Below are 44,583 nucleotides of genomic sequence, written 5' to 3' on the forward strand. Positions count from 1 at the left end.
TGCCCCCCCGGGCGCGGGCCCCCCCCCCGTGGGGGGTGTCCCCCCCGGGGGCGCCCCCCCCCGGGGCCCCCCCCCCCGACCGCCCACCGCCACCTCCTTCGTACGGCTCCCCTCGACCCGGAGGAACGCCTCCCATGTTCGACACAGTTCTGGTCGCCAACCGCGGCGAGATCGCCCTCCGGGTGATCCGCACCCTGCGGCGGCTCGGCATCCGCTCGGTCGCCGTGTTCAGCGACGCGGACGCCGACGCGCCGCACGCCCGCGAGGCCGATGTCGCCGTCCGGCTCGGCCCGGCCGACCGCAGCGACAGCTCGGCGGCCGAGACCTACCTGCGGACCGACCGGATCCTCGACGCCGCCCGCCGCACCGGCGCCCAGGCCGTCCACCCCGGCTACGGCTTCCTCGCCGAGAACCCCGGCTTCGCCCGCGCCTGCGCCGACGCGGGCCTCGCCTTCATCGGACCTCCTCCCGGTGCGGTCGAGCTGATGGGCGACAAGATCAACGCCAAGGAGGCCGTCCGGGCCGCAGGTGTCCCGGTGGTCCCCGGCAGCCAGGCCACCGCGCCCACCGACGATCAACTCGTCGCCGCCGCCGACGAGATCGGCTACCCGGTACTGCTCAAGCCGTCCGCCGGCGGTGGCGGCAAGGGCATGCGGCTCGTACGGGACCGCGCCGACCTGCCCACCGAGATCGCCGCCGCCCGCCGCGTCGCCCGCACCGCCTTCGGCGACGACACCCTGCTGCTGGAGCGCTGGGTCGACCGGCCGCGCCACATCGAGGTGCAGGTGCTGGCCGACGCCCACGGCACCACCGTCCACCTCGGCGAGCGCGAGTGCAGCCTGCAGCGCCGCCACCAGAAAGTGATCGAAGAGGCTCCCTCCGTTCTCCTCAATGCCGAGACCCGCGCCGCGATGGGCGCCGCGGCCGTCCGCGCCGCGGAGTCCTGCGGCTACACCGGTGCCGGCACCGTGGAGTTCATCGTCCCCGGCATCGACCCGGACGCCCCCGCCGCCGCCTCCGACGCCGAGGGGGTTCGGGACTTCTTCTTCATGGAGATGAACACCCGTCTCCAGGTGGAACACCCCGTCACCGAACTCGCCGTCGCGGTCGGCGCGGACTCGGCCCGGCTCGACCTGGTCGAGTGGCAGGTGCGCGTCGCCGCCGGCGAACCGCTCTCCTTCACCCAGTCCGACGTCTCCTTCCTGGGCCACGCCATCGAGGCCCGCATCTGTGCCGAGGACCCGGAACGGGACTTCCTGCCCACCGGCGGCCGCATCCTCACCCTGGACGAGCCCCGGGGCGAGGGCATCCGCGTCGACTCCGGAGTGGCCGCCGGAACCGTCGTCACCAGCGCCTACGACCCCATGCTCGCCAAGGTCATCGCGTACGGGCCCGACCGCCCGACCGCGCTGCGCCGGCTCCGCGCGGCGCTGGCCGACACCCGCATCCTGGGCATCACCACCAACACCGGCTTCCTGCGCCGACTGCTCGCACACCCCGAGGTCGCCGCCGGCCGATTGGACACCGGCCTGGTGGAGCGGACGGCCCAGGAGCAGCCGGCCCTGCTCACCTCGCCGCACTCCCCCGCGAACGCGATCACCCCGGACGCGACCGCGGCGGACCCGACCGCGGCGGTCGAAGCACCGTCACCCGCTCACCTCCTCTACTACGCGGCCGCACTGGCGCGGCACCTGGAACTCACCCCGGCCGCCGACCCCGACGGCTGGACCGACCCGTTCTCCCTTCCCTCCGGCTGGCGCCTGGGCGGCACCCCCGCCTGGACCACCCACCGACTCCGTACCCCCGGCCAGGACCCGGTGGCGGTGCGCATCCGTTCGATCACTGCGGGCAACGTAGCCGACGCCACTGACAATTCCGCCGGGACCACCCGCGAGGTGGAGCTCCGGCTCGACGAGGGCCCCGCGCACCGCGCCCGCGCGACCCTGGCCGGCGACCGGCTGCACCTGACCGTCGACGGCCTCCGCACCACGTTCTCGCTGGCCACCGACGCCACCCCCGGCCTCGCCGGCGGACCGGTGACGTGGCTCGGCATCGAGGGCGACGCCTGGCCGCTGCACGCCTACGACCCGGTCGTCGAGAGCGCCGCCGGGGCCGGGGCGCACCACGGCGCCCTCACCGCCCCGATGCCCGGCACCGTGACCGTCGTCAAGACCACGGCGGGCGAGACGGTCCGCAAGGGGCAGCCCCTGCTCGTGCTGGAGGCCATGAAGATGGAACACGTGATCGCCGCCCCGCACGACGGCGTGGTGAGCGAACTGCGGGCCGCCGCCGGCGCCACCGTCGCGATGGAGGACCTGCTGGTCGTGGTCACCCCGGTCGAGGACGCGGCGGGCGAGGACGCCGCGGCCGACCCGGTCGCCACCCCCGCCGAGCCCGCGGAGGTCCGGTCGTGACCACCCCCGCCCCCGCCCCCGCCCCCGCCCCCGCCCCCGCCCCCGCCCGCGCCCGCGAGCCCGACGCCCTCGACCTGGGCCTGCCCGACCCGGTCCGCGCCCCCGGCCTGCCCGAGGCGGTCCGGATCCACGAGGTCGGACCGCGCGACGGCCTGCAGAACGAGAAGTCCTCGGTGCCGGTCGAGGTCAAGGCCGAGTTCATCGCCCGGCTCGCGGCCGCCGGGCTGCGCACCGTCGAGGCCACCAGCTTCGTTCACCCGAAATGGGTACCGCAGCTGGCTGACGCGGAGGAGCTGTTCCCCCGGCTCGCCGGCCTGCCGGAGCGCCACCCCGGCCTGCGGCTGCCGGTGCTGGTGCCCAACGAGCGCGGCCTGGACCGCGCGCTCGCCCACCACGCCTCCGACATCGCGGTGTTCGCCAGCGCCACCGAGACCTTCGCCCGCCGCAACCTCAACCGCTCGGCGGACGAGGCCATGGCGATGTTCCGCCCGGTCGTGGCCCGGGCCACCGAGGCCGGGGTCGCGGTCCGCGGCTACCTCTCGATGTGCTTCGGCGACCCGTGGGAGGGCCCCGTCCCGGTCGACCAGGTGGTCCGGTACGGCGTGCAGTTGCTGGAGCAGGGCTGCGCGGAGCTGAGCCTCGGCGACACCATCGGGGTGGCCACTCCGGGCCAGGTCACCGCCCTGCTGGCGGGCTTCGAGCGGGCCGGCGTCCCGGTCGGCCGGCTCGCCGTGCACTTCCACGACACCTACGGCCAGGCGCTCAGCAACACCCTGGCGGCACTGCGCGAGGGCGTCACCACGGTGGACGCCTCGGCGGGCGGCCTGGGCGGCTGCCCGTACGCGAAGAGCGCCACCGGCAACCTGGCCACCGAGGACCTGGTCTGGATGCTGCAAGGGCTCGGCGTCCGGACCGGCGTCGACCTGCGCGCGCTCGTCGCGACCAGCGGCTGGATGGCCGAGCGCCTCGGCCGTCCGAGTCCCTCCCGCGCCGTCCAGGCGCTGCTCGGCCCCACCGGGAGCTGACCCGCCCGCACCCGTCCCGGCGCCGACCGCCCGCAACCCGGCCGGCGCCGCGCACCACCCGCACCGCCCGACACCCGTCCCTCACATCACACCGCGCGTCCGTCACACCGTCCGACGGACGCCGGTCACCCCGCTCACGTCCGCGGCCGACCCGGCCGGGCGCCAGGAGGATCACCATGCTCGACCACAGGCTCAGCAGCGAGTACGAGGAACTGCGGCGCACCGTCGCCGAGTTCGCCCAGGACGTGGTGGCACCGAAGATCGGCGGGTTCTACGAGCGGGAGGAGTTCCCCTACGAGATCGTCCGGGAGATGGGGCGGATGGGGCTCTTCGGCCTGCCCTTCCCGGAGGAGTACGGCGGCATGGGCGGGGACTACTTCGCCCTCGGCCTCGCCCTGGAGGAACTCGCCCGCGTCGACTCCTCGGTGGCGATCACCCTGGAGGCCGCCGTCTCGCTCGGCGCGATGCCGATCTACCGGTTCGGCACCGAGGAGCAGAAGCGCGAGTGGCTGCCCCGGCTGACCTCGGGCGAACTCCTCGGCGCCTTCGGCCTCACCGAGCCGGAGGGCGGGTCGGACGCGGGGGCCACCCGCACCACGGCGCGCTACGACGAGGCCACCGACGAGTGGGTCATCAACGGGACCAAGTGCTTCATCACCAACTCCGGTACCGACATCACCGGTCTGGTCACCGTCACCGCACTCACCGAACCGATCGCTCGTTCGAGTGAAGAGGGCGAATTCCGCTCGCCTGTACGGGAGATCTCCTCCATCATCGTGCCCACCGGGACCCCCGGATTCCAGGTCTCGAAGAAGTACTCGAAGGTCGGGTGGAACGCATCCGACACCCGCGAACTGTCCTTTACCGACTGCCGCGTTCCCGCGGCCAACCTGCTGGGCGAGCGTGGCCGAGGCTACGCCCAGTTCCTGCGGATCCTCGACGAGGGCCGCATCGCGATCGCGGCCCTGGCCACCGGCCTGGCCCAGGGCTGCGTCGACGAGTCCGTGAAGTACGCCGGCGAGCGCCGGGCCTTCGGCCGGCCGATCGGCGCCAACCAGGCCATCCAGTTCAAGCTTGCCGACATGGAGCTGCGCGCCCACACCTCCCGCCTGGCCTGGCGGGACGCCGCTTCCCGGCTGCTGCACGGTGAACCGTTCAAGAAGGAGGCCGCGATCGCGAAGCTGTACTCGTCCGAGGCCGCCGTCGACAACGCCCGCGAGGCGACCCAGATCCACGGCGGGTACGGCTTCATGAACGAATTCCCGGTCGCCCGTTTCTGGCGCGACTGCAAGATCCTGGAAATCGGGGAGGGCACGTCCGAGGTCCAGCGCATGCTCATCGCCCGGGAACTCGGCGTCGGTTCGTGACGACCACACCCTGATGGTCACCTCCTGAGCCGCGCCCACCGGGTCACGTACCACTCAACGCGCTTCCCCGCGCACAGAGTTGGGGAGCCCGACGATGGAGGAGGCAGCAGGAGGAGACCTCGGGGAGGCTTCGTGAGAAGCCTCAGGAACGAGAGACCTCAGGGGATCACGATCACCGGACGGTTGGCCCGCCGCGCCAGCCGTCCGGAGACCGAGCCGAAGATCTTGCCGAGCAGGCCGTGCGTCGTGCCGACGACGATCGCGTCGGCGGCGTACTCACGACCGACCTCCTCGATCTCGTGGCAGATGTCCCCGCCGCGCTCGACCAGGATCCACGGCACCCCGGTGAGGAAGTCCGCGCAGGCGAGCTCCAGGCCGAGGACCTCGGTCCGGTGGTCGGGGAGGTCGACGAAGACGGGTGGCTCGCAGCCTGCCCAGACGGTGGCGGGCAGACGGTTGGCCACGTGCACGATCACCAGACCGCACTGCGAACGGCGCGCCATGCCGACGGCGTAGGCGAGGGCGCGCTCGCTCGACAGCGAGCCGTCGAAGCCGACCACCACACCGTGCTGGAACACCGGGTCGAGGGACGGCGCCGGAGCTTCCTGCCCGGACGGCTCGGCATGGCCACCCAGCGGGCCGGCCGCGCCGGCAGCCGCCTCCGGACGCTCGGCGCCCGGGCCCAGGCGGCCCGTCACCGGAGACCCGGCAGGGTCGGCCGGGGGTTCGCCACGCCGCTGGCGGGGCCCCTGGCGCTCACGGCGGGCGAGGCTGCCCCGACGGGCGAGGCCGCGCAGAGCGCGCGCGAAGCCCGGCGGGCCGTCACGCCCCGGGCCGGACTCCCCTGGCTCTGCCGGCCGGGCCACATCGGTCGGCCGGGCCACGCCGATCGGCTGGACCGCACGGGCCGCTCCGGCCGCCTCGGATTCCTCGGCGGCGTCGGCTCGCTCGCGTCCCGTCCGTACGCCCGGGACGCGGCCCGGGGCTTCGGCGCGCGCGTCAGCTCGTCCATCGACTCGTTCATCGACTCGTTCATCGGCTCGCGGGCCGACAGACCCGCCCGCGCCGCCGTCCCGGCGACCGTCGCCGTGGCCACCGTCGCGGCCGTCGTCACGGTCGCCGTCGGGACCGCCTTCGCGGCCCTCACCGAGGCGGCCACTGCGGCGATCACGGCCGTCGTCACCGTGCCGGTCGGCGCGGACTTCGGCCGGTCCGTCGGGACGGTCGCAGGCAGACCCGCCCGCCGGGCCCACGCTGCGGGGCGTGTCCGGTTCGACCGGTCGGGGAGGCTCAAAACCAGCCATGGCTCACGGCTCTTCGATGGAGAGGGGCCGACAGGAGAGGAGAACAACGCTGCCCGGGCAGCAGGCCCGCCCACGGGATGACGTCGGTCTGCGCCGCGCAGCACCGTATGGACCTGTTCCTTTCAGAGTACGACGGGCCTGGGGCCCCGCCCAGCGAGGAAGCCCCTGAGCGACGTTGTTCCCGCGAAAGGGGGATGCGCCCGCCGAGGCAGTGCGCCCCGCCCACAGACGATCGCGCCCCCTCCGGAAAGGAGGTTCCCTGGAGCTTGACTGAGCGGACCGGGCGGCGCAACAGCCCCACGGGACACCGTGACCGGACTGTCATGGATCGGCGACGATCCGTTGCGGCGCGTCGCGAACCGTGACGTCCGACCTGCCCCAACAGCCCCGGACAGCCCGCGCGTCATCGCCCGCCGCAGGCGTACGGAGGCCGTTTCGGCCACTCCGTACGGCTTCGCGACGCCGTCTGGCATTTGCCAGGTGCATAGGCTCGGCCGCTGGCACCATGCTTGGCATGCCCCTGCTCCTGTTCGACCTCGACAACACCCTGTTGCCCCGGGACGCCGCCTACCGGGCCTGGGCGCAGGACTTCCTGTCCGAACACGATCTCCCGCCGGGCGACCTCGAGTGGTTCGTCACCCTCGACGGCGGCGGATACGTTCCGCGCAGCACCGTACTGTCGGCGGTCCGGCGCCGCTACGGGCTGGACGTCTCCGCCGACTTCCTGATTGCCCACTACCGACGCGGCATCAACTCCCATATCCACTGCCCGCCCAGGCACATCGAGGCGCTGCGAGCCGCCCGGGCGGCCGGGTGGACGCTCGGGATCGTCAGCAACGGCGGCACCCGGCCGCAGCTGGAGAAGATCCGGCGGACCGGACTGGGCCCGCTGGTCGACGGCTGGGTCATCTCCGAGGAGGCCGACTGCGTCAAACCGGACCCGCTGATCTTCGAGATGGCCGCCCAACGGTGCGGCATCGCACCCACCGGGGACTGGGCCGAACACACCTGGATGATCGGGGACCACGCACCCGCCGACATCGCCGGTGCCGAACTGACCGGGCTGCGCAGCGTCTGGCTGCACCACGGGCGGCCGTGGGCGGAGAGCGGCTACCGGCCGACGCTGAAGGCGGCCGGCCTGCCGGAGGCGGTCGGCCAGGTCCTCGCCGCACGGAACGCGCCCTCGCCCCGACCGGGCGTCCGCTCCGACGGGCCGCTCCGGAGGACGGCGGCGGGGATGCCGGGCTACACGACGGCGCTGGTCGGCGCACGGTCCGGCGCACGTCCCGCGATGGCCGCCCTGGACGGCCCGAGCACATCCGTTTCCGCAACGACCGGGCCGGCCGGCGAGCCCGCCCCCGCGGGCGGGCCCGGTGTCCGAAACCGATCAGGCGGGTTTGCCGTGATCGCCGAGGCCCGCACGGACACCGGAGCGGACTCCGGGACCCGTGCGGCCGGCAGACCGGGCCCGGCCTCGGACGGCCTCCGCCCCGCACCGATCACAGCGACGGCCAGAGCCACGACCGCAGCCACGACCGTCCGCCCGAGGCCCGACGGCGCCGCACCCGCCCCGGTCGCCCTCACCGTTGCGCCCGGCACGGCATCGTCCGCATCTTCCGCATCGCGCTCGGCGACCACCGCGTCCGCAGCCGCCGTGGCGGCCGCCCAGTAGCGCCCGGCCGCCCCCTTCACATCCCCGCCGTCCCCACCGTCCCCGCCGCACCCCAGCGCCACCGCGCCCTTGCCCGCCGCCCGGCACCCGGCACCCGGCACCCGGCAGCCACCGCCCACCGCCCCACTCCGGCTACCCCACCGGCTCCGTCGACGTGCGGGTCCACCAGCAGGTGCGGGCCTGCTCGACGAAGCCGAGCTTGCGGTAGAGCGGTTCGCCGAGCGAGGTGGCGACCAGGGTGGCCGGGCGGTCCGGGTGTGCGTGGGCCAGCGCGGTCCGGAGGACGGCGCCGGCCACGCCCCGGCCGCGCCGGTCGGGCAGGGTGGCGACCCAGTACACGCCGGTGGCCCGGCCGTCGTCATAGGTGAGGCAGGTGCCCGCCACCGCGCCGTCGACGTGGCCGAGCCAGCCCCGCCAGCCAGGCACGTCCAGCAGTTGCTCCGGGAGGGCTCCGCCCCGGACCCAGGGCTGTCGGGCGGGCAGCGGGAAGCCTTCCACGATGGCCCGCTCGACCATGGCGAAGCCGTCGCCGTCCCGCGCCTCATCCACCGTCAGGACCCCGCCTCCGCGCGCCTCCGAGACCGCGGGCAGGACGGCGGTCGCGCCTTCGACCGGTCCTGGGTCCCGGACCATCACCGGCATGAGCGGCATCCGGGTGGCCCCGAGGCCGGTGAGGTCGAGCCCGCCGTACGGGTCCTCCACGGTGCAGCGTATGGTCGACCACTCGGCCATCAGGTCCGCCAACTCCTGCGCCAAGGAGGCCGGTTCGTCGTAGGGGCGGGTCACCACGATGCGGTGCGCGTCGTCCGGGGTCCGGGCGCACCGGACCGCGGTCAGCCCCGGGCGGGTGCGGGACTGCCAGCCGTGGACGCGGGCTTGGGCGAGCCAGAAGGCGGCGGCGTTGTCGTTGGCCCGTTCGAGCCGGCTGCTGGTATTCACGGCAGGACCGTAACCCGGCGGTCCGGTTCCCGGTTCCCCCGTTCTGGGCTTGGCCGGATGAAGCCTGGGAGGCGCACGACTTCTCCCCGTGCGCCCCCTCGTGCACCGCCGATTTTCGGTCAATTTCGCGCCGATCCCTCCCGCTTGGGCAAATCCGCAGCCCAGACCAGCCGGCCGGGCGCACCGGAGCCGGACGCCCCAGGAACCGTCCCGCGACAACCAGCCACCGTTGCCCCGGCCCTCTTCCCAGAAAGGTCGACGGGTGCCACGCTTCGTGATCGAATGCATCACGCCAAATTGCCATGTCGACATAGCGTCGGATGGTGAACTTGTCACAACGGCAATGGTCCACCCGATAGATTTCGATCTTGGCCAGCAGTGCCGCACCACCCACACCACACCACCGAGGGGGCTTGAGCGCCTTGAGCAGGGTGAGCAGGAGCGACGCGGGTCCTGACAGCGGCCAGGCGGCGGCCGGCGGCGCGGGTCGGTCCGCGAGAGGCACTGGCACCACCGCGATCGCCACCACCCGCACCTCCGGCCCCCAGGGCGCCGCTTCGCACTCCTCGTACTCCACGGTGCCCTCCCCCGGGGCGGGCGCCGGCGGCGGTCCCGGTGCGACGCCGACCGCCGCGGACCACGGCGTGGCGACGCCCTACGGGAGCCAGTCCCCCTACGGAGGCCAGCCCGCCTTCGGCGGACAGTCGTCGTTCGGCGGACAGCCCGTCAGCCGAGGACCCGTCAGTCCCGGCCAGTCCTACGGCGGCGAACACCCGGGCCATTCCGGCCACCCCGGGCACCTCGCCCATCCCGGCCAGTACGGAGGCCATCCCGGCCACGTCGGCCACCCCGGTCATTCCGGCCACCCCGGCTACGGCGGCGGCACCCCGGGCCTGAACGGCGCCCCCGCCGCCGGCCCGGGCGGCGGTCCGCTCGGCGGCCTCGCTCTCGGCTCCGGCCACGGCCACGGCCCGCTGGGCCACGGCGGGCCCGGCGCGAACGGCTCCCCGACCCCGATGACGTCCTCCGCCCCGCGCAAGCTGTCCGGCCGGCGCCGCCGGGAGACCGTCGCCGTGCTGATCTTCGGCGGTGCCCCGATCTTCGAGAGCTCCATCCCGCTCTCCGTCTTCGGCGTGGACCGTCAGGACGCCGGGGTGCCCCGCTACCGCCTGCTGGTCTGCGCCGGCGAGGAGGGGCCGCTGGCCACCACCGGCGGCCTGACCCTCTCCGCCCCGTACGGCCTGGAGGCGCTCGCCCGGGCCGGCACGATCGTCGTTCCGGCCTGGCGCTCGATCTCCCAGCCGCCGCCGGTCGAGGCGATCACCGCCCTGCGCAAGGCCCACCACGAGGGCGCCCGGATCATCGGGCTCTGCACCGGCGCCTTCGTGCTGGCCGCCGCCGGTCTGCTCGACGGCCGCCCGGCGACCACCCACTGGATGTACGCGCCGACGCTGGCCAAGCGCTACCCGCGGGTCCACGTCGACCCGCGCGAGCTGTTCGTCGACGACGGCGACGTGCTGACCTCCGCCGGCACCGCCGCCGGCATCGACCTGTGCCTGCACGTGGTGCGCAGCGACCACGGCGCCGAGGCGGCCAACGCGCTGGCCCGCCGCCTGGTGGTGCCGAGCCGCCGCGGCGGCGGAGGACAGGCCCAGTACATCGATCAGTCTTTACCGGAGGAGATCGGCAACGACCCGCTGGCCGAGGTGGTCACGTGGGCGCTGGAGAACCTCAACCAGCAGTTCGACGTCGAGGTGCTGGCGGCTCGCGCGTACATGAGCCGGCGCACCTTCGACCGGCGGTTCCGCACGCTCACCGGCAGCGCGCCGTTGCAGTGGCTGATCACCCAGCGGGTGCTCCAGGCACAGCGGCTGCTGGAGACCTCGGAGCTGTCGGTGGACGATGTCGCACGCCGGTGCGGGTTCCGTTCGCCGGTGGCGCTGCGCGGGCACTTCCGGCGCCAGCTCGGGGTCTCCCCGGCCGCGTACCGGACCAGCTACCGGGCCCGTCGTCCCGGTCAGCAGCCGAGCGCGCCGGCCGGTGCGCTCGGCGACCTGCGGCTGCCCGGAGCGCTGCCGCACCCGGCGGGCGCGGTCGCGCCGGCGGGTGGGCCGCTGTTCGGCGGGGCGCACGGTGTGCCGTCGGCGCAGCCGTTCCCGGCCGGTCCGGGGGCGCCGCTCGCGGTCGGGCAGCACGGGCAACCGGTGCCGCACGGCCAGCAGGGGCAGCAGATCGGTCACGGGCAGCCGGGAGCGCACGGCCAGCCCGGCGGGTTCGGTCCGGGCCAGGTCGGGACGCCGACCGGCCAGCCCTTCCACGTCCGGGCCGGTCAGCCGTACCCGCACCAGCAGGCCGCGCAGCAGTCGCACCCCGGGCAGCAGGGTGCGGCAGGGCGCGGTCCGCTGCGGCCGCCGGTGGTTCCGGCGCAGGCCGGACCGGGGGCGGGGACCGGACGTCCGCCGCGCACCGCGGAGCACGCGGCGGCGGAGGACGGTCTCCCGCAGCCGGGGGTCCGCGGTCAGGGCCAGGGGCACCGGAGCGCGGCCGAGCGGCCCGCGGACGAGCCGGGTGCGGCCGGGCGCGGTCACGGCGCGGCCTCGGGACGGATGCCGGCCCCGGCCGGGCAGCCGGGCTCCGGGCCGGGTGAGCTCCGCGGTCGCCAGGCCCGGGCTCCGCAGGTCCGCGGCCAGGCGGCCGGCCGGCCCTCGGCCGAGGGCGCCCGGGCGGCGCGCGAGGTCCGGGCCGGACGGGACGGCCATGCGGTCCGGGCCGGCCGGGAGGGCGAGCACCCGGACGGCCCCGGTACGCACGACGGGCCGGAGGATCACCAGGCCGAGGCACCCCGCTCGGCTCCACCGGTCCCCGCGGCGCGTGATCGCGCCGTAGGGTGAGTTGTGTGAATGACCGTTTGGTATGGATCGACTGTGAAATGACCGGCCTCGACCTCGACCGGGACGCCCTGGTCGAGGTCGCGGTGCTGGTGACGGACTCCGAGCTGAACATCCTCGGCGAGGGCGTGGACGTCATCATCCGGCCGCCGGCGGAGGCGCTGGCGAACATGCCCGAGGTGGTGCGCGAGATGCACACCGCCTCCGGGCTGCTGGAGGAGCTGGAGCAGGGCGTGACCCTGGCCGAGGCCGAGGAGCGGGTGCTCGCCTATGTGCGCGAGCACGTACCGGAGGCGGGGAGGACCCCGCTCTGCGGCAACTCGGTGGCCACCGACCGCGGCTTCCTGGCCCGGGACATGCCGGCTCTGGAGAAGCACCTGCACTACCGGATCGTGGACGTCTCCTCGATCAAGGAGCTGGCCCGCCGCTGGTACCCGAAGGCGTACTACAACAGCCCGCAGAAGGGCGGCAACCACCGGGCGCTCGCCGACATCCGGGAGAGCATCGACGAACTGCGGTACTACCGCGAGGCGGTGTTCGTCCCACAGCCCGGCCCGGACGCCGACACGGCGCGGGCGATCGCCGGGAAGTACCGGTCCCCGGCGAGCTGAACCCGGGGCCGCCGGTCCGGGCCGCTCCCGGAACGGCCCGGCGGAACCCCGCCGGAGAGTCGGAGAAGGTGCCCGCGTCGGCCGGATCGAAACCCTGGCGCGAGCACCCTCTCGGATCCTGTAGAGTTCTTCCTGTCGGAACGGGAACGCGAGAGCGGGAACGGACCGGACAGATGGTGGGTGTAGCTCAGTTGGTAGAGCACCTGGTTGTGGTCCAGGTGGCCGCGGGTTCGAGTCCCGTCACTCACCCCAGAGCCTGAGGGGCCGATCTCTTCAAGAGATCGGCCCCTCAGGCGTTTTCGCGTTCCCTCAGCTGTGCACGGCCTCAGTTGCACGCCCCCCACCCGGATGTGCGCTCCCTTACACGTGCCCGCCTCGTCGACTTTCCGGCCGACCCCCTGCCGCCGGAAGCTACCGGCTAGTAACATCGTCGCCATGACCACACCCACGATCGGCAAGCTGCTCGACGACACCGTGCCGATGGCGCACACCCTCAACCTGGACTACCTGGAGACCACCCCGGAGCGGGCCGTGCTCCGCCTGCCGGACCAGCCCGCGTACCACAACCACGTCGGCGGCCCGCACGCCGGCGCGATGTTCACGCTGGCCGAGTCCGCCAGTGGCTGCATCGTGCTCGCCGCCTTCGGCGACCAGCTGTCCCGGGCCGTGCCGCTCGCCGTGAACGCCGAGATCGCGTACAAGAAGCTCGCCATGGGCGACGTCACCGCCACCGCCGTGCTCGGCCGCCCGGCCGCCGAGATCGTCGCCGAGCTGGACGCCGGCGGCCGCCCCGAGTTCCCGGTCACCGTCGAGATCACCCGCGCCGACGGCGCCGTCACCGGCGTGATGACGGTCACCTGGACCCTGCGCCCCAACTCCTGACCACCACGCGGCCGTTGGCCCCGGGAGCGCCGGCCCCGGGGTCACCCGCGCGATGACCGTCCGTGACGGTGGGCGTGACCTCACCACCCGGCCGCTCGTTCTCGATTCACGTGCGAGCCAATCACGCGACCAAGCCCCAGGAACCCGCCCCTCGCGGCGGCGCCGGTGCCCGCCGCGGGATCGCCCGGTGGCTGCCCCGCCCCCGGGTCGTCGCCGCCGCAGGAGCCCTGCTCACGCAGCTCTGGGGAGTCGGCGCCCCCGGGGCGTACGCGGCCGCCGCCGACCCACCGCCGGACCCGGCCCGGCCCGCCGTCCGGCGCGCGCTGCACGGCGCCCCGGCACTCGACCGGCCGGTGCTCGACGGACCCGCCCTCGACGGGCAGTCAGCCGAACGTCCCGTCGGGTCCGGACCCTCGGCCGGCAGACCGTCGGCGGGCGGCCTGCCGGACCGCTCCCCCGGGGCCGCCGGGGAACCGGCCGGCAACGGCCCGACCGACGGGACCACCGGAGCGGTCGGCGTGGTCGGCGGCACCCTCCAGGAACGCATCCGGGCCGGCGGCCTTCCCCTGCCCGGCCAACGGGCGGCCGTCCCCGACGCCTTCGCGCTCGCATCCGGCCTCCTCGACACCCTCCCCGCCCAGGCCCGGCCCGACGACCCCCGCGCCTCCCGCGAGGGCGGACCCGCCGGCCTGTCCTCCGCCGCCCGCCGCCGACCCGACGGCACCCTTCCCGCCGTTCCCCGGCAGCGCCAGGCCGCGGAGGGAGCGCTGGTCCAGGAGGCGACGGCCACGACCGTCGACCAGGCAGGACCCCCCGCCGAGTCCGACCGGCCGGCGGACTCCACGGCCCCCGCCGGAGCCGGCCTCGGCCGGACGCCCGCGGCGGTGGCCATCGCCGACACCGCCACGGCGGCCACCTCCCATGACGGCTCCGCCACCGCGACCGCCGTCCTCGCCCCCATCGCCGCCGGGCTGCTGCTCACCGGGGCGGCCATGTGGAAGCACCGCGGGCTGCCACGCGGGCACTGAACTCGAACTCCCGGCGTCCGCCCGGAGAACGAGCGGGCCGACGCCGGGGTACGCGCATCGCGAGGCACGGGCGGGGGCACCGCCCGGCCGAAGACCGAAGGCCCGGGACTCGGTGCCGCTCCGGCAGCGAACGGTCCCGGGTCGGTCGAGCCGCGGCGTCGGGCTGCGCGCGTCCTGGGGCCGCCGAGGCGCCTCCCGCCGCCGGGCGCGGGCCGGGACAGTGGCAGCGGCAGCGGCAGCGGCAGCGGCAGCCCGCCTATGGCGCGGCCAGGTCCAGGACCAGCAGCGGGAGTTCGCGTCCCGGGATCGAGCCGGACGGGACGCTGCCGATCCGGGTGGCACCCATCGCGAGGTAGAACGGCTCGGCGTTCGGGTCGGAGTCGATGGTGAGCCGGCGCAGGCCGAGCTCCACGGCCAGGCCCCGGGCCTGCTCGAACAGCGCGCGGCCGACGCCTCGGCCGATCGACTCCGGCTCGACGAACAGCTGGTCCAGCGACCCGGTCGGCGGGGCGCCGGAGAGCGAGACGAACCCCAGCACCCGCCCGCCGTGCTCGGCCACCACCGTGGCCGACCGCTCGATCACGCCGGCGTCCACGGTCAGCTCCGCCCGGCAGGCGGCCATGAACGCCTCGTCGTAGCCCCAGTACGCCTTGGACCGCAGGGCGATGCCGGTGAGCAGCGCGGCCTCGTCCGGCCGGGCCGGTCTGATCTCCATGGCGCCCCCTCGGGTCGGTGGCCGGACGGCAGCGCCATTGTCGGCCGCGATCCGGTCGTCCGCCAACGGTTTTGCGGCGGGGGCACGGCGCTGCCGGGGTTCACCGCTGGACGCGCCGGACCGCGGCCGTCAGCGGAACACCCCCGGCGGCGGTTCCGGGGACGGGGCCGCCGTGGCGTCCGTCGCCGGAACGGCTCCGGCCGCGAAGTCGGTGAGGGCGCGGCCGTGTTCGACCCGGGCGTGGGCGGAGTCCGAGGCGGCGCGGCGGGTGAGGTCGGCGACCGGGAGGGGGGTGTGGGCGGCGGCCAGGACGAGGTTGCCGAAGCGCTTGCCGCGCAGCACGGCGGGGTCGGCGATCAGGCACAGCTCGGGGAAGACCGCGCCGAGGGTGGCGACCTGGGAGCGGGCGAAGGGCAGGGCGCCGCCGTCGGCGATGTTGGCGGCGTACCAGCCGCCGGGGGCGAGGGCCCGGGCGGCGAGGGTGGTGAACTCGACGGTGGTGCAGTGGGCGGGGGTGCGGGCCCCGGAGAAGACGTCGGTGATCACCAGGTCGACGCTGTCCTCGGGAGTGCGTTCCAGCACGCTGCGGGCGTCCGCGCCGCGCACCTTGATCTGCCAGCCGCGGTCCAGGGGGAGTTCGGCGCGGACGAGTTCGGTGAGCGCGGTGTCGATCTCGGCGACCTGCTGGCGGGAGCGCGGCCGGGTCGCGGCGGTGTAGCGGGCCAGGGTGAGGGCGCCGCCGCCGAGGTGCAGGACGGTGAGCGGGCGGCCGGGCGGGGCCACCAGGTCGATCAGGTGGCCGAGCCGGCGCTGGTACTCGAAGCCGAGGTGGGTGGGGTCGGCGAGGTCGACCAGGGACTGCGGGGCGCCGTCGATCAGCAGCGACCAGGCGGCGGGGCGGTCGCGGTCGGGGCGCAGTTCGGCGAGGCCGGAGCCGACGGGGCGGCTGAGCGGGCCCTGGGCGTGGGTGCGTCCGTCCGGTCCGGTGGTGGCCGCCGGTTCCGGGCCGCGCGCGGCTCTGCTGCTTCGTCCCATACCGGCCATTATCGCCGTCGGGGTGGAACACCCACAGGTCAGGGGCGTGCCCCGGGGACCCGGCCGGAGGTTGGGGGCCCGGCGGGATCCGCGCGGCACGCCCGCTAGAACGGGCCGAGGCCGCCTGCGGTGAGCGTGCAGGCGGCCTCGCAGAGGGCGGAGCGGAGCACCCAGGCGTCGGTGGGGCGGGCGGTGCGGGCGGCGCCGGAGGGCGGGATCACCCAGCGCGGGTCGGTGGTGGCGGGCACGAGCGCGCCCGCGGTACAGGAGCTGCCGGGCAGGTGCCAGGTCTCCCAGGTGCCGGCCGGGACGAGGAAGGAGACGGTGCTGCCGTTGCGGCTCTGCAGGACGGCTCCGCAGGCGCGGCGGAGTCTCAGGATGTCGACGGCTTCCAGGCCGTGCCGCAGGGCGACGGTCACGGTGTCGCAGGCGGTGACGGAGGTCCCCTCGTCGGGGGTCGTGCGCTCGCGCCGGCGGCCGCCGCAGGGGGTGCGGCCGCCCTCGACCGGTCCCCGGCCGGAGTGCCGGTCGTCGGCGGGTTCGGGGAGCAGGGCGGGAGCCGCGCCGGCGAGCACTCCCCCGCGGACGGGTCGGTACTGCGGCAGTCCGGTGGCCATCATGGGCTCTCCTGTACCTCGTCGGTCCGGAAGCACAGCCGTTGGGCGGGGCCGCCGGGCTGGGACGGGCCGGGGCGACGGCATGGGCTTTTTCCGCGTACCAGGACAACGCGGGGCCAGCGCCGCAGGCCACGGGGCGCATTACAGCAAGGCATGGCATTTCATGGCGGATACCCAGCAACATCGCCCCTTTTGCCCTGTATTGACATTGAATGTCCAGCCAACCGAATGTGGCCGCTCGGTGACTCCGAGTACTCTCGGCGCCATGGCAGCCACCCCACCGGCCGAGCCGAACCGACCGTCCCCCAACCCCGTGATGCGCGCACTGCGCGGCGACCGTTCACCCGGCGAGTTCGCCACGGCCGTCCGCAGGGCCGCCCGCGAGATCGGCGAGCACGTGTCCTGCGACGCCCGCTACGTCGGACGGGTCGAATCCGGTGAGATCCGCTGCCCCAACTACGCCTACGAGCGGGTGTTCCGGCACATGTGGCCGGACCGCACGCTCACCGACCTCGGCTTCGCCCCCCGGACCTCCGTCCGCCGCCGCCCGGTGGCCGGATCCGGCGGGTGGAGCGAACCGCCGCCGCTCCACCCGACGTTCCCGCCCCCGCCCGCCCCGCGCTCACCACTCTCCACTCAACTCCCGTACGCTGCCTCGCCGTACGCGGATCCAGCCGCTCCGGACGGGCCCCCGTGGCCGAGTCCCGGGACGGCGCCCCGGGGGCTCGATGGATCGCCCTATCTCGACGAGGAGAACGACGACGTGCGTCGCCGTACGTTCCTGGCCGGCGGCACCACCGCGCTGGCCGCCGTGATCGGCATCGACCGACCCGCATCGGCCGCCGGCCGGCAGGCCGGTGCCGACGGCGCCTCCGGTGCGCTCACCGGCCGAGGCGCCTTCCCCGGTGCGGAGTTCACCGCACCGTCGCTACTTGGCGGCGAACCGCTGGTGCCCGGCCGCCCCGGGCCGGTGGCGCCGTCGCGCCGGGTCGGCGCCGCCGAGGTGTTCGGCGTCGAACAGGCCGTCCGGGAGATCCGGCTGGCCGACGACGCGCACGGCGCCGACGCCCTGTACGAGCTCGCCGGGCGGTCGCTGCGCAACGCCTACGTGTTGCTCAACGAGTGCGAGTACAGCGCCGAGACGGAGCGCCGACTCCAGGCCGGGGCGGGTGAACTCGCCATCTCCGTCGGCTGGTTGGCCCATGACTCGAACCGTCTCGCGGACGCCCGCTCGTTCTACTCCGAGGCGCTCGCCACCGCCCGGATGGCCGGGGACTCCGGCCTGGAGGCGCACGTCTTCTGCAACAGCGCCTTCCTCGCCCGGGACGCCGGCCGCCCGCGCGAGGCGCTGCGCGCCGCCCAGGCCGGGCAGGTCGCCGCCCGGGAGCTGGACTCCGAGCGGCTGCTCGCCCTGCTGACCATGCGCGAGGCCGGTGCCTGGGCCCTGCTCCAGGACCGCGCCTCCTGCGAGCGCGCCCTCGGCCGGGCGTACGCCCTGTTCGACCGGGGCCCCGGTGCGCGGGACCCGGAGTGGATGTCCTTCTTCGGCGAGGCCGAGATCGCCGGGCTCCAGTCGCAGTGCTGGTCGGCGCTCGGCGACTGGGACCGCGCCAGCGAGCAGGCCGTGCTGGCGATAACGCTCCAGGAGCCGCACTTCGTCCGCAACCGGGTGCTGTACACCGCCGAGCTGGCCCACGACCGGCTCGGCCGCGGGGACCTGGCGGGCGCGGCGCACCACGGCTCGGCCGCCGTCGCGCTGTTCGACGCCGTCGGTTCGGCCCGGATCCGGAGCATGCTCGCGGACACCGCGGGACGGCTGCGCCGGCACGTCGCGGTGCCCGAGGTGCGCCGGTTCCTGACCGATTACGACCGGGCGGCGGCCGCGTAGGACCCGCACAGGGCCCGGGCAGGCCCCGGGCAGGACCCCCGGGGGAAGCCCCGAGCCGCCGCCCGGCGGACCGGGAACCGGCGCGGTCGGCGCCCGCCCGGGGTCAGTGCCCGGCGGTCAGACCGTCCAGGTGGGACAGGTCGTTCCAGATCTCCACCGCCGGCGCGCCGTACTCCCAGGACAGCACGCAGAGCGCGGCCGTGCCGAGCTTGAACCGCTGGGCGAACTCGGGCGGCAGACCCAGCCAGCGGGCGGCCAGGATGCGCAGCAGGTGGCCGTGCGCGAACAGGACCACGTCCCGGTCGGCGCAGTGCATCACGGTGGTGTCCGGCTCCGGGACGCCGTGCTCCTCGTTGAGGCCGGCCAGGAAGGCGTCCACCCGGGCGGCCACGTCGGAGAGCTTCTCGCCGCCGGGCACCCCGTCGCGCCAGATCAGCCAGCCGGGGTGGTCGGTGGCCCGGATGTCCGCGCCGGTGCGGCCCTCGTACGCGCCGTAGTCCCACTCCATCAGTTCCGGGCGCTCCACGGCGCGGTCGCCGAAACCGGCCAGCTCGCAGGTCTCCTTCGCCCGGCCGAGCGGGCTGGTGCGGACGAGCGCGTCCGGCAGCCCGTTCCAGGGGGCCTTGGCGAGACGGGCACCGAGGGCCCGGGCCATCGCGCGGCCCTCCTCGGTCAGCGGGATGTCGGTGCGGCCGGTGTGGCGGCCGGTGGCGGACCACTCGGTCTCGCCGTGGCGGACCAGCACGATGCGGGCGGGCATGGGGGCTCCTAGCGACAGCAGGGCGGTGGCAACGGTCGGTCTCACCATTGAGCACCGGGCTCCATGATCCCCCACCCGGACGGCGGCCACGATCGCGGGGCCGTGGCGGCGGGCGCGGCCGCACGCCGGCGGGCGCGGTCCGCCGGGGGTCCGACCACGGCCGCCCCGGGTGCCGGCCGGTGCACCGGCCGGCGTGTCGACCGCCGTGCCGCCCGGTCGTCCAACGGCCGGTCCGCACCGCGTTGTCGGACCCGGATGCGACACTGGGCCGCACCATGAACGTCTCGACGAACGTCCCGCCGGGCGGGCCCGCTGAGCCGCTCGCCCAGCGGCTCGCGGAGCTGCGCGGACCGGCCCCGCAACGCAGTCTGAACGCCCGCTCCCTCGCCGCGCTCGCCGCCAATCCGGGCTGCCACCGCCGCGCCGTGCTCGACGCGGCCGGGGTGGACAAGTCCGCGCTGGCGGCCCGGCTCGGCCGGCCCGCCCCCTTCGGCCAGTCCCCCTTCGCCATCGCCCGCGGCGTGATCTTCGAGTCCCGGCTGAAGGCGGACGGCTACGCCCCGCTGCTGGAGCCGCTGCGCCACCACCTGGGCCTCCCGGCGGACGACCGGGCCCCGCTCCGGGTGCCGGACCTGCTGCACCGCTCCGGCCCGGCCGTACGCGCCGACCGGACGGCCGAGGCACTGGCCGCGGCCGCCGCCGACCCGGAGGCCTGGACGCTGCTCGACCACCCGATGCTGCGCCTGGCGGTGGCCGGCAGCACCGCCTACCTGGAGCCGGACGCCCTGGTGGTGCACGGCGGGCGGTGCACCGTGGTCGAGATCAAGTCCTTCCCGGTGCTGGACGGCAGCGCGGACCCGGCCAAGGTCGGCGCCGCCGCCCGGCAGGCCGCCGTGTACGTGCTGGCGCTCCAGCAGGCCGCCGCCGCGGCGGCCGGGCAGCCGCTCGCCGGGGACCCGTACACCGAGCAGCGGCTCGCGGGCAGCCCGCGCACCAGCGTGCTGCTGGTCTGCCCGAAGGACTTCGGCAACCGGCCGACCGCGGTGGCCGTGGACGTCCGCCGCGAACTGGCCACCACCCGGCGCCAGCTGAGCCGGATGACCGGCATCGGCCGGCTGCTGGAGGCGCTGCCGCCGGACGCCGGCTTCGACCTGGCCGCCGACGAGGACGGCGCGCCGGCCCGGACCACCGAGCAGCTGGCCGCCTCGGTCGAGGCGGTGCCCGCCGCGTACAGCCCGGACTGCCTCTCCACCTGCGAACTCGGCTTCCACTGCCGTGCCCGGGCCCGCTGCGGCGACCGGGTCGAGCAGCTCGGCCGGGGCGTGCGCGGCGAGCTGGGCAGCATCCGGACGGTGTCCGGGGCGCTGGCCGCCGCCGGCACCAAGGGCGACGACCTGGACGGCGCGGACGACGCCGCCGAACGCCTGGCCTACGCGGCCGCACTGCGCGCCGAGGCCCTGGAAGCGGCGGCCGCGGCAGCCACGGCCGCCGGAGCCGGCGCCCCGGGGGCCGTCGCATGAGCGGGCGCGACGCGGGAGCGGCCCCGGCCGAGGGCCGCGAGAGCACCGCCGGGCGAAGCGGGGCGGGCGCATGAGTCTGCTCACCACCCTCGCCCGGCTGGAGGCCGTCCGCAGCGGCCGGGCCGAGCCGCTGGCCACCGTCCGGCACCGGCACCTGTCCGACCGCCCGATGGTGCTGGTCCCGCTGACCGCCGCCGGCGAGTCCGGCGCGCCGCTCGCGGTGCTGCTCGGCACCGACCGGGACGCGCCCCGGCTGCACCTGGTGCCGCAGCCGCTCAACCGCACCCTGCGGTTCGACTTCCTGGCCGAGCTGGCCGCCGACCTGCTGCCCTACCTGGAGTCCTTCGCCGAGGACGTCGAGCAGATCGAGGGCTCCGAGAAGGACCCGGAGAGCGGCGAGAAGACCCAGGTGTTCCGCGAGCTGTGCGCGGACGCCCCGCAGCTGATCGTGCCGAACGGCGCGGGCGTGCACCACCTCGCCCTGATCGGCCGCTCGACCCGTTTCCGCCGCACCGCCGAGGACGCGGAGCCGGGCCCGTACCCGGCGCCGGTCCGGGTGCCGCTGCTCGGCCGCTGGCTGACCCACCTCACCGACCGCGCCCAGGTGCCCGGGTCCTCGCTGCTGCTGCCGATGACCGGCCTGCTGGCCCGGCACTGGGCGACCGGCCAGAGCCACCTGGAGGACCAGCACCTGGCGGCCCGGCTCGCCTGGCACCACCCGCCGGCCGGTCTGACCGGCGCGCAGGCGGCCGAGCTGGCCGAGTCCGCCCGGGACGACCGGGGGCAGCTGCTGCACCCGCCGGCCGGGCCGACGACCGACCCCCGCTTCGACGAGTTCGTGCTCGCCCCGGCGATCACCCGCTACGACTCCGCGGTGGGTGCCCTGCAGCACAGCACCGAGCAGCGCGACGAGGCCGCCGCCGCACGCGCCCGGGCGGCCGTGCGGGCCGCGGTGACGGCGCTGGAGGAGGCGCTGTCGACCGTCCTGCTGCCCACCTGGCGGGACGTCTGGCAGGGCCTGGACCTGCTGCGGACCCTGCCGCCGGCCGGTCACCTGGAGGAGCGCTGGACCGGCGACCGCTGGTCCTACACCGGCCACCGGGACCGGCTGGCGGCCGGCGAGCCGCCGCAGCCCCGGCAGGACGACGCCGTCACCGCCGCCCGCAAGCTCGCCCAGCGCGAACGCGAGCAGGCCCGGCTCGACGTCCAGGAGGCGCTGGACGACCCGCTGGCGATGGCCGAGCACCGGCTGGCCGGCGAGGCGTTCAGCGGCGTGGTCACGGAGGTGGTGCCGGACTGGGACACCACCGGCCGCTCCCCCAAGCCGCGCCCGCTGGTCACCCTGCGCACCGCCGACCGTCCGCACGCGGACCTCGGCCGCGAGGTGCACCGCGTGCACGGCGCGTCCGCGCAGAAGGCGGAGATCGTCGCGGTGGACACCGCCGGGGGCACCCTCACCCTGCGGGTGCTCTCCGGCATGGGCCGCCGGAAGGAGCCGGAGCCGGGCAGCCTGCCCGAGCCCGGCGAGTCGGTCACCTTCACCCTGTTCGAGCTGACGGTGCGCCAGTCCGCGCCGCTGCCCGAGCCGGACGACACCCCTTGGACCCACGGCGGCCCGCCCGGCGCCGCGCCCGTACCCGCCCCGTCCGCCCCGTCCGTCTCCGAGGAGTGGGAGTGAGCCGTCCGATGACCCCCGAGCAGGCCCCGGGCGAGGCCGCCGACGCCGCGGTGGCCCGGATCCTGGCGGCCACCGTCCGGCCGCCGGCCGGCGCCCCGCGCGGCGTGGTGGTGGACTCCCCGCCCGGCGCCGGGAAGTCGACGCTCGTGGTGCGGGCCGCGCGCGAGCTGGTCGAGGCCGGCGAGCGGCTGATGATCGTCGCCCAGACCAACGGCCAGGTGGACGACCTGGTCGGCCGGCTGGCCGGGAAGGCGCCGGAGCTGACGATCGGCCGACTGCACGCCGCGGACTCCCGGCCCGGCCCGGAGGTGCTGAAGCACGCCAACGTGACGCCCTCCGACAAGGTCGCCGACCTGGTCGAGCACGACGTGGTGATCTCCACCTCGGCCAAGTGGCAGTGGGTGCGGGCCGAGGCCCCGTGGCGGCACGCGATCGTCGACGAGGCGTACCAGATGCGCTCGGACGCCCTGCTCGCGGTGGCCCGGCTGTTCGAGCGGGCGCTGTTCGTCGGCGACCCTGGCCAGCTGGACCCGTTCACCGTGGTCGGCACCGAGCAGTGGGCCGGGCTGTCGTACGACCCGTCCGGCAGCGCGGTGGTCACCATGCTGGCGCACAACCCGGAGATCGAGCCGCACCGGCTGCCGGTCTCCTGGCGGCTGCCCGCCAGCGCCGCGCCGCTGATCTCACGGGCCTTCTACCCGTACACGCCGTTCCGTTCCGGCACCGGCCCGGACGACCGCCGGCTGACGGCCTCCGTGCGCCCGGACGGCTCCGCCCTGGACGCGGTGATCGACCGGGCCGCCGAGCACGGCTGGGCGCTGCTGGAGCTGCCCGCCCGGCACACCGTACGGACCGACCCGCAGGCCGTGGCGGCCGTCGCGGCCACCGTCCGCCGGCTGCTGGAGCGGGGGCTGACCGCCCACTCCGAGCAGGGCGAGGCCCCGCTCACCGCGGACCGGGTCGCGGTCGGCACCGCCCACCGGGACCAGGCGGCGGCCGTGCGCGCGGCGCTGCTCAAGGCGGGCGTGCCGGTGGACGGCGCGGCCGGTCCGGCCGTCACGGTGGACACCGCCAACCGCCTCCAGGGCCGCGAGTACGACGTCACCGTGGTGCTGCACCCGCTCTCCGGGCGCCCCGACGCGACCGCCTTCCACCTGGAGACCGGCCGGCTCTGCGTGCTCGCCTCCCGGCACCGGCACGCCTGCATCGTGGTGGCCCGGGCCGGGATCGCCGAGCTGCTGGACGAGCACCCCGCGACCGAGCCGGTGCAGCTGGGCGTGCCGGTGACCTTTCCGGACGGCTGGGAGGCCAACCACCAGGTGCTGCACCACCTGGGCGGCCACCGGGTCCACCTGAGGTAGCCGCCGGTGTCAGTCCTCGGTCTCGCAGACCGCGAACGCCACCACCGGGCCCCGCTCCGTCTGTGCGCTCCACCCGCGCCCGTCGGCGGTGGGGCCGGTGGCGCGCACCGGGCCGGCCGCGTCCGGCTGGAGCCGGTAGCCGCCGCCGGTCAGGTGGGTTCCGGACGGGCAGGTCGCCGTCGAGACGCCGTCCGCGCCGCTCGGCTCCCCGGTGACCACCAGGGCCGTCTCGGCGGCCGCGGCGGGCGGGGCGACGGCGGCGACCGCGAGCAGCGCGCCCGGCAGGGACAGGACGGACAGGGCGAGGGCCGTGAGGCCTCTTCTCACTCGCATGGGGGTTCTCTCCAGCTTCGTCGGACGACCGGGTACACCGGGACAACCGGTTCGCATGCGATCCGGAAGCGCGGCGCGGGAGGCGCACGCCCGGCGCGGGCCGGGGAATAGCGCTCGGGTGCGCACCGTTCCGCTACCGGCCACCGCCGCGAGACAATGGACGGCGGCCACGACCGGGCGGCGCGGCCCGGAGCAGATTCTTTCCCCCCACCCGAGACCCGGAGGTGTCCGTCCATGCCCGACTCCCCAGAGTCGTCCGAGCCCACCAGGCGCCTGCGTCCGGTGCAGTTGCTGTTCGAGCCGCAGTCCGCCGAACCCGAGCCGGAACGATTCTTCGACCTGGAGTCGATCGAGGACCCGGCGGAGCTGCTGCGCCGCTCCACGGAACTGGCCCTGGCCTTCCGGGCCGCCGCCGAGCGGGCCACGGACTTCCAGGCGGTCGCCGCCGCGCAGCTCGCCGACCCGCGCCGGTTCGACGCGCTGTCCGACGCCGAGGTCGCCCGGCGGGCGGACTGGACCCCGGACTACGCCGCCAAGATGATCGAGTACGGCCGCAGCCTGCTCCAGCCGCGCCGGCACGAGGACTGAGCCCCGCGCCCGTCCGCCGGACACGGGCCACTGGCATATGCGCGGCGGGGAAGGGTACGCCGTCCCCCGCCGCGCTGTCCGGCGAACCGTGCTTTCCGTCCCGGCGCGGGCGGGCACCGCGCAGGCTGCTCCCCGTGGAGATCTGGACACAGCAGTCGGTGACGCAGCAGTCGGTGACGTACCCGTCGGCGACATACCCGTCGGTGATGCACCCGTCGGTGGAGTACGTCGGCGCGGCCGGCGAGGCCTGGCTCGCCTCCGCCAGCGAGTACCCGCGCAGCATGCGCGCCCTGTGGGAGAGCCGCCCCTGGGCGCCGTCGGTGCTGCCCTGCGGGCGCGCCTTCGACGTGATCAGCATGCCGGCGCTGTTCGGCCGCCGGGTGCTGGACGAGCTGTGGGCCTCCGGACCGGGCTGCGGGCCGGTGGCCGTCCACCGGGGGCGGATGCTGCTGTTCGTCCAGCCGGGCGCCGCGCCCCGGCTGCGCCGGCTGCTGGCCTGGGAGGAGTGGGCCCGGGACGTGCCGCCGCTGCTGTGCCACGGCAGGGGCGACGCGGTGACCGTGCCGCCCCTGCAGCGGATGGTGAACAGTCCGGACTCCCCCGGGCAGGGGGCCGGTCGGTGGATCGTCGCACCCGAACAGCGCAGTCCCCGGCTGCCCGGCGCCGCGGTGGTGCTCTGGGCCTGCGTGCGGGCGGCGCGCGAGCCGGTTCCCACCGGGGCGCCCGTCGTGACCGGAGGGTGAACGCGGGGCGGCCGGTATTCGATTTTGGCTCGGCCGCACGGCGCTGCTACAGTCTTCTCTGTCAGCAGGCGCCGCTAGCTCAGTTGGTTAGAGCAGCTGACTCTTAATCAGCGGGTCCGGGGTTCGAGTCCCTGGCGGCGCACAGACGGTCGGAAGGCCCTTCGCGAGAGCGAAGGGCCTTCCGGCGTTTCCGGCCCGAAGGCCCGAGGCCCCGGGCGACCGGGCCGCCCGCGCCGGAGCGGACGGCCCGACCCGGGCTCAGCGGCCGCGCAGCGCGCGGTAGCGGGCGACCAGCTCGGCGGTGGAGCTGTCCAGCTGCTCTGCGCCCTCGCCGGTGAGCAGCACCGGCTCGATCCGCTTGGCGAGCACCTTGCCCAGCTCGACGCCCCACTGGTCGAAGGAGTCGATGTTCCAGATCGCGCCCTGGACGAACACCTTGTGCTCGTAGAGCGCGACCAGCTGGCCGAGCACCGAGGGGGTCAGCTCGCCGGCCAGGATGGTGGTGGTCGGGTGGTTGCCCTTGAAGGTCTTGTGCGGGACGAGATCGGCGGGCACGCCCTCGGCCGCGACCTCCTCCGGGGTCCTGCCGAAGGCCAGCGCCTGGGTCTGGGCGAAGAAGTTGGCCAGCAGCAGGTCGTGCTGGGCGACCAGGCCGGGGGGCAGGTCGGCGACCGGCTTGGCGAAGCCGATGAAGTCGGCCGGGATGACCTTGGTGCCCTGGTGCAGCAGCTGGTAGTAGGCGTGCTGGCCGTTGGTGCCGGGAGTGCCCCAGACCACCGGGCCGGTCTGCCAGTCCACCGGGGTGCCGTCGCGGGTCACCGACTTGCCGTTGGACTCCATGTCCAGCTGCTGGAGGTAGGCGGTGAACTTGGACAGGTAGTGCGAGTAGGGCAGCACCGCGTGCGCCTGGGCGTCGAAGAACGCGCCGTACCAGACGCCGAGCAGGCCGAGCAGCAGCGGGACGTTCTGCTCGGGCGGGGCGGTGCGGAAGTGCTCGTCGACCAGGTGGAAGCCGTCCAGCATCTCGCGGAAGGCGTCCGGGCCGATGGCGATCATCAGCGACAGGCCGATCGCCGAGTCGTAGGAGTAGCGGCCGCCCACCCAGTCCCAGAACTCGAACATGTTGGCGGTGTCGATGCCGAAGTCCTGCACGCCCCGGGCGTTGGTGGACAGCGCGACGAAGTGCTTGGCCACCGCGTCGGTGTCGGCGCGCAGCCCGGTGAGCAGCCAGTTGCGGGCGGAGACCGCGTTGGTGATGGTCTCGATGGTGGTGAAGGTCTTCGAGGCGACGATGAACAGCGTCTCGGCCGGGTCGAGGTCGCGGACCGCCTCGTGCAGGTCGGCGCCGTCGACGTTGGAGACGAAGCGGACGTCGAGGTCGCGCTTGGCGTAGGAGCGGAGCACCTCGTAGGCCATCGCCGGGCCGAGGTCGGAGCCGCCGATGCCGATGTTGACGACGGCGCGGATCGGCTTGCCGGTGTGGCCCTTCCACTCGCCGCTGCGGACCCGCTCGGCGAAGGCGGCCATCTTGTCGAGGACGGCGTGCACCTCGGGCACCACGTTCTCGCCGTCGACCTCGATCACGGCGCCGCGCGGGGCGCGCAGCGCGGTGTGCAGGACGGCGCGGTGCTCGGTGTTGTTGATCTTCTCGCCGCGGAACATGGCGTCCCGCAGCTCGGCGACGCCGGTGGCGGCGGCCAGCTCGCGCAGCAGCTCCAGCGTCTCGTCGGTGACCAGGTGCTTGGCGTAGTCCACGTGCAGGTCGCCGACCCGGAGGGTGTGGCGGCGGCCGCGCTCGGGGTCGGCGGCGAACAGCTCACGCAGGTGGGTGTCGCCCAGCTCGGCCCGGTGCTTGGCCAGGGCGGCCCACTGCGGGGTCCGGTCCAGCGGGGTGCGGGCGTCGGCGCGGGTCTCCGACATCGGTGGGTCCTCGATTCATCTGGGTGCAGAAACCGGCAGGGCCAGGCGTGAGGGTTCGCCGAGGTCGTGCGGGTACTGGTGGTGCGCCGACTCCGTTGACGGCCTGCCCGGGTTCAGCCTATGCAACCCCGGGGCCGGTCGCGCACATTCCGCCCCGCGGGCGCGGACGGTGCGCCCGCGGGGAGCGGACGCCCCGTCATTTCCGTTCGGAGCGCAGGTCGAGTCCGCGCAGCACCTGGTCGACCAGCTCCGGATCGGCGCCGAGCTCACTGCGGGCGGCGAGCATCTCTCGGCGGGAGGCGGCGATCATCTCCTGCTCGACGTCCCGGGCGGCGCGCCACTGGGCCATCCGCAGCTTGGCCTCGGCGGCCTCCTCCTCGGCGTAGTTCTCCGGGCAGAGCCGGGCCAGCCGGTCGTGCTGACGGTCCCGCAGGCGGTCGGCGACCTCGGCGGGCAGCCGGTCCTGCTCCTCCAGCTCGCCGAGCCGGCTGAGCCCGGCCTTGGCGGCCCGCCACCAGAGCTGGCGCACGGCCTGCTCGTGCTTGTCCTGGTCGATGTCCAGCTCGAACCGCTTGGCCAGCCAGGGCAGGGTGAGGCCCTGCACCAGCAGGGTGAAGAGCACCACGCTGAAGGCGATGAAGACCAGCCGGCCGCGCTCGGGGAAGTTCTCGCCGGAGTGCAGGGTGAGCGGGATGGCGAGCGCCAGGGCGACGGTGGCCACCCCGCGCATGCCGGACCACCAGAGGATCACGCTCTCCTTCCAGCTGAACGGCGTGTCCTCGTCGTCGCCGGAGCGCAGCTTCTTCGACAGCCAGCCGGCCGGCAGCAGCCAGAGCAGCCGGACCAGGACGACCACGGCGATGACCACGGCGGCGTCGCCGAGGAATCCGGTCCAGCCGCGGCCGGCCTCCTTGAGCACGGTGGCCAGCTCCAGGCCGATCAGGCCGAAGGCGACGCCGGTGATCAGGATCTCGACCACCTCCCAGAAGGCGTTGCCGACCAGCCGGTAGGAGACGGCGTCCGCGTCGGAGGCCCGCTCGGCGAGGTAGAGCGCGCAGACCACGACGGCGAGCACGCCGGAGCCGTGGATCTCCTCGGCCAGGGTGTAGGCGGCGAAGGGCACCAGCAGGTTGAGCGCGACCTGCTGGGTCGGGTCGTCCAGGCGCTCGGCGAGCCGGGTGTTGACCCAGCCGAGCGCGACGCCGACCACCACGGCCAGCACCGCGGACAGCACGAAGCGCAGCACCGCGTCGCCGGCCGAGAAGTCGCCGCTGACCATGGCCTCGATGGACAGCGAGTAGATGACGATCGCGGTGACGTCGTTGAACAGCCCCTCGCTCTCCAGGATCGCCACCAGGCGGCGGGGCAGCCCGACGCTCCCGGCCACCGCGACGGCGGCGACCGGGTCGGGCGGGGAGACCAGCGCGCCGACCGCGATGGCGGCGGCCAGCGGCAGGGTGGGCAGCAGCCAGTGCACGGTGCCGGCCACGGCGACCGTGGTGACCGCCACCAGGGCGACCGCCAGCAGCAGGATCGAGCGGGCGTTGGCCTTGAAGTAGCGCACCGAGGAGCGCCGGGCCACCGCGAAGATCAGCGGCGGCAGGACCAGCGGCAGGATCAGCTCGGGCTCGATGGTGACGTCCGGGATCTGCGGGACCAGCGCCATGACGATGCCGAGCAGGGTCATCAGCACCGGTTGCGGCACGCCGATCCTCCGACCGAGCGGCATGGTCACCACGGAGGCGAGCAGCACCAGGAAGAACAGGGGCAGCTGGCCCACGGGGAGGTTCCTCTCGACGACGGACGGCTGAGCGCCGCCCAGGATAAATCTGACAATGCGCCCATCGGTGTCGACACGCTGAACAATGACTTGACCTCAAGCACACTTCAGGTCGGATGATCGTCGACATCGGAGGGATCGAGAAGGGGCGGGAACAGCATGAAAGCGGTCACCGTGACGGGGAACGGCGGTCCGGAGGTCCTGCGGGTCGCCGAGGTGCCCGACCCGCGGCCCGGGCCGGGCGAGGTGCGGGTACGGGTGTACGCCGCCGGCGTGCAGCCGGTGGACCTCGCGATCCGCGAGGGGTTCCGCCCGCCGGGACTGGCGGTCGAGCCGCCGTTCGTCCTCGGCAACGAGTTCGCCGGGGTGGTGGACGCCCTCGGCCCGGACGCCGGGCACTGGCGGGTCGGGGACGAGGTGCTGGGCTTCCGGGTGCTGGGCGGCCAGGCCGACCTGGTCACGGTGGACGCCGACCGGCTGGTGGCCAAGCCCGCCGGGATGCCGTGGGAGCAGGCCGGCTCCCTCTCCGCCTCCGGCCAGACCGCGCACGTGGCGCTCACCGGGCTCGGCGTCGGCCCCGGTGACACCCTGCTGGTGCACGGCGCCGCGGGCGGGGTCGGCACGGTCGCCGTCCAGCTGGCCCGGGCCTGGGGCGCCACGGTGATCGGCACCGCGAGCGAGCGCAACCACGGCTACCTGCGGGAGCTGGGCGCGGTGCCGGTCACCTACGGCGAGGGGCTGGTCGAGCGGGTCCGGGCGGTGGCACCGCAGGGGGTGACCGCGGCCTTCGACGCCGCCGGGCGGGGCGCCCTGGAGGCCTCCGTCGAACTGGTCGCCGACCGGACCCGGATCGGCACCGTGGTCGACTACCCCGGCGCCGAGCGACTGGGCGTCCGGGGGCTGCGGGGCGAGCGGACGGCCGGAAGGCTGGCCGAGCTGGTCGAGCTCTGGGAGGCCGGCGGGCTGCGGCTGGAGATCGCGGAGTCGTTCCCGATCGAGCGGGTCGCCCAGGCCCACAAGCTGGTCGGAGCCGGGCACGTCCGGGGCAAGGTGGTGCTGACCATGTGAACGCGCCCGGCTCCCCGCCCCGGGCCGATTGTGAGTTTCGGCTGCTGACCAGGTAATGTTCTCCACGTCAGCAGGCGCCGCTAGCTCAGTTGGTTAGAGCAGCTGACTCTTAATCAGCGGGTCCGGGGTTCGAGTCCCTGGCGGCGCACAGACAGCCGGAAGGCCCTTCGCGAGAGCGGAGGGCCTTCCGGCGTTTCGGCGTACGCCCTTTCGTACGCCCTTTCGTACGCCCGCCTCCCGCGCGCCCCTCCGTTCCCACGCCGCCACTTGCCCCCCCCGCACGCGCCGGATGGCAGGAAAGGTGGGAAGCAGGTCATTGCTGCCACCGCTCCCCGTTGGGAGGCTGGCCGTATGAGAGCGCACAGCGTGGTCATCGTCCTCTTCGAGGGCGTGCAGAGCCTCGATGTGACCGGTCCCCTGGAGGTGTTCGCGGGGGCGGGCCGGGCGTCCGGGCAGCCCCCGGCCTACCGGGTGACCACCGCCTCCCCCGGCGGCGGTCCGGTGCGCAGCCACAGCGGACTGCGGCTGCTGCCGGACGCGGACCTGACCGAGGTCGGGGCGGTGCACACCCTGCTGGTTCCCGGCGGGATGGACACCGAGCGCCCGGACCCGGCCCTGGTGGCACGGATCCGGGAGCTGGCCGGACGGGCCGAGCGGGTGGTGTCGGTGTGCACCGGCGCCTTCCTGCTCGCCGAGGCCGGGCTGCTGGCCGGACGCCGGGCGACCACCCACTGGGCCTACGGCGAGGAACTGGCCCGGCGGTTCCCGGACGTCGAGGTGGACCCGGACCCGATCCACGTCCGGGACGGGCGGATCGCCACCTCGGCCGGGGTCACCGCCGGGATCGACCTGGCGCTGGCCCTGGTGGAGGAGGACCTCGGGCGCGAAACGGCCCTGCTGGTCGCCCGCCACCTGGTGGTCTTCCTGCGCCGGCCGGGCAACCAGGCCCAGTTCAGCACCCAGCTGGCCGCCCAGGTGGCGGCCCGGCGGCCGCTGCGCGAGGTGCAGCGGTGGATCGCCGAGCACCCGGAGGCCGACCTCTCGGTCGAGGCGCTGGCCGGCCGGTCGGCGCTGTCGCCGCGGCACTTCGCCCGGGCCTTCGCCGCCGAGGTGGGGGTGACCCCCGGCCGGTACGTGGACGGGGTCCGGCTGGAGGCCGCCCGGCGGCTGCTGGAGGACACCGACGACGGCATCGAGGAGATCGCGCGCTCCTGCGGCTACGGCACCCCGGAGGCGATGCGGCGCGCCTTCGTCCGGGCCCTGGCCGCCCCGCCCGCCGAGTACCGACGCCGCTTCCGACCCGAACCCACCGGAGGTCACTGATGCGCATCGCCATCCTGCTCTACCCCGAGTTCACCACCCTGGACGCGGTCGGCCCGTACGAGGTGCTGTCCCGGATCCCCGGCGCCGAGGTGGTGTTCACCGCCGCCGAACGGGGGCCGGTGCGCAACGACCTCGGCAGCCTGGCGCTCGTCGCGGACGCCGCCCTGGACGAGGTGGACTCGGCCGACCTGCTGCTGGTGCCCGGCGGGCCCGGGACGGAGGCCCAGCTGACGGACCGGGCCGTGCTCGACTGGGTGCGCCGGGTGGACGCGACCACCACCTGGACCACCTCGGTCTGCTCCGGCTCGCTGATCCTGGGCGCCGCCGGGCTGCTCAAGGGCCGCCGGGCCACCAGCCACTGGGGCGTCCTGGACCGGCTGCCCCGCTACGGGGCGGAGCCGACCGGGACGGAGCGGGTCGTCATCGACGGCAAGTACGCCGTCGCCGCCGGGGTCTCGGCCGGGATCGACCTCGCCCTGACGCTGGCCGGCGTGATCAGCGGGGACACGACCGCGCAGGCGATCCAGCTGCTGATCGAGTACGACCCGCAGCCGCCGTACGCGTCGGGCTCCCTGGCGAAGGCGTCCCCCGAGGTGGTCGAGGCGGTCAACCGGCTGATGGTGCGCTAGAGCCGACCGCCCCGTCCCGCCGGGGCGGGAAGGCGTGGCGGCGGGCGGCGGCGGCCACGGCGAGGACGGGGAGCATCAGCGCGAGCACCGTCCAGGGCAGGGCGCCGGTGCCCAGGCCGCTCAGGACCAGGCCGCCGACCACGCCGCCGCCCGCCATCGCGGCGTTCCACAGGGTCACCAGGACGGCCTGGGCGGCGTCCGCCCGCTCCCCGCCCGCGTCGCCGAGCGCGGTCTGGAGCAGGGTCGGGACGCCGCCCCAGCCCAGGCCCCAGAACAGCGCCGCGACGTACACCGGCGGCGCGCTGCCGGACCGCACCGCGAGGACGGCCGCCGTCAGCGCGACCAGCAGCGCGGCGCCGATCGTCAGCTGCCGCAGCCGGCGGTGGATGTGCGCGCCGATCAGCCAGACGCTCGCCAGCGAGGCCAGCCCGAAGACCAGCAGCACGGTGCCGGTGGCGCCGCCGAGGCCGGCCCGGTCCAGGAAGGGCGCGATGTAGGTGAACAGGATGGTGTGCGCGAGCACGAAGAGCACCGTCACGGTGAGCACCGGCCGCACGCCGGGCACGGCGAGCGCCCCGCGGACCGGCGCCCGCTCACCGGCCGGCTGCCCGGGCTGGTCCGGCAGCAGCGCCGCGATCCAGCCGATCACGCCGACCGCCAGGGCCGTCATGGCCAGGAAGGGCACCCACCAGGCGAGCACCTGCCCCAGGAAGGTGCCGACCGGCACTCCCAGCGACAGCGCCACCGGCACGCCCGCCATCGCCACCGCCATGGCCCGCCCCTGCTGCTCGACCGGCACCAGCCGGCGCGCGTACCCCGCGAGCAGGGCCCAGGCCAGGCCGGCCGCGACGCCCGCGAGGAAGCGGGCGGCCAGCGTGAGCGGATAGCTGGTGGAGACCGCGGTGACGGTGTTGGCGACCGCGAAGCCCGCCATCGCGGAGAGCAGCAGCCGCTTGCGGCCCCAGCCGGCGGTGGCCGCGCTGAGCGGGATCGCGGTGACGGCGGAGCCGATCGCGTAGACGGTGACGGTCTGCCCGGCCGCGGACTCGCCGACCCCGAGCGCCTCGCTCATCCCGGGCAGCACGCCGGCGGGCAGGTTCTCGGTGAGACCGGTGACGAAGACGGCGGTGGCCAGGGCGAGCAGGGCGGACAGGGGAAAGGGCTTGCGGGGTACCGGGGTTGTGAGCTGTGTGGTCGCCATGGGGACCATGCTCGGACCTCACACCGGTGTCAGGTTCAAGCATGGCCCCGAAGGCGTCGACTCGCGGGGGCGTCCGGGCCGGCGGAGCGTCCGGGTCAGCGCCCGAAGTAGCCGTTGAAGTTCTTGGAGAACTCCTGGCCGCCGAACCGGTCCCAGTTGATCGACCAGGTCATCAGTCCGCGCAGGTTCGGCTGCGCGCCCGAACGCGGCACGTACGTCCCGCAGTTGGCCAGCTTGGTCAGGCAGTCGAGCGCCTTGTTCACCTCGGCCGGGGCGACGTAGCCGTTGCCCGCGTTGGTGGTGGCCGGCATGCCGATGGCGACCTTGGAGGCGGGCAGCGCCGGGAACACGTTGTTGGTGTTGCCCGCCACCGGGAAGCCCTTGAGCAGCATGTCGGTCATCGCGACGTGGAAGTCGGCGCCGCCCATCGAGTGGTACTGGTTGTCCAGGCCCATGATGGAGCCGGAGTTGTAGTCCTGGACGTGCAACAGGGTGAGGTCGTCGCGCAGCGCGTGGATGACCGGCAGGTACGCCCCGGCCCGCGGGTCCTGGCCGCCCCAGGGGCCCGATCCGTAGTACTGGTAGCCGAGTTGGACGAAGAAGGTCTCCGGCGCCATGGTCAGCACGAAGCCCGGACCGTACTTGGCCTTGAGGGTCTTCAGCGCGGAGATCAGGTTGACGATGACCGGGCTGGTCGGGTTCTTGAAGTCGGTGTCACCGGTGTTGAGGGAGAGCGAGTGCCCCTCGAAGTCGATGTCCAGGCCGTCCAGGCCCCACTTGTCGATGATCGCCGAGACGGAGCCGACGAAGGTGTCCCGGGCGGCGGTGCTGGTCAGCTGGACCTGGCCGTTCTGGCCGCCGATCGAGATCAGCACCTTCTTGCCCTGGGCCCGCTTGGCGGCGATGGCGGCCTTGAACTCGTCGTCCGACTCGACGCCCGGGCACTCGGTGGCCGGGCAGCGGTTGAAGCGGATGTCGCCGGAGGTGACGGAGGTGGGCTCGCCGAAGGAGAGGTTGATGAAGTCCCAGGAGTTCGGGACGTCGGCCATCCGGGTGTAGCCGGCGCCGTTGGCGAAGCTCGCGTGCAGGTAGCCGACCAGGGTGTGGCTGCCGGCGGGCGGGCTGGTGGGCGTGCCCGTGGGGGTCCCGGTCGGGGTCCCGGTGGGCGTTCCGGTCGGGGTGCCCGTCGGGGTCGCGGTCGGCGAGGCGGTCGCGGTGGGTGTCGGCGTGGGCGTCGGGCTGGGCGCGCCGGGGCCGTCCAGCGAGATGTCGTCCGCGTAGTAGGTGCCCTGGCCGTACCAGCCGTGGGTGTAGACGGTGGCGCTGGTCTGGCTCGCACCGGTGGTGAAGCTGAGGCTGAGCTTCTGGTACGCGCCGCCGGTGCCGGGCGTCCAGGTGCTCGGGCCGCCGCCGTCCACGCCCAGGTAGACGTACGAGCCGTTGACGAAGGCGCTGAGCGTGTAGGTGGTGTTCGGGGCGACGGTGACGGTCTGGCCGCACTGGGCGGTGTCGCCGGCCGTGGCGGCCGCGGCGAGCGCGCGGCTGCCGCCGTGCACCGGGCCGGTGACGACGCTGCCGGAGTTGCCGGTGCAGCTCCAGGGGCCGAGCGAGCCGGACTCGAAGCCGCCGTTGGCCAGGAATTCGCCGGCCGAGGCGGCGGGGGCCAGGCCCAGTGTGGCGCCGACCAGGGCGGCTGCGGCGACGGCGGAGGCGGTACCGGCGGCGAGGGCCGCGCGGCGGCTCGTGACCGGGGTTCCGGGGACGGGTGTTCTGCGCATGCGGGCGCTCCTGCGATGGCGCGGTCGTGGGGGACGTCCGAGGGCACGCCGGAGCACGCGCCAGTGGGGGGAACGGCCCGGCCTGGCACCCAAGTTGGACTAGACCACTGAAGTGGATTCGACCGGGCGGTGTCAATGGTCCAGACCGGTTCCCGGCTTCTCCGGTTGCCGGGGGTGACACCCCGTCGAAGGATGGAGGGGTGACCCCGCCCGGCTACCTCCGCCACCCCCACCTGCACGGCGGCCTGCTCACCTTCACCGCCGAGGACGACGTCTGGATCGCCCCGCTGGACGCCGACGGCGCCGGCACCGGCCGGGCCTGGCGGGTCGGCTGCGACCGCACCCGGGTCAGCGACCCCCGCATCTCCCCCGACGGCACCACCCTCGCCTGGACCAGCTGGCTCGGCCTCACCCCCGAGGTGTGGACCGCCCCGGTCGACGGCGGCCAGGCGAGCCGGCTCAGCTTCTGGGGCAGCCAGGACACCCGGGTGCGCGGCTGGCTGCCGAACGGCGAGGTCCTGGCCGTCACCTCCTACCACGAGCCCTTCGGCCACTACACCTGGGCGCACGCCCTGCCGCCGGACGGCTCCCCCGGTCGCCGGATGCCCTGGGGGCCGGTCGGCGACGCCCAGATGAACCACGAACGGACCGTGCTGCTCACCGGCGCCGCCCCGCACGCGCCCGCCGCCTGGAAGCGCTACCGGGGCGGCGCCACCGGCCGGCTCTGGGTGGACGGCGAGCGGATCCTGCCCGAGCACACCGGGCACCTCGCCGCCCCCATGCCGGTCGCCGGCCGGGTCGCCTTCCTCTCCGACCACGAGGGCATCGGCAACCTCTACTCCTGCCGCCCCGACGGCACCGACCTGCGCCGCCACACCGACCACGCCTCCTACTACGCCCGCGAGGCCGCCACCGACGGCACCCGGATCGTCTACCAGCACGCCGGCGACCTCTGGCTGCTGGACGGCCTGGACGCCCCCGCCCCGCACCGGCTGCGCGTCCCGCTCGGCGGCGCCCGGGCCGGCCGCCGCCCGTACCAGGTCGGCGCCGCGAGCCAGGTCAAGGACCTCGCCTGCGACCAGACCGGCCGGGCCGGGGTGATCACCGTACGCGGCAGCCAGTACTGGCTCACCCACAAGGACGGCCCGGCCCGCGCGCTCGCCGACACCCCCGGAGTGCGCACCCGGCTGCCGGTGGTGCTCGGACACACCGGCGAGGCGGCCTGGATCACCGACGCCGAGGGCGCCGACGCGATCGAGGTGATGCCGCTGCCCGGCCACGCCGAACCGCCGGGCCACGCCGGGCCGCGGAAGCACCACCACCGGGTGCTCGCCGCCGGACGGATCGGCCGCGTCCTGGAGCTCACCGCCTCCCCCGACGGCAGCCGGCTCGCCGCCACCACCTCGGACGGACGACTGCTGCTGGTCCGCGCCGCCGACGGCGAGGTGCGCGAACTGGCCGCCTCCGGCTACGGGCCGGTCTCCAGCGCCCGCTTCTCCCCCGACTCGCACTGGATCGCCTGGTCCGAGCCGGTCGCCGGGCGTTCACTGCGCCGCATCCGGCTCACCCGCACCGACGCGCCGTCCTCGACCACCGACGTCACCGACGGCCGGTTCGAGGACGAGCAGCCGGTGTTCACCCGGGACGGCCGCTACCTGGCCTTCCTGTCCTGGCGCGGCTTCGACCCGGTCCACGACGTGCACACCGGCGACCTCTCCTTCCCGCTCGGCTGCCGCCCGTACCTCGTCCCGCTCGCCGCCGACACCCCCTCGCCGTTCTCCGCCCCGGCCGAGGACGGCGCCCCGCACCACGACGGCGACGGCACCGTCCGGGTCGACCCGGACGGCATCGGCGAGCGGCTGCTCCAGTTCCCGGTGATCGCCTCCAAGTACTCGGCCACCGACGCGGTGCGCGGCGGCCTGGTCTGGCTGCGCTGGCCGATCTCCGGCACCCTCGGCCAGACCTTCGCCAGCCCGGAGGACACCTCGGGCCGCCCCTCGCTGGAGCACTTCGACCTGGCCCGGGGCACCCGCAGCACCGTGGTCGACAAGCTGGACGGCTACGCGGTCTCCGGGGACGGCGGCTCGATCGCGGTCTACTCGGCCGGGACGCTGCGGGTGATCCCGGTCGGCGCCCCCTCCGCCGGGACCACCGTCGACCTGCGCCGGATCACCCACACCGTGCACCCGGCCGCCGAGTGGCGCCAGGCCTACCACGAGGCGGCCCGGATCGTCCGGGACCAGTTCTGGGACGAGCGGATGTCCGGCCTGGACTGGCCCGCGCTGGTCGCCCAGTACGAGCCGCTGCTGGACCGGGTCTGCTCCCCCGACGACTTCGCCGACCTGCTGCGCGAACTCCTCGGCGAACTCGGCACCTCGCACGCCTACGTCACCCCGTCCCGGCGCGCCGAGGGCCCCACGCTCGCCCAGCAGCCGCTCGGCCTGCTCGGCGCCAACGCCCGCCACGCCCCCGACGGCCGCTGGCTGGTCGACCGGGTGCTGCCCGGCGAGACCTCCGACCCGCGCGCCCGCGCCCCACTGGCCGCCCAGGGCGTCCGGGACGGCGACGAGTTCCTGGAGATCGGCGGCCGCCCGGTGGACCCGCTGCGCGGACCGCTGCCGCTGCTGGCCGGCACCGGCGGCAGCACGCTCGAACTGGCCCTGCGCAGCGGCCCGGACGGCCCGGTGCGGCGGATCGTGATCACCCCGCTGACCGACGAGCGGCCCATCCGCTACCAGGACTGGGTGACCAGACGACGCGCCCTGGTGCGGGAGTTCAGCGACGGGCGGTGCGGCTACCTGCACATCCCGGACCTCGGCGGCTCCGGCTGGGCACAGTTCAACCGGGACCTGCGGCGCGAGCTGGACAAGCCCGCGCTGGTCCTGGACGTCCGCGGCAACGCCGGCGGCAACGTCTCCGAACTGGTGCTGGAGAAACTCTCCCGGCACGTCCTGGCCTGGGACTTCAGCCGGGACCGCCGACCGGTGCGCTGGCCCCGGCACGCACCGCGCGGACCGCTGGTGGCACTGGCCGACGAGGCCACCAGCTCGGACGGCGACGTGATCATCGCGGCGATCAAGCTGCTCGGGCTCGGCCCGGTGATCGGCACCCGCACCTGGGGCGGGGTGGTCGGGATGAGCGGGCGCCACACCCTCGGCGACGGCACCCAGATCTCGGTGCCGAAGAACGCCTCCTGGTTCGGCGGCGGGCTGGGCTGGTCGGTGGAGAACCGGGGCGTCGAGCCCGACGTGCACGTGCTGCGCACCCCGCGCGACTGGGCCCGGGGGCGCCATCCGGAGCTGGTCGCGGCCGTCCAGCTGGCCCTGGAGCTGCTGGAGGACGCGCCCGCCGCGGCGCCCCCGCCGGAGTCCACGCCCCGGCCGGACCTGCGGCGACCGCCGCTGCCGCCGCGTGCGGGGTGATCCCCGGGCTCAGCCCCAGGGGTCGCCCTCGGCGGTCATGTTCTCGGCGGCGCGCCGGTCGTCCTCCTCCTGGGCGAGCCGTTCCTGCTGCTCCCGGGTCCGCTCGACGTCGTTGCCGTACGCGTCGGCGGCCTCGTCGTGGGCGAGGGCGGCGCGCTGGGCGGCCTCCTGCCCGGTGGACTCGTGCTGCGGCCGGTGGAACAACCTGTCGAAGATGCCCATGACTCCTCCAAACGGGGTGGACGGGAGGTCGGAAGACCGGGCTGCCCCCACTCTCACACCGGGTGCCCACGGGCGCACCTTGAGCCTTTGGTCCCTGGTGGACGCGCCCAAGGACCGTAGCCGCGGGCCCTCGGCCGGGCGCAGATTGGGGCCGTCGGCGAAATCGACGCCACCCTCTGGAGCCCGCTGTGACCGTCGCACATCCCGGAAGCCACGCCCGGCGCACCGCCGAGGACCCGCACGACGGACCACGCCGGCGGGTCGGCCCGCTGGCCGCGCTGGACGGCCGGCTGCCCGGCGCGCACGACCTGCTGCTGATGCAGTGCCCCAGCTCGCTGCGGCCCCTCGCCGGCGGCGAGCTGCCGCCGTGGGCGCGGGCGGTGCTGCGGGCGCACCCCTGGGTGACGGTCGGCCGGGCACCCGCCGTGGTCGGCAACCCGGTGGACCTCCCGCACCCGCAGCGCTGCACCCGGGACCCGGAGGCGGCGCCCGAACTGTGGTTCCCGGTCACCGTGCGCGGCCCGCGCCCCGGACAGCGGATGGACGCGCTGGCCCCCTGGGCGGCGGTGGCCCGGACGCTGCGGCCCGAGCAGCTGGTCGAACGGCGCGAACGGCTGGCCCCCGAACGGCTGGCCGGCATCCCGGCGCTGGCCCTGCTGCCGGAGGTCGGCCGACTGGTGGCGGACCACCGGCTGCCCTGGGGCCCGATCGGCGCGGTCGGCTACGAGCTGGGCAGCGGGGTGCCGGTGAGCGGACCGCTCAGCCCGCTGCGGCTGGTGCTGCGCTGCCCGCAGCCGATCAGCCGGCGCGACGCCCTGCAGCTGCGGCGGGCGCTGACCAAGCTGCCGGTCCCCGTGCAGGCCGAGCTGGAGACCCGGCACGGCTCGGTCCAGCTGGCCGAGTACGCCTCCGGCGCCCACAGCCTCACCCTGCTCACCCCGGACGGCCCCCGCGAGGTCCGTGACCCGTGGTTCCCCCGGGGCCCGTTCGTCTGAGCGGCCGGACCGGTCGGGCGGCTCCCGCCGGGGCCGGGGCAATCTCGGAGTTGGCGCGAGGGCGCGGCACCCGGGACGATGGAGCGTCCTCCGACCGTCCCGGACAAGGGAGTTGCCCCGTGCCGCACATCACCATCGACAACGGACAGCCGGGAATCAGCGGGCTGCTGGCGCTGCGCCCGGACACCGCGGCCCCGCTGGGGATGCTCGCCAACGCGCTGCTGCGGGACCCGGCCCCGATGAGCCGGGGCGAGCGCGAGCTGGTCGCCGCCTACGTCTCCCGGCTCAACGGCACCCGCTTCTGCGAGGGCTCCCACAGCGCCTTCGCCGCGGCGCAGTTGGACGGCGGCGAGGACCTGGTGAAGGCGGCCCTGACCGATCCCTCGGCCGCGCCGCTCACGGAGCGGATGCGGGCCCTGCTGCGGATCGCGGCGGAGGTGCAGAAGCAGGCCGCGCCGGTTTCGAAGGAGGCGGTGGCCGCCGCCCGCGCGGCCGGCGCCGGTGACACCGAGATCCACGACACCGTGCTGATCGCCGCCGCGTTCTGCATGTACAACCGGTACGTCGACGGCCTGGCCACCGACCTTCCCGAGGACCCGGGCTACTACGCCGAGGGCGCGAAGCGGATCGTCGACTCCGGCTACGCCCGCGGGAACTGAGCAGCGGGGACCGGACCACCGGGCGGCGCCGTCCTCGGACGACGCCGCCCGGCGGCGTTCGCGCGCCGCGCCCGGTGCGTTCGGCCGTCAGCCGGTGACGCTCGCCGCACCCGTCTCCAGGTGGCCGGTGAAGCGCTGGGACCAGCTGCTGTCGGCGTCCACCGTGACGGTGAAGTCGTACCAGCCGTTGTTGTACGCGACCACGTTGAAGAAGTCGCTGACGCTGCCGCCGGCCGGGACCTGGTACGTCCAGGGGCCGTCCGTCCGGTAGTTGTTCGAGGCGATGGTGAAGGTCACCGCCGTGCTGCCGGAGTTGGCCAGCTCGAACCGGAGCGCGAGCTTCCCCGTCCCCGGCTCGACCGCGTACGAGGCGGTGACGGCCGCGTTCCTGCCCGCCTTGGTGAGGTCGCCGGTGAAGCGGCGCAGGAAGCGGTTCGGGCCGACGACGGTCAGGTCGTACTTGCCGTTGCCGAAGCCGTTGGTGCCGCAGTTGAAGAAGTCGATGACGGGGCTGCCGGAGTCGACGGTGTACTGCCAGGGGCCGCCGCTGCGGTAGGCGTTGGCGTAGGCGGCGAAGTGGGAGGCCCGGGCGGCGCCGTCGTTGGTCATCTTCACCCAGACGTGCATGACGCCGCCGGCGTCGGCGTCCCAGTGGTCCAGGTTGGCGTTCGGCTGGTACGGCAGGGCGCGCGCGGGCCGGGTACCGGACTCCTGCACCGGCAGCTGGTTGTTCACCGGGGCCGGGTTGGGCAGCGGGCCGCAGGCGGACAGGCCGATGGTCTGCGAGGTGTCGGGCAGCGCGGGCAGGCCGTACACCGGGTGGGCGAAGTCGAACACGCTGGTCAGGTCGCCGCAGACGCGGCGGCGCCAGTCGCTGATGTTGGGACAGGCGGCGGGCTTGCCGAGGGCGGCCGTCCAGACCTCCAGGAAGCGCAGCACCGAGGTGTGGTCGAAGGTCTCGGAGTTGACCCAGCCGCCACGGGTCCAGGGCGAGACGGCGATCAGCGGGACGCGGAAGCCGAGGCCGATGTTGGTGCCGTTGTAGAACTCGCCCGGGGTGCCGGCCGGGGCGGCCGGCGGCGGGACGTGGTCGAAGAAGCCGTCGTTCTCGTCGTAGTTGAGGAACAGCACGGTGGAGTTGAAGACGTTCGGGTCCGCGTTGAGCGCGTCTATCACCATGTGGACGAAGTGCGCGCCGTCGGCCGGGGTGGCGTACGGGTGCTCGGAGGAGGCCTGGTCGGCGACGATCCAGGAGACCTGCGGGAGGGTGCCGGCCAGCACATCGGCCTTGATCGCGGCGGCGATGTCGTCCGGGGTCCTCCCGGTGACCTTGGGCACCGAGCCCATGCCCTTGACCGCCAGCGGGCTGCCGGCCGGGGCGCCGGTGAAGTTGGTGAAGTACGCCAGGGCGTTGTCGCCGTAGTTGTCGGCGGCGTTCTGGTAGACCTTCCAGCTGACGCCCGCCGTCTCCAGCGCCTCGGCGTAGGTCTGCCAGCGCAGGCCCTTCTCGTCGCCGCCGTCGTAGGCCGGGCCGCCCGCGGCGCCGGACGGGTCGATCTGTCCGGACCAGTGGTAGGTGCGGTTGGGGCCGGTCGCGCTCAGCACGGAGCAGTGGTAGGCGTCGCAGATGGTCCAGTTCTCGGCCAGCGCGTAGTGGAACGGGATGTCCTGGCGGGTCAGGAAGCCGAGCGTGCGGACGTTGCCCTTGGCGGCGACCCAGGAGTCCAGCTTTCCGCCGTTCCAGGCCTTGTGCTGGTCGGACCAGCCGTGGCTGAGGTCCCCGTTGCACTGGGCGAGGCGCTCGGGGTCGGCGCCGCCGGCCGGCTTGGTCTGGCTGAACTGCCACGGGTACTGGCGGCCGAACAGGCCGTTGGGCTGGTTGAAGACGCTGTAGCCGCCGGATATCTGGATCGCGCTGCGGTCGGCGAAGCCGCGCACGCCGCGCAGCGTGCCGAAGTAGTGGTCGAAGCTGCGGTTCTCCTGCATCAGGATCACCACGTGCTGGGCGTCGGTGATGGTGCCGGTCGTGCCGAGCGCGGTGGTGGCGGCGGTCGCGGCCGTGCCGCCCGGGGCGGCCCCCGCGGCGGCACCGGTGCCGGCCACCGCGAGGCCCGCCGCGGCGGCACCGGACAGCGTGACGAACTTCCTACGACTCAACTCGGCCATCAGCCCGGCCCGTCCCTTCGCTGGCGATGTTGTGCACACAAGTCGGAGCTCACTCGATCGCGCAGCAGTCTCCACCGCGCGCGAAGCGGCCCACCAGATGCGTGCGGCAGGATTGGCGGACTGTTCGTCGGGGCGTCACCGAGCGACGCCCGGCTGAACGGGCGAAGGGGGCCGGGTGCTCAGCGGTCCTTGACCTCGATCCCCAGCGCGTGGGCGAACTGCGGTGCCAGCTCCATCAGTTGGAGGGAACTGATGACCGCGCCGCGCAGCCCCTGGTGGCCGTCGGCCAGGCCGAGCCGGACGGCGCCGCGCAGGTCCGTCCGGCTCAGCGTCGCGCCGCGCAACCGGACCTCCTCCAGGGTCGAGCCGGGGAAGGACACCCCGGTCAGCTTCGCCCCGCCGAAGTCCACGTCGCGCAGCAGGCAGTCCTCGAACACGACGTCCCGCAGGACCGCCGAGCGCAGGTTGACCGCCTCCAGCTTGCAGCCCCGGAACACCACCCGGCGCAGCGCCGCGCCGTACCCGGCGACCCCGGCGAGCACCCCGCCCGCGAAGGAGCTGTCCTGCCACTCGGAGTCGCTCAGGTCGCAGGCGACCCAGCGGCCGGCCTGCACCCACACCTCGTTGAACCGGGCCTGGCGCAGCTTGACCCCGCTGAGCGCGACACCGGTGAAGGCGCACTCCAGGAAGGCCGCCCCGGCACCCGACTCGTCGGTGTGCTCGCCCCCGTCGAAGTGCGCGGTGTCGTACCGCTCGTCGCTGCGCAGCGGCCCGGTGTGCGGGCGCAGCAGCTCGGCGTACGGGAGGTCGGCGAGCCGGTCGGGGACGGCACGGGACATGGCGGTGGCTCCTGACGGTCGGGGGCGGAGGGGTCTCGCCCGCATGCTCGCACGCGGCACCGACAACGCCCGGCAGCGACAACGCCCGGCAGCGACGACGCCCGGCACCCGGCGTCGCCCGGCAGCAGCGCCCGACGCCTCCCCGACACGGCGGTGCCCCGGACCGGCCGCCTCGGCGCGGCCGGTCCGGGGCGTTCACCGCTCGGGTCAGCCGCGCACCCAGAGCGAGTTGACGCGGGTGCGCTCGGCGCTGTTCGGGTACGGGTTGGTGCAGGAGGTGCCGGGGCCGCCGCCCGACATCAGCTCGCTGCACGGACCGGAGTAGTGGTCCGGCAGGCCGAGCACGTGCCCGGTCTCGTGCGCCACCACACGCACCGAGCTGTACTGCTGGTTCTGCTGGTAGTCGAGGAAGACGTAGCCGCGCCCGTGGCCGTCGGTGCTGGCGTAGGAGCCGCGGCTGTCGTTGCCCTCGTAGTAGCGGAAGTCGGCGGCCGAGCCGGACCGCAGCTGGACGTTGGCGACCGAACCGTTCCAGATCTGCGCGGCCTGGGATATCTGGTTGCGGAAGGACGGGGCGGAGCTGGCGTCGTAGGTGACGGTGACGGTCGCCAGGCCCGGGTTGGCGGCCTGCTTGGCCTTGGCGGAGGCCATCACGGCCTGGAAGAAGGCCTGGTTGTTCGCGGCCTCCGCGGCCGAGCCGGCGTACGTCGAGGCGGTGTAGCCCTGCACGGCCGGGGCGGCCGGGGCCGCGGCGGCGGCCGTGGTGGGCAGGACGGCGAGGCCGGCCGCGAGGGCGAGGCCGAGGGTGGCGGACAGCACGGATCGCTTCATGTGGGGGCTCCGATTCCTGAGGTGACGTGGCCGGTTGGGGGCCGGCCCGGGGGAACACCTGGTCAACGGGTGGTGTCCCCAGAGCTTCGGGCAACCCGGTGCGTGCGCGGATGATGCCAACCCGCGATAGCACCGTCCAATACCCCTGTGATGGGGCCGAATTGAGTCGTCTTTTCCTGGCCTTGACTCAATCGTTCCCCTGGCATTCCGTTCCGGCGGCGACTAGGCTCCCGTCCGGGGAAGTACCCGGTGCGGCGGGCCGCCCGCTTGCCGCCGGGCGGCCCGCCCCGCCCAACCCGCCTGCGGGGCGGGTGACTTCCCCGCCGCGCGGCCCTTGAACCCGCGGGTTTCGACCAGGCCGCGCGACGCGCCGGGGGGGGAC

35 protein-coding genes, 3 tRNA genes and 1 pseudogene are annotated in these 44,583 nt (G+C 74.9%); 24 read left to right on the forward strand and 15 right to left on the reverse strand.

Going from position 1 to position 44,583, the window contains the following annotated elements; genetic code table 11:
- The first annotated feature begins 134 nt into the window (after window positions 1-134).
- The 3 genes from ACWGKU_RS08685 to ACWGKU_RS08695 all read left to right on the forward strand — a co-directional run bounded on the left by ACWGKU_RS08685 (window position 135) and on the right by ACWGKU_RS08695 (window position 4,806).
- Window positions 135-2,414 carry an ATP-binding protein gene (locus ACWGKU_RS08685; RefSeq protein ID WP_452179039.1) on the forward strand — a complete coding sequence of 760 codons (2,280 nt, stop codon included), beginning with the start codon at window positions 135-137 and terminating at the stop codon, window positions 2,412-2,414.
- A 74-nt stretch (window positions 2,415-2,488) separates the two neighbouring features.
- Window positions 2,489-3,439 carry a hydroxymethylglutaryl-CoA lyase gene (locus tag ACWGKU_RS08690; RefSeq protein ID WP_452179047.1) on the forward strand — a complete coding sequence of 317 codons (951 nt, stop codon included), beginning with the start codon at window positions 2,489-2,491 and terminating at the stop codon, window positions 3,437-3,439.
- A gap of 176 nt (window positions 3,440-3,615) precedes the next feature.
- Entirely contained in the window at window positions 3,616-4,806 is a 1,191-nt protein-coding gene (locus ACWGKU_RS08695) for an acyl-CoA dehydrogenase family protein (RefSeq protein ID WP_380539122.1), read from the forward strand.
- A 158-nt stretch (window positions 4,807-4,964) separates the two neighbouring features.
- On the opposite strand, the gene ACWGKU_RS08700 is transcribed toward ACWGKU_RS08695, so the two are convergent.
- Complete coding sequence (locus tag ACWGKU_RS08700; protein ID WP_380351429.1) at window positions 4,965-5,441, reverse strand: universal stress protein; 477 nt, start codon at window positions 5,439-5,441, stop codon at window positions 4,965-4,967.
- Here ACWGKU_RS08700 and ACWGKU_RS08705 point away from each other — a divergent pair.
- Window positions 5,373-6,191, forward strand: coding sequence for a hypothetical protein (locus tag ACWGKU_RS08705; protein ID WP_452179049.1), 819 nt, complete (start codon window positions 5,373-5,375; stop codon window positions 6,189-6,191). The genes ACWGKU_RS08700 and ACWGKU_RS08705 overlap by 69 nt on opposite strands.
- A gap of 433 nt (window positions 6,192-6,624) precedes the next feature.
- Window positions 6,625-7,782 (forward strand): HAD-IA family hydrolase, encoded by a 1,158-nt coding sequence (locus ACWGKU_RS08710; RefSeq protein ID WP_452179040.1) that lies wholly within the window; start codon window positions 6,625-6,627, stop codon window positions 7,780-7,782.
- 132 nt (window positions 7,783-7,914) lie between these two features.
- On the opposite strand, the gene ACWGKU_RS08715 is transcribed toward ACWGKU_RS08710, so the two are convergent.
- Window positions 7,915-8,721: a GNAT family N-acetyltransferase gene (locus ACWGKU_RS08715; protein WP_452179041.1), complete on the reverse strand. Its 807-nt coding sequence runs from the start codon at window positions 8,719-8,721 to the stop codon at window positions 7,915-7,917.
- Between the two features lie 1,016 nt (window positions 8,722-9,737).
- On the opposite strand from ACWGKU_RS08715, the pseudogene ACWGKU_RS08720 reads away from it, so the two are divergent.
- From ACWGKU_RS08720 to ACWGKU_RS08740, 5 genes and pseudogenes are all read left to right on the forward strand, one after another.
- Window positions 9,738-10,743, forward strand: a pseudogene (locus ACWGKU_RS08720) (helix-turn-helix domain-containing protein); the annotation flags it as partial.
- An 874-nt stretch (window positions 10,744-11,617) separates the two neighbouring features.
- The gene (orn, locus tag ACWGKU_RS08725; protein WP_452179042.1) at window positions 11,618-12,220 is read left to right on the forward strand and encodes an oligoribonuclease; all 603 of its coding nucleotides are present in this window, start codon (window positions 11,618-11,620) and stop codon (window positions 12,218-12,220) included.
- Window positions 12,221-12,396: 176 nt separating this feature from the next.
- Window positions 12,397-12,472 (forward strand) — tRNA-His (locus tag ACWGKU_RS08730).
- 183 nt (window positions 12,473-12,655) lie between these two features.
- Window positions 12,656-13,102 carry a DUF4442 domain-containing protein gene (locus ACWGKU_RS08735; protein WP_359908975.1) on the forward strand — a complete coding sequence of 149 codons (447 nt, stop codon included), beginning with the start codon at window positions 12,656-12,658 and terminating at the stop codon, window positions 13,100-13,102.
- 110 nt (window positions 13,103-13,212) lie between these two features.
- Entirely contained in the window at window positions 13,213-14,130 is a 918-nt protein-coding gene (locus ACWGKU_RS08740; RefSeq protein WP_401045938.1) for a hypothetical protein, read from the forward strand.
- A 256-nt stretch (window positions 14,131-14,386) separates the two neighbouring features.
- Here the strand turns inward: ACWGKU_RS08740 and ACWGKU_RS08745 are convergent, their stop codons facing one another.
- From ACWGKU_RS08745 to ACWGKU_RS08755, 3 genes are all read right to left on the reverse strand, one after another.
- A complete protein-coding gene (locus ACWGKU_RS08745; protein WP_452179043.1) occupies window positions 14,387-14,845 on the reverse strand; it encodes a GNAT family N-acetyltransferase in 459 nt (152 codons plus the stop codon).
- Window positions 14,846-14,974: 129 nt separating this feature from the next.
- Window positions 14,975-15,880 carry a spermidine synthase gene (locus ACWGKU_RS08750; RefSeq protein WP_359908982.1) on the reverse strand — a complete coding sequence of 302 codons (906 nt, stop codon included), beginning with the start codon at window positions 15,878-15,880 and terminating at the stop codon, window positions 14,975-14,977.
- Window positions 15,881-15,984: 104 nt separating this feature from the next.
- On the reverse strand, window positions 15,985-16,500 hold the full coding sequence (locus ACWGKU_RS08755; RefSeq protein WP_452179044.1) for a hypothetical protein: 516 nt from the start codon (window positions 16,498-16,500) through the stop codon (window positions 15,985-15,987).
- A gap of 262 nt (window positions 16,501-16,762) precedes the next feature.
- On the opposite strand from ACWGKU_RS08755, the gene ACWGKU_RS08760 reads away from it, so the two are divergent.
- Window positions 16,763-18,385, forward strand: coding sequence for a tetratricopeptide repeat protein (locus tag ACWGKU_RS08760; protein ID WP_401045930.1), 1,623 nt, complete (start codon window positions 16,763-16,765; stop codon window positions 18,383-18,385).
- 103 nt (window positions 18,386-18,488) lie between these two features.
- Here ACWGKU_RS08760 and ACWGKU_RS08765 read toward each other — a convergent pair whose 3' ends face one another.
- On the reverse strand, window positions 18,489-19,145 hold the full coding sequence (locus ACWGKU_RS08765) for a histidine phosphatase family protein (RefSeq protein ID WP_401051892.1): 657 nt from the start codon (window positions 19,143-19,145) through the stop codon (window positions 18,489-18,491).
- A 275-nt stretch (window positions 19,146-19,420) separates the two neighbouring features.
- On the opposite strand from ACWGKU_RS08765, the gene ACWGKU_RS08770 reads away from it, so the two are divergent.
- The 3 genes from ACWGKU_RS08770 (at window position 19,421) to ACWGKU_RS08780 (ending at window position 23,704) form a co-directional block, all read left to right on the forward strand.
- Window positions 19,421-20,665: a hypothetical protein gene (locus ACWGKU_RS08770; RefSeq protein WP_401051889.1), complete on the forward strand. Its 1,245-nt coding sequence runs from the start codon at window positions 19,421-19,423 to the stop codon at window positions 20,663-20,665.
- Between the two features lie 70 nt (window positions 20,666-20,735).
- Window positions 20,736-22,343: a hypothetical protein gene (locus ACWGKU_RS08775; RefSeq protein WP_380539095.1), complete on the forward strand. Its 1,608-nt coding sequence runs from the start codon at window positions 20,736-20,738 to the stop codon at window positions 22,341-22,343.
- An 8-nt stretch (window positions 22,344-22,351) separates the two neighbouring features.
- Window positions 22,352-23,704 carry an AAA family ATPase gene (locus ACWGKU_RS08780; protein ID WP_452179048.1) on the forward strand — a complete coding sequence of 451 codons (1,353 nt, stop codon included), beginning with the start codon at window positions 22,352-22,354 and terminating at the stop codon, window positions 23,702-23,704.
- Window positions 23,705-23,713: 9 nt separating this feature from the next.
- Here ACWGKU_RS08780 and ACWGKU_RS08785 read toward each other — a convergent pair whose 3' ends face one another.
- The gene (locus ACWGKU_RS08785) at window positions 23,714-24,037 is read right to left on the reverse strand and encodes a hypothetical protein (RefSeq protein WP_452179045.1); all 324 of its coding nucleotides are present in this window, start codon (window positions 24,035-24,037) and stop codon (window positions 23,714-23,716) included.
- Between the two features lie 234 nt (window positions 24,038-24,271).
- Between ACWGKU_RS08785 and ACWGKU_RS08790 the strand changes: the two genes are divergently transcribed.
- The 3 genes from ACWGKU_RS08790 to ACWGKU_RS08800 all read left to right on the forward strand — a co-directional run bounded on the left by ACWGKU_RS08790 (window position 24,272) and on the right by ACWGKU_RS08800 (window position 25,510).
- On the forward strand, window positions 24,272-24,625 hold the full coding sequence (locus ACWGKU_RS08790) for a hypothetical protein (RefSeq protein ID WP_401050958.1): 354 nt from the start codon (window positions 24,272-24,274) through the stop codon (window positions 24,623-24,625).
- Between the two features lie 206 nt (window positions 24,626-24,831).
- A complete protein-coding gene (locus tag ACWGKU_RS08795; protein WP_401050960.1) occupies window positions 24,832-25,368 on the forward strand; it encodes a bifunctional DNA primase/polymerase in 537 nt (178 codons plus the stop codon).
- Window positions 25,369-25,436: 68 nt separating this feature from the next.
- Window positions 25,437-25,510 (forward strand) — tRNA-Lys (locus tag ACWGKU_RS08800).
- A 116-nt stretch (window positions 25,511-25,626) separates the two neighbouring features.
- Here ACWGKU_RS08800 and pgi read toward each other — a convergent pair.
- Window positions 25,627-27,288: a glucose-6-phosphate isomerase gene (pgi, locus tag ACWGKU_RS08805; RefSeq protein WP_401050956.1), complete on the reverse strand. Its 1,662-nt coding sequence runs from the start codon at window positions 27,286-27,288 to the stop codon at window positions 25,627-25,629.
- Between the two features lie 196 nt (window positions 27,289-27,484).
- Window positions 27,485-29,068, reverse strand: a complete 1,584-nt coding sequence (locus tag ACWGKU_RS08810; RefSeq protein ID WP_359901763.1) for a Na+/H+ antiporter — start codon at window positions 29,066-29,068, stop codon at window positions 27,485-27,487.
- A 159-nt stretch (window positions 29,069-29,227) separates the two neighbouring features.
- Here ACWGKU_RS08810 and ACWGKU_RS08815 point away from each other — a divergent pair, with 159 nt between their 5' ends.
- The 4 genes from ACWGKU_RS08815 to ACWGKU_RS08830 all read left to right on the forward strand — a co-directional run bounded on the left by ACWGKU_RS08815 (window position 29,228) and on the right by ACWGKU_RS08830 (window position 32,088).
- On the forward strand, window positions 29,228-30,136 hold the full coding sequence (locus tag ACWGKU_RS08815) for an NADP-dependent oxidoreductase (protein ID WP_401050954.1): 909 nt from the start codon (window positions 29,228-29,230) through the stop codon (window positions 30,134-30,136).
- A gap of 74 nt (window positions 30,137-30,210) precedes the next feature.
- Window positions 30,211-30,284 (forward strand) — tRNA-Lys (locus ACWGKU_RS08820).
- Between the two features lie 203 nt (window positions 30,285-30,487).
- Window positions 30,488-31,459, forward strand: coding sequence for a GlxA family transcriptional regulator (locus tag ACWGKU_RS08825; RefSeq protein ID WP_452178090.1), 972 nt, complete (start codon window positions 30,488-30,490; stop codon window positions 31,457-31,459).
- A complete protein-coding gene (locus tag ACWGKU_RS08830; RefSeq protein WP_452178089.1) occupies window positions 31,459-32,088 on the forward strand; it encodes a DJ-1/PfpI family protein in 630 nt (209 codons plus the stop codon). Before ACWGKU_RS08825 ends, ACWGKU_RS08830 begins: the two co-directional genes overlap by 1 nt.
- On the opposite strand, the gene ACWGKU_RS08835 is transcribed toward ACWGKU_RS08830, so the two are convergent.
- Window positions 32,066-33,289 carry an MFS transporter gene (locus ACWGKU_RS08835; protein WP_452178088.1) on the reverse strand — a complete coding sequence of 408 codons (1,224 nt, stop codon included), beginning with the start codon at window positions 33,287-33,289 and terminating at the stop codon, window positions 32,066-32,068. The two genes, ACWGKU_RS08830 and ACWGKU_RS08835, sit on opposite strands and share 23 nt — an antisense overlap.
- A gap of 95 nt (window positions 33,290-33,384) precedes the next feature.
- A complete protein-coding gene (locus ACWGKU_RS08840; RefSeq protein ID WP_452178087.1) occupies window positions 33,385-35,067 on the reverse strand; it encodes a chitinase in 1,683 nt (560 codons plus the stop codon).
- Window positions 35,068-35,267: 200 nt separating this feature from the next.
- Between ACWGKU_RS08840 and ACWGKU_RS08845 the strand changes: the two genes are divergently transcribed.
- Window positions 35,268-38,489 carry a S41 family peptidase gene (locus tag ACWGKU_RS08845; RefSeq protein WP_452178085.1) on the forward strand — a complete coding sequence of 1,074 codons (3,222 nt, stop codon included), beginning with the start codon at window positions 35,268-35,270 and terminating at the stop codon, window positions 38,487-38,489.
- A gap of 9 nt (window positions 38,490-38,498) precedes the next feature.
- On the opposite strand, the gene ACWGKU_RS08850 is transcribed toward ACWGKU_RS08845, so the two are convergent.
- Entirely contained in the window at window positions 38,499-38,711 is a 213-nt protein-coding gene (locus tag ACWGKU_RS08850) for a hypothetical protein (RefSeq protein WP_359901784.1), read from the reverse strand.
- Window positions 38,712-38,899: 188 nt separating this feature from the next.
- On the opposite strand from ACWGKU_RS08850, the gene ACWGKU_RS08855 reads away from it, so the two are divergent.
- Together ACWGKU_RS08855 and ACWGKU_RS08860 are read left to right on the forward strand one after the other, a co-directional pair.
- Complete coding sequence (locus ACWGKU_RS08855; protein WP_452178084.1) at window positions 38,900-39,706, forward strand: phosphoribosyl-dephospho-CoA transferase MdcG domain-containing protein; 807 nt, start codon at window positions 38,900-38,902, stop codon at window positions 39,704-39,706.
- A gap of 119 nt (window positions 39,707-39,825) precedes the next feature.
- The gene (locus tag ACWGKU_RS08860; protein ID WP_359901790.1) at window positions 39,826-40,365 is read left to right on the forward strand and encodes a carboxymuconolactone decarboxylase family protein; all 540 of its coding nucleotides are present in this window, start codon (window positions 39,826-39,828) and stop codon (window positions 40,363-40,365) included.
- A gap of 87 nt (window positions 40,366-40,452) precedes the next feature.
- On the opposite strand, the gene ACWGKU_RS08865 is transcribed toward ACWGKU_RS08860, so the two are convergent.
- The 3 genes from ACWGKU_RS08865 to snpA form a co-directional block, all read right to left on the reverse strand.
- Window positions 40,453-42,531, reverse strand: a complete 2,079-nt coding sequence (locus ACWGKU_RS08865; RefSeq protein WP_452178083.1) for a phosphocholine-specific phospholipase C — start codon at window positions 42,529-42,531, stop codon at window positions 40,453-40,455.
- A 179-nt stretch (window positions 42,532-42,710) separates the two neighbouring features.
- On the reverse strand, window positions 42,711-43,370 hold the full coding sequence (locus ACWGKU_RS08870; protein WP_401048512.1) for a pentapeptide repeat-containing protein: 660 nt from the start codon (window positions 43,368-43,370) through the stop codon (window positions 42,711-42,713).
- 207 nt (window positions 43,371-43,577) lie between these two features.
- The gene (snpA, locus tag ACWGKU_RS08875) at window positions 43,578-44,201 is read right to left on the reverse strand and encodes a snapalysin (protein ID WP_359901799.1); all 624 of its coding nucleotides are present in this window, start codon (window positions 44,199-44,201) and stop codon (window positions 43,578-43,580) included.
- Window positions 44,202-44,583: the final 382 nt, after the last annotated feature.

The sequence above is a fragment of the Kitasatospora sp. NPDC054768 genome (assembly GCF_053612025.1).

Coding starts and splice junctions, on each gene's coding strand:
- ACWGKU_RS08685 (WP_452179039.1), top strand. CDS start 135: ATGTTCGACACAGTTCTGGTCGCCAACCGCGGCGAGATCGCCCTCCGG.
- ACWGKU_RS08695 (WP_380539122.1), top strand. CDS start 3,616: ATGCTCGACCACAGGCTCAGCAGCGAGTACGAGGAACTGCGGCGCACC.
- ACWGKU_RS08710 (WP_452179040.1), top strand. CDS start 6,625: ATGCCCCTGCTCCTGTTCGACCTCGACAACACCCTGTTGCCCCGGGAC.
- ACWGKU_RS08735 (WP_359908975.1), top strand. CDS start 12,656: ATGACCACACCCACGATCGGCAAGCTGCTCGACGACACCGTGCCGATG.
- ACWGKU_RS08745 (WP_452179043.1), bottom strand. CDS start 14,845: ATGGAGATCAGACCGGCCCGGCCGGACGAGGCCGCGCTGCTCACCGGC.
- ACWGKU_RS08750 (WP_359908982.1), bottom strand. CDS start 15,880: ATGGGACGAAGCAGCAGAGCCGCGCGCGGCCCGGAACCGGCGGCCACC.
- ACWGKU_RS08755 (WP_452179044.1), bottom strand. CDS start 16,500: ATGATGGCCACCGGACTGCCGCAGTACCGACCCGTCCGCGGGGGAGTG.
- ACWGKU_RS08760 (WP_401045930.1), top strand. CDS start 16,763: ATGGCAGCCACCCCACCGGCCGAGCCGAACCGACCGTCCCCCAACCCC.
- ACWGKU_RS08765 (WP_401051892.1), bottom strand. CDS start 19,145: ATGCCCGCCCGCATCGTGCTGGTCCGCCACGGCGAGACCGAGTGGTCC.
- ACWGKU_RS08770 (WP_401051889.1), top strand. CDS start 19,421: ATGAACGTCTCGACGAACGTCCCGCCGGGCGGGCCCGCTGAGCCGCTC.
- ACWGKU_RS08775 (WP_380539095.1), top strand. CDS start 20,736: ATGAGTCTGCTCACCACCCTCGCCCGGCTGGAGGCCGTCCGCAGCGGC.
- ACWGKU_RS08780 (WP_452179048.1), top strand. CDS start 22,352: ATGACCCCCGAGCAGGCCCCGGGCGAGGCCGCCGACGCCGCGGTGGCC.
- ACWGKU_RS08785 (WP_452179045.1), bottom strand. CDS start 24,037: ATGCGAGTGAGAAGAGGCCTCACGGCCCTCGCCCTGTCCGTCCTGTCC.
- ACWGKU_RS08790 (WP_401050958.1), top strand. CDS start 24,272: ATGCCCGACTCCCCAGAGTCGTCCGAGCCCACCAGGCGCCTGCGTCCG.
- ACWGKU_RS08795 (WP_401050960.1), top strand. CDS start 24,832: ATGCACCCGTCGGTGGAGTACGTCGGCGCGGCCGGCGAGGCCTGGCTC.
- pgi (WP_401050956.1), bottom strand. CDS start 27,288: ATGTCGGAGACCCGCGCCGACGCCCGCACCCCGCTGGACCGGACCCCG.
- ACWGKU_RS08815 (WP_401050954.1), top strand. CDS start 29,228: ATGAAAGCGGTCACCGTGACGGGGAACGGCGGTCCGGAGGTCCTGCGG.
- ACWGKU_RS08825 (WP_452178090.1), top strand. CDS start 30,488: ATGAGAGCGCACAGCGTGGTCATCGTCCTCTTCGAGGGCGTGCAGAGC.
- ACWGKU_RS08830 (WP_452178089.1), top strand. CDS start 31,459: ATGCGCATCGCCATCCTGCTCTACCCCGAGTTCACCACCCTGGACGCG.
- ACWGKU_RS08835 (WP_452178088.1), bottom strand. CDS start 33,289: ATGGCGACCACACAGCTCACAACCCCGGTACCCCGCAAGCCCTTTCCC.
- ACWGKU_RS08840 (WP_452178087.1), bottom strand. CDS start 35,067: ATGCGCAGAACACCCGTCCCCGGAACCCCGGTCACGAGCCGCCGCGCG.
- ACWGKU_RS08850 (WP_359901784.1), bottom strand. CDS start 38,711: ATGGGCATCTTCGACAGGTTGTTCCACCGGCCGCAGCACGAGTCCACC.
- ACWGKU_RS08865 (WP_452178083.1), bottom strand. CDS start 42,531: ATGGCCGAGTTGAGTCGTAGGAAGTTCGTCACGCTGTCCGGTGCCGCC.
- ACWGKU_RS08870 (WP_401048512.1), bottom strand. CDS start 43,370: ATGTCCCGTGCCGTCCCCGACCGGCTCGCCGACCTCCCGTACGCCGAG.
- snpA (WP_359901799.1), bottom strand. CDS start 44,201: ATGAAGCGATCCGTGCTGTCCGCCACCCTCGGCCTCGCCCTCGCGGCC.